The 57,671-nt window shown below is 39.8% G+C and carries 51 protein-coding genes and 2 tRNA genes (2 of these 53 cut by a window edge); 12 read left to right on the top strand and 41 right to left on the bottom strand.

What is annotated here, in order from left to right; translation table 11 throughout:
- The 10 genes from rsmA to WAA20_RS00395 form a co-directional block, all read right to left on the bottom strand.
- On the bottom strand, nucleotides 1-873 hold the 5' portion of the coding sequence (rsmA, locus tag WAA20_RS00440) for a 16S rRNA (adenine(1518)-N(6)/adenine(1519)-N(6))-dimethyltransferase RsmA (protein WP_073388250.1). The gene continues 3 nt to the left of window position 1, outside the view; only the first 873 of its 876 coding nucleotides appear in the window; it begins with the start codon at nucleotides 871-873; the stop codon falls past the left edge of the window.
- A gap of 66 nt (nucleotides 874-939) precedes the next feature.
- A complete protein-coding gene (locus WAA20_RS00435) occupies nucleotides 940-1,707 on the bottom strand; it encodes a TatD family hydrolase (RefSeq protein ID WP_073388252.1) in 768 nt (255 codons plus the stop codon).
- Nucleotides 1,708-1,907: 200 nt separating this feature from the next.
- Nucleotides 1,908-1,980 (bottom strand) — tRNA-Lys (locus WAA20_RS00430).
- Between the two features lie 238 nt (nucleotides 1,981-2,218).
- A complete protein-coding gene (locus WAA20_RS00425; protein ID WP_073388254.1) occupies nucleotides 2,219-3,529 on the bottom strand; it encodes a GGDEF domain-containing protein in 1,311 nt (436 codons plus the stop codon).
- A 95-nt stretch (nucleotides 3,530-3,624) separates the two neighbouring features.
- Entirely contained in the window at nucleotides 3,625-4,071 is a 447-nt protein-coding gene (sufU, locus tag WAA20_RS00420; RefSeq protein WP_073388256.1) for a Fe-S cluster assembly sulfur transfer protein SufU, read from the bottom strand.
- A complete protein-coding gene (locus WAA20_RS00415; RefSeq protein WP_073388258.1) occupies nucleotides 4,061-5,278 on the bottom strand; it encodes a cysteine desulfurase in 1,218 nt (405 codons plus the stop codon). Before WAA20_RS00415 ends, sufU begins: the two co-directional genes overlap by 11 nt.
- 90 nt (nucleotides 5,279-5,368) lie before the next feature.
- Entirely contained in the window at nucleotides 5,369-6,529 is a 1,161-nt protein-coding gene (locus WAA20_RS00410; RefSeq protein WP_073388261.1) for a SufD family Fe-S cluster assembly protein, read from the bottom strand.
- A gap of 141 nt (nucleotides 6,530-6,670) precedes the next feature.
- Nucleotides 6,671-8,086, bottom strand: a complete 1,416-nt coding sequence (gene sufB, locus WAA20_RS00405) for a Fe-S cluster assembly protein SufB (protein WP_073388263.1) — start codon at nucleotides 8,084-8,086, stop codon at nucleotides 6,671-6,673.
- 51 nt (nucleotides 8,087-8,137) lie between these two features.
- Entirely contained in the window at nucleotides 8,138-8,887 is a 750-nt protein-coding gene (gene sufC, locus WAA20_RS00400) for a Fe-S cluster assembly ATPase SufC (protein ID WP_073388265.1), read from the bottom strand.
- A gap of 307 nt (nucleotides 8,888-9,194) precedes the next feature.
- Complete coding sequence (locus tag WAA20_RS00395) at nucleotides 9,195-10,691, bottom strand: hypothetical protein (protein ID WP_073388267.1); 1,497 nt, start codon at nucleotides 10,689-10,691, stop codon at nucleotides 9,195-9,197.
- Nucleotides 10,692-11,248: 557 nt separating this feature from the next.
- On the opposite strand from WAA20_RS00395, the gene WAA20_RS00390 reads away from it, so the two are divergent.
- Nucleotides 11,249-11,319: transfer RNA gene (locus WAA20_RS00390), tRNA-Gly, on the top strand.
- Between the two features lie 120 nt (nucleotides 11,320-11,439).
- On the opposite strand, the gene WAA20_RS00385 is transcribed toward WAA20_RS00390, so the two are convergent.
- The 5 genes from WAA20_RS00385 to WAA20_RS00365 form a co-directional block, all read right to left on the bottom strand.
- Nucleotides 11,440-12,186 (bottom strand): ABC transporter ATP-binding protein, encoded by a 747-nt coding sequence (locus WAA20_RS00385; RefSeq protein WP_073388270.1) that lies wholly within the window; start codon nucleotides 12,184-12,186, stop codon nucleotides 11,440-11,442.
- 26 nt (nucleotides 12,187-12,212) lie between these two features.
- Nucleotides 12,213-12,986 (bottom strand): cobalt ECF transporter T component CbiQ, encoded by a 774-nt coding sequence (cbiQ, locus tag WAA20_RS00380; RefSeq protein ID WP_073388272.1) that lies wholly within the window; start codon nucleotides 12,984-12,986, stop codon nucleotides 12,213-12,215.
- A 102-nt stretch (nucleotides 12,987-13,088) separates the two neighbouring features.
- The gene (locus WAA20_RS00375) at nucleotides 13,089-14,096 is read right to left on the bottom strand and encodes an energy-coupling factor ABC transporter permease (RefSeq protein ID WP_073388274.1); all 1,008 of its coding nucleotides are present in this window, start codon (nucleotides 14,094-14,096) and stop codon (nucleotides 13,089-13,091) included.
- Between the two features lie 148 nt (nucleotides 14,097-14,244).
- The gene (locus tag WAA20_RS00370; RefSeq protein ID WP_073388276.1) at nucleotides 14,245-14,700 is read right to left on the bottom strand and encodes a Fur family transcriptional regulator; all 456 of its coding nucleotides are present in this window, start codon (nucleotides 14,698-14,700) and stop codon (nucleotides 14,245-14,247) included.
- Nucleotides 14,701-14,754: 54 nt separating this feature from the next.
- Nucleotides 14,755-15,633, bottom strand: coding sequence for a putative manganese transporter (locus WAA20_RS00365; protein ID WP_073388278.1), 879 nt, complete (start codon nucleotides 15,631-15,633; stop codon nucleotides 14,755-14,757).
- A gap of 300 nt (nucleotides 15,634-15,933) precedes the next feature.
- Here WAA20_RS00365 and WAA20_RS00360 point away from each other — a divergent pair, with 300 nt between their 5' ends.
- Nucleotides 15,934-16,392, top strand: coding sequence for a PH domain-containing protein (locus tag WAA20_RS00360; RefSeq protein ID WP_073388280.1), 459 nt, complete (start codon nucleotides 15,934-15,936; stop codon nucleotides 16,390-16,392).
- Nucleotides 16,393-16,461: 69 nt separating this feature from the next.
- Here the strand turns inward: WAA20_RS00360 and WAA20_RS00355 are convergent, their stop codons facing one another.
- From WAA20_RS00355 to WAA20_RS00345, 3 genes are all read right to left on the bottom strand, one after another.
- Nucleotides 16,462-17,826 carry a HAMP domain-containing sensor histidine kinase gene (locus tag WAA20_RS00355; RefSeq protein WP_073388282.1) on the bottom strand — a complete coding sequence of 455 codons (1,365 nt, stop codon included), beginning with the start codon at nucleotides 17,824-17,826 and terminating at the stop codon, nucleotides 16,462-16,464.
- A 3-nt stretch (nucleotides 17,827-17,829) separates the two neighbouring features.
- Nucleotides 17,830-18,510 carry a response regulator transcription factor gene (locus WAA20_RS00350; protein ID WP_073388285.1) on the bottom strand — a complete coding sequence of 227 codons (681 nt, stop codon included), beginning with the start codon at nucleotides 18,508-18,510 and terminating at the stop codon, nucleotides 17,830-17,832.
- 199 nt (nucleotides 18,511-18,709) lie between these two features.
- Nucleotides 18,710-19,960, bottom strand: coding sequence for an RNA-guided endonuclease TnpB family protein (locus tag WAA20_RS00345; protein ID WP_073388287.1), 1,251 nt, complete (start codon nucleotides 19,958-19,960; stop codon nucleotides 18,710-18,712).
- Nucleotides 19,961-20,373: 413 nt separating this feature from the next.
- Between WAA20_RS00345 and WAA20_RS00340 the strand changes: the two genes are divergently transcribed.
- Nucleotides 20,374-21,627 (top strand): serine hydrolase, encoded by a 1,254-nt coding sequence (locus tag WAA20_RS00340; RefSeq protein WP_073388289.1) that lies wholly within the window; start codon nucleotides 20,374-20,376, stop codon nucleotides 21,625-21,627.
- Between the two features lie 223 nt (nucleotides 21,628-21,850).
- On the opposite strand, the gene WAA20_RS00335 is transcribed toward WAA20_RS00340, so the two are convergent.
- Entirely contained in the window at nucleotides 21,851-22,609 is a 759-nt protein-coding gene (locus WAA20_RS00335; protein ID WP_073388291.1) for an RluA family pseudouridine synthase, read from the bottom strand.
- 138 nt (nucleotides 22,610-22,747) lie between these two features.
- Between WAA20_RS00335 and fliB the strand changes: the two genes are divergently transcribed.
- Nucleotides 22,748-23,920, top strand: a complete 1,173-nt coding sequence (gene fliB, locus WAA20_RS00330; protein ID WP_073388293.1) for a flagellin lysine-N-methylase — start codon at nucleotides 22,748-22,750, stop codon at nucleotides 23,918-23,920.
- A gap of 310 nt (nucleotides 23,921-24,230) precedes the next feature.
- Here fliB and WAA20_RS00325 read toward each other — a convergent pair whose 3' ends face one another.
- Together WAA20_RS00325 and WAA20_RS00320 are read right to left on the bottom strand one after the other, a co-directional pair.
- Entirely contained in the window at nucleotides 24,231-24,932 is a 702-nt protein-coding gene (locus WAA20_RS00325) for a 5'-methylthioadenosine/adenosylhomocysteine nucleosidase (RefSeq protein WP_073388294.1), read from the bottom strand.
- A gap of 144 nt (nucleotides 24,933-25,076) precedes the next feature.
- Nucleotides 25,077-25,556, bottom strand: a complete 480-nt coding sequence (locus tag WAA20_RS00320) for an S-ribosylhomocysteine lyase (protein ID WP_073388296.1) — start codon at nucleotides 25,554-25,556, stop codon at nucleotides 25,077-25,079.
- Between the two features lie 311 nt (nucleotides 25,557-25,867).
- Here WAA20_RS00320 and WAA20_RS00315 point away from each other — a divergent pair, with 311 nt between their 5' ends.
- From WAA20_RS00315 to WAA20_RS00290, 6 genes are all read left to right on the top strand, one after another.
- A complete protein-coding gene (locus WAA20_RS00315; RefSeq protein WP_073388298.1) occupies nucleotides 25,868-28,273 on the top strand; it encodes a TaqI-like C-terminal specificity domain-containing protein in 2,406 nt (801 codons plus the stop codon).
- 294 nt (nucleotides 28,274-28,567) lie between these two features.
- The gene (locus WAA20_RS00310; RefSeq protein ID WP_073388300.1) at nucleotides 28,568-29,614 is read left to right on the top strand and encodes a type II CAAX endopeptidase family protein; all 1,047 of its coding nucleotides are present in this window, start codon (nucleotides 28,568-28,570) and stop codon (nucleotides 29,612-29,614) included.
- A gap of 93 nt (nucleotides 29,615-29,707) precedes the next feature.
- On the top strand, nucleotides 29,708-31,909 hold the full coding sequence (locus WAA20_RS00305) for a DEAD/DEAH box helicase (protein WP_081373859.1): 2,202 nt from the start codon (nucleotides 29,708-29,710) through the stop codon (nucleotides 31,907-31,909).
- 192 nt (nucleotides 31,910-32,101) lie between these two features.
- Nucleotides 32,102-32,596 carry a hypothetical protein gene (locus tag WAA20_RS00300; protein WP_081373860.1) on the top strand — a complete coding sequence of 165 codons (495 nt, stop codon included), beginning with the start codon at nucleotides 32,102-32,104 and terminating at the stop codon, nucleotides 32,594-32,596.
- A 674-nt stretch (nucleotides 32,597-33,270) separates the two neighbouring features.
- Nucleotides 33,271-34,764: a HAMP domain-containing sensor histidine kinase gene (locus WAA20_RS00295; protein WP_073388303.1), complete on the top strand. Its 1,494-nt coding sequence runs from the start codon at nucleotides 33,271-33,273 to the stop codon at nucleotides 34,762-34,764.
- Nucleotides 34,736-35,425, top strand: coding sequence for a response regulator transcription factor (locus WAA20_RS00290; protein ID WP_073388305.1), 690 nt, complete (start codon nucleotides 34,736-34,738; stop codon nucleotides 35,423-35,425). Before WAA20_RS00295 ends, WAA20_RS00290 begins: the two co-directional genes overlap by 29 nt.
- A 146-nt stretch (nucleotides 35,426-35,571) precedes the next feature.
- Here the strand turns inward: WAA20_RS00290 and WAA20_RS00285 are convergent, their stop codons facing one another.
- From WAA20_RS00285 to WAA20_RS00275, 3 genes are all read right to left on the bottom strand, one after another.
- On the bottom strand, nucleotides 35,572-36,642 hold the full coding sequence (locus WAA20_RS00285) for an undecaprenyldiphospho-muramoylpentapeptide beta-N-acetylglucosaminyltransferase (protein WP_073388307.1): 1,071 nt from the start codon (nucleotides 36,640-36,642) through the stop codon (nucleotides 35,572-35,574).
- Nucleotides 36,643-36,664: 22 nt separating this feature from the next.
- On the bottom strand, nucleotides 36,665-36,913 hold the full coding sequence (locus WAA20_RS00280; protein WP_073388309.1) for a TIGR03905 family TSCPD domain-containing protein: 249 nt from the start codon (nucleotides 36,911-36,913) through the stop codon (nucleotides 36,665-36,667).
- Nucleotides 36,914-37,115: 202 nt separating this feature from the next.
- A complete protein-coding gene (locus WAA20_RS00275; RefSeq protein ID WP_073388310.1) occupies nucleotides 37,116-37,808 on the bottom strand; it encodes a hypothetical protein in 693 nt (230 codons plus the stop codon).
- Nucleotides 37,809-38,086: 278 nt separating this feature from the next.
- Here WAA20_RS00275 and fba point away from each other — a divergent pair, with 278 nt between their 5' ends.
- Nucleotides 38,087-38,956, top strand: a complete 870-nt coding sequence (fba, locus tag WAA20_RS00270) for a class II fructose-1,6-bisphosphate aldolase (RefSeq protein WP_073388312.1) — start codon at nucleotides 38,087-38,089, stop codon at nucleotides 38,954-38,956.
- A 138-nt stretch (nucleotides 38,957-39,094) separates the two neighbouring features.
- Here the strand turns inward: fba and WAA20_RS00265 are convergent, their stop codons facing one another.
- From WAA20_RS00265 to WAA20_RS00205, 13 genes are all read right to left on the bottom strand, one after another.
- Nucleotides 39,095-42,364 carry a glycoside hydrolase family 2 TIM barrel-domain containing protein gene (locus WAA20_RS00265; protein ID WP_073388314.1) on the bottom strand — a complete coding sequence of 1,090 codons (3,270 nt, stop codon included), beginning with the start codon at nucleotides 42,362-42,364 and terminating at the stop codon, nucleotides 39,095-39,097.
- A gap of 27 nt (nucleotides 42,365-42,391) precedes the next feature.
- Entirely contained in the window at nucleotides 42,392-43,324 is a 933-nt protein-coding gene (locus WAA20_RS00260; protein ID WP_073388316.1) for an alpha/beta hydrolase, read from the bottom strand.
- 54 nt (nucleotides 43,325-43,378) lie between these two features.
- Nucleotides 43,379-44,203, bottom strand: a complete 825-nt coding sequence (locus WAA20_RS00255; protein ID WP_073388318.1) for a PP2C family serine/threonine-protein phosphatase — start codon at nucleotides 44,201-44,203, stop codon at nucleotides 43,379-43,381.
- Nucleotides 44,204-44,236: 33 nt separating this feature from the next.
- The gene (locus WAA20_RS00250; RefSeq protein WP_073388319.1) at nucleotides 44,237-44,764 is read right to left on the bottom strand and encodes a hypothetical protein; all 528 of its coding nucleotides are present in this window, start codon (nucleotides 44,762-44,764) and stop codon (nucleotides 44,237-44,239) included.
- Nucleotides 44,761-46,458, bottom strand: a complete 1,698-nt coding sequence (locus WAA20_RS00245; RefSeq protein ID WP_073388320.1) for a serine/threonine-protein kinase — start codon at nucleotides 46,456-46,458, stop codon at nucleotides 44,761-44,763. Before WAA20_RS00245 ends, WAA20_RS00250 begins: the two co-directional genes overlap by 4 nt.
- 546 nt (nucleotides 46,459-47,004) lie before the next feature.
- Complete coding sequence (locus WAA20_RS00240) at nucleotides 47,005-48,588, bottom strand: hypothetical protein (protein ID WP_073388321.1); 1,584 nt, start codon at nucleotides 48,586-48,588, stop codon at nucleotides 47,005-47,007.
- A gap of 28 nt (nucleotides 48,589-48,616) precedes the next feature.
- Nucleotides 48,617-49,021 (bottom strand): hypothetical protein, encoded by a 405-nt coding sequence (locus WAA20_RS00235; RefSeq protein ID WP_073388322.1) that lies wholly within the window; start codon nucleotides 49,019-49,021, stop codon nucleotides 48,617-48,619.
- 25 nt (nucleotides 49,022-49,046) lie between these two features.
- A complete protein-coding gene (locus WAA20_RS00230) occupies nucleotides 49,047-49,451 on the bottom strand; it encodes a hypothetical protein (RefSeq protein ID WP_073388323.1) in 405 nt (134 codons plus the stop codon).
- Nucleotides 49,452-49,493: 42 nt separating this feature from the next.
- The gene (locus WAA20_RS00225) at nucleotides 49,494-50,300 is read right to left on the bottom strand and encodes a hypothetical protein (RefSeq protein ID WP_073388324.1); all 807 of its coding nucleotides are present in this window, start codon (nucleotides 50,298-50,300) and stop codon (nucleotides 49,494-49,496) included.
- A gap of 24 nt (nucleotides 50,301-50,324) precedes the next feature.
- Nucleotides 50,325-51,470 (bottom strand): DUF3048 domain-containing protein, encoded by a 1,146-nt coding sequence (locus WAA20_RS00220; RefSeq protein WP_073388325.1) that lies wholly within the window; start codon nucleotides 51,468-51,470, stop codon nucleotides 50,325-50,327.
- Between the two features lie 22 nt (nucleotides 51,471-51,492).
- Nucleotides 51,493-51,897 (bottom strand): hypothetical protein, encoded by a 405-nt coding sequence (locus tag WAA20_RS00215; protein WP_073388326.1) that lies wholly within the window; start codon nucleotides 51,895-51,897, stop codon nucleotides 51,493-51,495.
- A gap of 64 nt (nucleotides 51,898-51,961) precedes the next feature.
- The gene (locus WAA20_RS00210; protein ID WP_073388328.1) at nucleotides 51,962-52,369 is read right to left on the bottom strand and encodes a hypothetical protein; all 408 of its coding nucleotides are present in this window, start codon (nucleotides 52,367-52,369) and stop codon (nucleotides 51,962-51,964) included.
- Between the two features lie 55 nt (nucleotides 52,370-52,424).
- A complete protein-coding gene (locus WAA20_RS00205; protein WP_073388329.1) occupies nucleotides 52,425-53,567 on the bottom strand; it encodes a hypothetical protein in 1,143 nt (380 codons plus the stop codon).
- Nucleotides 53,568-54,128: 561 nt separating this feature from the next.
- Here WAA20_RS00205 and WAA20_RS00200 point away from each other — a divergent pair.
- Nucleotides 54,129-55,418, top strand: coding sequence for an AAA family ATPase (locus WAA20_RS00200; RefSeq protein WP_073388331.1), 1,290 nt, complete (start codon nucleotides 54,129-54,131; stop codon nucleotides 55,416-55,418).
- A 44-nt stretch (nucleotides 55,419-55,462) separates the two neighbouring features.
- Here WAA20_RS00200 and WAA20_RS00195 read toward each other — a convergent pair whose 3' ends face one another.
- The 4 genes from WAA20_RS00195 to WAA20_RS00180 all read right to left on the bottom strand — a co-directional run.
- On the bottom strand, nucleotides 55,463-56,002 hold the full coding sequence (locus tag WAA20_RS00195; RefSeq protein ID WP_073388333.1) for a hypothetical protein: 540 nt from the start codon (nucleotides 56,000-56,002) through the stop codon (nucleotides 55,463-55,465).
- A 29-nt stretch (nucleotides 56,003-56,031) separates the two neighbouring features.
- Nucleotides 56,032-56,352 (bottom strand): hypothetical protein, encoded by a 321-nt coding sequence (locus WAA20_RS00190; RefSeq protein ID WP_073388334.1) that lies wholly within the window; start codon nucleotides 56,350-56,352, stop codon nucleotides 56,032-56,034.
- A gap of 104 nt (nucleotides 56,353-56,456) precedes the next feature.
- Nucleotides 56,457-57,179, bottom strand: a complete 723-nt coding sequence (locus WAA20_RS00185) for a hypothetical protein (RefSeq protein ID WP_073388336.1) — start codon at nucleotides 57,177-57,179, stop codon at nucleotides 56,457-56,459.
- Nucleotides 57,179-57,671 carry the end of a hypothetical protein gene (locus WAA20_RS00180; RefSeq protein WP_073388337.1) on the bottom strand. The gene runs 2,039 nt beyond the window's last position, so only the last 493 of its 2,532 coding nucleotides appear in the window; the start codon falls outside the window, past its right edge; its stop codon occupies nucleotides 57,179-57,181. Before WAA20_RS00180 ends, WAA20_RS00185 begins: the two co-directional genes overlap by 1 nt.

The raw sequence follows: 57,671 nt of genomic DNA, 5'->3' as shown, positions 1-57,671 counted from the left end.
ATCTTTTCTGGTAAATCCATAGAGAATATCAGACAGCTGAGCGAATTCCTTAAGAGAGAGCTTCTCTCCTCTTTCGGTTCTTGTACGTCCTATCTTCTCCAGAGCATCGCCTGCCATATCTTTGGATATACCAAGCTCTTTATTATTAGAAAGGCCGTTAACAAGAGTTTTGCGGCGCTGGGAAAAAGCTGCCTTAACCACCTGGAAGAAGAACTTCTCGTCTTCTACGACTACAGGCATCTGCTCATAGCGTGTCATCTTGATAACAGCTGAGTCAACACCGGGCTGAGGAATGAAGGATGATGGCGGAACCACGCATACAACTTCAGGATCAGCATAGTACTGAACAGCTATAGATAAAGCTCCGTACTCTTTTGAGCCTTCTTTTTCCTGCATTCTGTCAGCAACTTCCTTCTGAACCATTACTGTTATTGACTCTACAGGGCTTCCCTCTTCAAGAAGCTTCATGATAATGGGAGTTGTAATGTAGTAAGGAAGGTTAGCTACAACTTTAAAAGGCTTCCCGTTATTTTTTTCCTCAGAAAGGGATTTAATATCAACTTCGAGGATGTCGGCATTAAGAACCTGAGCATTGTCATACTCTGAAAGTGTATCCTCAAGGACTGGAAGGAGCTTGTCGTCGATCTCAACGGCTATTACCTGACCGGCAGCCTCTGCCAGATACTGGGTAAGGGTTCCTATTCCGGGGCCGATCTCAAGTACTGTATCGTCCTTGGTGATACCTGCTGATGATACGATATCTTCAAGCACTCCATCATCGATAAGAAAGTTCTGTCCAAACTTCTTCTGGGCATTGAGGTGATATTTATTTATTACTTCTTTGGTCCTTGCCGGATTTCCAAGATATGCCATTGATATCCTCATCTTTCCGCATTGCCTTAGCTTTTATGAGCAAAAGACGCTGCATTTGGCTAAACTTTATATTCTATAAAACTTCTTAGCATTGTCCATCGTTACATCCATCACTTCCTGCTCTGTAACGCCTTTTATCCTTGCTATCTCCTTCACTACGTACGGAAGGTATAAAGAAGAATTACGCTTGCCTCTGAAGGGCTCCGGGGCCATGTAGGGGCAGTCTGTCTCTAAAAGGATCCTGTCCAGCGGAATCTTCTCAACGGTTTCTTTAAGCTTCCTGCCGTTTTTAAAAGTAACAACTCCGCCAACTCCTATATAAAATCCAAGCTTTACATACTCAAGCGCCTGTTCAGGGCTGTAGGAATAGCAGTGAATATCAGCGACAATACCTTTTGCTGCCGCTTCCTTCATTATCTCCATTGTATCTGCTGCCGCGTCTCTTGAATGAACGACTACTGGGAGGTCTTCTTCTGCCGCAAGCTGGAGCTGCCTTTTGAACCACATGATCTGAGTGTCCCTGTCCGGATTCTCAGGGTAATAATAATCAAGGCCTATCTCGCCTATGGCAACAGCCTTAGGATCACGAGACTGATCTCTTAACCACTCAAGTTTTTCATCATCAAGTTCATTAACATTTTCAGGATGAACGCCTACTGCCGCATATATAAAGTCATATTTATGTGCAAGTTCAAGTGATGACCTAACAGATTCAAGGTCAGCTGCATTATTAACAACTGCCCCTATCCCATTACCTGTCATGCTCTCTATAAGGCTATATCTGTCATCATCAAACTGATGATCATCATAATGTGCATGTGTATCAAATATCAAAGTTGCTTCCTCTTAACTAATAAGATCCGGGCACGTCAGATAGATCAAAAACCATATAAGATCCAGGACATGTCCTGACGTCATTCTATCATATATAGAAAATCGAAAAAACTCTAAGTCTTATGGGTAAAGCAAAATAATTTCGACCATACGAAAAAAGTACCGCCCCACGAGATATACTCATGAAACAGTACTCGGCGTGCGCTGCCAGGGTCTCGAACCCTGGACAACCTGATTAAGAGTCAGGTGCTCTACCAACTGAGCTAGCAGCGCATTTGCTTTATTTTGTTTGCCGCAGTTCCTTGCGACAAAAGATACTTTACTACAACTACATAACCTTTGCAAGTGTTTTTTTAAAAAAAATTTCAAAATGTGAAAACTGACTCAAAACTAAAGAGTTTACCCTCTTAAATTGTGCATCACGACCAAAGAAATCCGTAAAAAAGCTCCCCGAATCCAATTTCGGGAAGCTTTAAGCCTCGTTTATATTCGCATCATTTATTATTTTAATCTATTCTCTTACTCTTACGCAGTTACGTCCGTCCGACTTGGCCTGATATAAAGCCTTATCCATTCGCTCGAAGGCGCTTGTAATGCCATCCTGAGGATATAGAGAGGTTATTCCGATGCTGGCAGTAATACAACCGACATCTTCAAACTGCTGGGTACTTATTATAGTAAGAAGCTTAGTGGAAAGGTTCTGAGCTTCACTAACGCTATAGCCCTGACATACAGCAACGAACTCCTCGCCGCCCCATCGTCCCAGTTTACAATCAAGATCTGCCAGGTAGTCTTTTACTATCTGACTGAAGCACTTAAGGGTCTTATCGCCAACAGAGTGGCCATAATTGTCATTTACCTCTTTGAAGTAATCTATATCAAGAATGATTATAGAAGCTTCATCGCCATTCTTCCTGACTTTCTCAATGGCATTTGTGATCTCTGTTTCAATGCGGCCATGATTATAAACACCTGTAAGGGTATCTATAGATGCCTTTTCCTCAACCTCTTTGAGCAATGAGTACATGCTCTCCATAGATTCATTGATATCCTGAACCATAAATACAAAGCGGAAATCATCCTCATTGTAAGTCTCAGAGCGGCTGAAGATAAGCTTAACCCAGATAAACTTACCTTCAAGGTTCTGCATCTTAACATCAAAAGAAGATGAGTGTCCAGGTGCAAAATGTGTTTTCAGGTACTCAGGGTCTGTTCTCCTAAGGAATTTATCCTTGTCAGCAGGCCAGATCATGTTAACGATCATCATTCTCCAATCCGTATAAAGGATGTGAGAATGCATGTTTTCATCTGAAACCTCTGTTACACTCAGGCTGCTGGTAGTATTTTTTATTAGATCGATATACATGGAAAAAAGATATGTATTCTGAATAGTATGAACTTTGGTAGATGCCATCATATCGCTGGCGGAATCTTCATAATCAAGTTCATTTAGAACAAAGATATATATAGATGAATCCTTGATAGGATATATATTCATCTGAATGATATGCTGTCTGCCAAGATATGAAACCTTACAACGCCTTGTATACTTGTCGTTGTAAGTTCCATAAGAAGACAAAAAGACCTTATAAGAGTCAACAACGTTTTCACCGCTGTCTTTCATGTGGAAAAACAGCTTCTCCAAAAGGTCATCATACTCACCTTCCGGCTGAAAACACTCATCCATGAAACCACGGCTTATTACTCTTCTGTATCTGTTAGTATTTGAATTAATAACAAAGACCTGATCTACAAGGTCAGATAAAAGACTAGTAATAGACTCCGGTGTATAATCCTCGATAATGTTCAAATCCTTTTTCATATACCTCCCAAGGGAACTGATCCCATCCTCCCAAGAAATCGAACAAGGAAAAACAATTGAAAATGACATTACATTAGAATAGTTATAAAAAAGATTTAATTCTCACTCTTCTCAGGGTGCTCTAAGATCTCCTGCATGGTCTTCCATCCAAGAACAGCACATTTAACACGTGCCGGCATGTGAGATACATCCTGAAGGGCTGCAGCCTCGTCAAGCTCCTCTATCTCTTTTTCATCAGTAACATCACCACGGATCATTCCCATGAAGGTGGAGGCAAGCTTAAGTGCCTCTTCCTTGTTCCTGCCAATGATCTGGTCTGCCATCATATCTACAGATGCCTGTGAAATAGCGCATCCTGAGCCATCAAACATAGCATCTTCAATGATGCCTTCATCATTTATCCTAAGCTGAAGAGTGATATCATCTCCACATGAAGGATTAACTCCGCGAAGCTTTAAAGAAGGATTCTCCATCACTCCTCTATGCTCCGGATTTAAATTGTGCTCGTTAACGATCTCGCGATAAAGCTGCTTAATCTCCATAACCCATAACCTTTCTAACGCCTTTTAATGCTTCTAAAAATCTCTTTACCTCTTCCTCTGTGTTGTAGAAATAGAGGCTTGCTCTTGCCGTTGAGCCAACTCCAAGGTACTGCATAAGCGGCTGTGCACAGTGGTGGCCTGCTCTTACGCACACACGGTCTTCGTTAAGTACAGAAGATATATCGTGAGGGTGCACACCATCTATTGTGAATGTCACTATTCCGCAGTGCTTATTAGGGTCTTTAGAACCATATACTTTAATATACGACAATTCGCTCATTCCGTCCATAAGAAGACGTGTGAGTTGTCTTTCTTTTTCTTCAATATAGTCAAATCCGACTTTTTCAATGTAATTTATAGCAGCTTCAAGTCCTACTGCATCTGCAGCATTAACTGTACCTGCCTCAAACTTGTGAGGAAGCTCTGCCCATGTAGCTGAGTCTCTTGTAACATACTCGATCATCTCTCCGCCTGTAAGGAAAGGATCCATGGCTTCAAGAAGGTCTTCTCTTCCATATAAAACGCCGATTCCCATAGGAGCCATAAGCTTGTGACCAGAAAAGGCAAGGAAATCTACTGAAAGGTCCTGAACATCAACCTTCATATGAGGAACTGACTGAGCTCCGTCAGCGATGACAATAGCGCCCTTAGCGTGAGCATACTTGGCGATCTCTTTGACAGGGTTAGTAACACCAAGAACATTAGAAACATGGCCGATAGAAACAATCTTAGCCTTGTCTGTGATCTTAGACTCATATTCCTCTTTAGTAATAACGCCTTCTTCATCAGGCTCAAGCCATATAAGCTTAGCGCCTTTTTGTCTGCACACCATCTGCCAGGGGAGGATATTGGAATGGTGCTCCATTACAGAGATAACGATCTCATCGCCCTCATTTATATTCTTAAGACCATAGCTGTAGGCAAGAAGGTTCATGGATTCAGTTGTATTACGGGTAAATACGATCTCGCTGCTCTTTTTAGCACCTATAAACCTTGCAACTGTCTGCCTTGCATGTTCATAGCGGTCTGTAGCATCAACGCTCCAGTCATAGAGTCCGCGAAGAGGGTTGGCATTTGATCTTTGATAGAAATCTGCCACCTCATCTATTACCACCTGCGGCCTTTGTGCTGTTGCCGCATTATCAAAATATATGTAATCATTCCCCTGAAAAATAGGGAAATCCTTTCTGAAATCTTCTGCCTTCATACTGCCTCCAACCTGAATTTATTTATAACATTGCCCACCACCATAAGGTAGTGGGCTATAAGCCTGGTACTATATTTATTAGACGTTTCTTTAAAGAATCTGATCAAGGAATTCTGAAACCTTTCCCTTAAGATCTTCATCCGGGATCATACGTGCTACATAATCAAGTCTTGCACGGACCATGATCTTCTTGGCTGTTTCCTTATCAATTCCTCTTGCTTCCATGTAGAAAAGCATATCATCTGAAAGCTGGCCAATCGTTGCGCCATGTCTTCCATCGACATTCTCCTCTTTACAAAGAATAAGAGGTATTGATCTGTTGATAACTTCAGGAGAAAGAAGAAGTGTATCCTCCTGCTCATCACCAACGCTTCCTACAGAGTTCTCACGGAAATCAAGAGAGCCTCTCCAGTTCTTTGATGCCTTGTCATCAAGTACTCCTCTGAAGGTTGCCATGGAGTTGGTCTTCTTGCCGCGCTGCTCTGCAACATAGTTAAAGTCATAGAACTGCTCGCCTGTTCCAAGGAAGCCTGTGCTGTTCAAAGACTCTGATTCATTACCAAGAAGGCTTACATAGGCGCCAACATAAGCTTTAGATGCGCCCATCTCCATCTCGACAAGATCAAACTTGCCACCATCCATTACTACTCCGCCAAGGTCATCAAAATGTCTGACCTTCTGGCCCAGCATCTGAACTTTGACAAGGTGAAGGGTAGAGCCCTTACCTATATAAAACTTAGTGCTTACTGCTTCAATTCCATCAGAATCTGCGTCAGAATCATAATCCATTATAACTGTAAGCTCTGAATTATCAGGAACTACTATAACCTGACGGCTTATTGTACTCTCTTTACCAGAAAGGTGGTCGTGGAGCATTACAGGCTCTGATACTGCAGTACCCTCTTTTGCCTTAATGACTGTTGCCTTAACACCGGCGCTTTCTAAAAGGGCATCAACTCCTGATCCCATACCTGTTCTTACAATCTGTCCGGCATGACCAGCTGATGTATCACCATTTGGTCCTACAAGACCAGCGTCTGCTTTTAAATTTGCTTCATGAGAAGGTGCAAAGACGCTCTCTGCCTGCGCTGCTTCAACATCTTCTAAAAGACTTACTCCTTCAGGGACCTTGACTGCTTCTAAAGAAAATGAGGAAAAAGAGATATCTTTTTCACTGACATCTTCACCATTTAACTGAAGCCACCTGTAAGTCCTTGCAGGAAGCTCATTAACTCTCATATCTATATTCATATAACCTCTCATGTCGCGAGTGAAACGAGTGACTAATGGTTGGAAGTGATGGAGCTCGCGACATCACTTCCCAGAGTTTGAAAATGTAATTTTCAAACTCATAACCTCACGTCTGTCTTTTGCAATACTGGTTTATCACCATTACATATTGCCTGACATTTCAAGCTTGATCAGATTGTTCATCTCTACTGCATATTCAAGAGGAAGCTCCTTGGATACCGGATCTGCAAAGCCTGATACTATCATGGCTCTTGCATCCTCTTCCTTGATACCGCGGCTCATGAGATAGAATACAGCATCATCACTGATACGTCCGATCTTAGCTTCGTGTCCAACGTCTGCATCGTTAGTACGGATATCCATTCCCGGGATTGTATCTGATCTTGACTTGGAATCAAGCATCAGTGAATCACAGGAGATAACTGCCTTAGAGTGCTTAGCTCCTGAGTTGATGGTTACTGAACTTCTGTATGTTCCGATACCACCATCTTTACTTATAGACTTAGTACTGATAACGGATGATGTGTATTTACCGTTATGAACAACCTTGGCACCTGTATCCAGATTCTGACCCTTACCTGCAAAAGTGATACCTGTGTATTCCATCTTGGAATGGTCACCCTGAAGGATAGTCATAGGATAAAGGTATGATGTATGTGATCCGAATGAACCTGAAACCCATTCCATTACGCCGCCTTCTTCAACAAGGGCACGCTTGGTGTTGAGGTTGTACATGTTCTTGGACCAGTTCTCAATTGTAGAATAACGAAGTCTCGCATTCTTACCAACAAAAAGCTCAACGCATCCAGCATGAAGATTGGCAACGTTATATTTAGGAGCAGAGCATCCTTCTATGAAATGAAGATCTGCGCCTTCATCTACGATGATAAGTGTATGCTCAAACTGTCCTGCACCAGCCGCATTAAGACGGAAGTAAGACTGAAGCGGAATTTCTACTTTAACTCCCTTTGGTACATATACAAATGATCCACCTGACCATACTGCGCCGTGAAGAGCTGCATACTTGTGATCAGTCGGAGGTACGAGCTTCATAAAGTGTTCACGTACCATATCTGCATACTCGCCGTGAAGAGCACTCTCAAAGTCTGTATAGATTACGCCTTGAGCTGCAACTTCATCTTTAACATTGTGGTATACAAGCTCTGAATCGTACTGAGCTCCTACACCTGCAAGAGATTCTCTCTCTGCCTGAGGAATACCAAGCTTTTCAAATGTGTTCTTGATATCTTCCGGAACATCATTCCAGTCGCCCTGCATTCCTGTTTTTGATCTTACATATGAAGAAATAAGGTCCATATCAAGATCATCTGTTTCAGGACCCCAGTTTGGCATCTCCATATTGTTATATATATCAAGACATTTTAATCGGAACTCTCTCATCCACTCGGGATCATTCTTTTCCTTAGAAACCTTCTCAACGATCTCTTTAGTGAATCCGGCTTCTTCTCGATAAAAGTCTTTATCTGTTTCTACATCTTTAAAGTCGTACATTGACTGATTGATATCAGCAACTGACTTTTTAATATCATCGAACATATCAGTCCTCATTCTACGAGCAAATATTTGCCCGTTTACTTCGCAGTGTTATCAGTCCTTAAGAAAACGCTCAAATCCGTTGGCATTGATCTCTTCAACAAGTGATCCGTCTCCGGATGCAACAAGCTCACCCTTTACAAGAACATGTGTATGATCAACATGAAGTGATTCAAGGATCTTGGTTGAGTGAGTGATGATGATAAGTGCACCATTCTCCCTCTTCTGATATTCTTCAATACCCTTGGAAACTGTACGAACTGCATCTACGTCAAGTCCTGAGTCAGTCTCATCAAGGATCGCAAGACGGGGGCTGAGCATAAGAAGCTGAAGGATCTCTGCCTTCTTTTTCTCACCACCGGAAAAACCTACGTTAAGGTCACGATCTGCATATGAAGGATCCATATTAAGGAGCTCCATAGTAGACTCAAGAAGCTTCTTGTAAGCAAGGAGCTTAATGGGCTTTCCAGTCTGAGAGTGGATGGCATTTCTTATAAAAGCTGAAAGTGAGATTCCGGGAACCTCTAAAGGATTCTGGAATGACATGAACATTCCGGCAGCTGCTCTCTTATCTGTAGAAAGATTAGTAATATCCTGTCCGTCAAAAAAGATCTTGCCTTCATTAACTACATAATTAGGGTTACCCATAAGAGTATTACCAAGTGTAGATTTACCGGCACCATTAGGTCCCATGAGTACATGAGTCTCCCCCGGATTAACCTTTAAATTAAGTTTATGCAGGATCTGCATCTCATCAACTGAGACTGAAAGATCACTAACCTGCAAAAGATTCTGTTCAGACATTGTTTCACGTCCTTTCTATATATAACAAAAATATTTACAATATTTCCTTTATGTGTTTTCCTAGGTACTTACTAGGAATTAACTATAACACTACCAGAATAAGCTGGCAATACACAGAAAACCATTTTATAAAATTTTCACCAAAAAAGCAACCTGATAGCATGCTGTAAAGAGCCTGATATAAGCTGTTTTCATGTTGCCACTTACGTTATATCGATTATTTTTATCAATTTTCAGATAATAAAAAGCTGCCATACTGATCAGTATGACAGCTTTTAAAACGCAAAGCCATGAGAATATCTGTATATTACAGGACAATACCAAGGACTTTACTCTTTAGAAGGATAGACGCAAGTCCATTTTTATATGTCTTAAAAAGTTCCAGAACTTCTTCATCTGAATATAAAGTCATATCTTTTTGAAGTTCTTCTGACACTTTCGGTATCTGCGCTGTGCAGGATGCTTTACTTTCTATGTGAAGGGCTATGTTTCCGATATTTTCTCCCCCATAAAATTCCATTATCGTTTCATCTGCATCCCCATCGTCTGACTTTCTTGTGGTTATCTCAATATCAGAACTGTGGTCCTTGCCGCCGGCAGTAACAGTTGTTTTACCATAGGATAATCCAAGAGATGATATGTTATTGATTTCTTCTGCATCCGGCATGGCCATGAAACTTATAAATGAATCATCCAGGGATACTGATGTGTAGGATCCCCCTGCAAGGCTTTTTTCACAGGTGAGTTCTATCTTTATTTTCTCTACATAAAAAGAGAGGTTAAGATATCTTCCTGTTCCGGTCTCATCACTACTTACAGTCCAGTTAAAATCTCTTCCTGCAAGCTTATCTGCAATGTCCTTAGCGTTATCTCTAAGTGCGCCGTCCTCATTTATAAGAAGCTTTTCAAGCTTTCCAATGCGGTAATTAAAAAGCGATGCTTCTCCAAGCATGTTATGAACATAGATTCTGGCGCTTTCATGACTATCCATATAATCTGCCAGACTATTAAGCATATTCTGAAAATCTTTGGAGCCCGGAGTACAGATGTATGTAGTGCCTGTGATATCTTCATCAAAATGGCTGAGGCATACAGAGTTATCATTTATAACCTGAATGTTATCCTGAGTTACTGCTGTCAAAATAACTTCAAGTATCTCGGCAAGTTCAGAAGAAGATGGATCAGCGCTTTGCTGTGCGGTATCAGTATTATCGTTGTCAGCATCAGTATTATCGCTGTCAGTATCATTACCATCTGCTTCACTATCTGGAGTTTTACTTCCGCCTTCGCCTATTCCGGTAACAGAGCCAATTCCGTATAGAAACTGATCTTTACTAAGAGTATAAAAATTCTGATCGATCTCAGGGCAATAGATCGTTGCCTTATCCCCCACGATGCTTGCATTCATACTGATGGTCTCGTTGCCATTCTCAGTCAGACACATCTGTGTGACCATCTCATCATTTTCTTTATTGTAATGTAATTTAAGATCAATACTTGTATCCTCAAGAACAGTCTGAACATTATCATTATCAGACTCAGCCCAGATACAAACATCCGTATCAGTATTCGGGATTTCTTTTCCTGTGAAAAGAGCATCAAGAATTTTTTGGCCCTGATCATCTGCGATCGTTTCTACCGTTTGCGGCAACAGATCCTGATTGACCGAAAGGAATTCATCCCTGCTTTCAACCCGCACTGTGTTATTCTTTTTACTATTGACCGAGTATGTGACTACTGCGGCGCAAATAAGACAAGTGCAGGAAACTCCCACTGTAAACATTTGAACAAATTTAGAATTCATAAACTTTTCCTCTTTCATAGACAGTATCCTGCGTCATTGCATTATTAAATGGAGCTTTGCAATAACGCTGATACCAAGACCCTATCGCCTTAAAATCCCCATTTTATAAGGCGCGGTGTAGACAGGTCTTTACTTTACCCCCAACAAACATATTATTTTCAGGATCAGCCAGACCATTACAGATAAATTATTGTGCTCTTCAAAAGCACAAATTTATTATATAACACTAAAAATCGTTTTGTTCATTTTCCGACGAAACGTCATTCTCGCCGGTGTGAATCGGCGTATACTTTTAAACTATATTTCGTAGTTCCTTTACAACTCAGTACAGACAATGATTATCAGCATTTATTTTTGATCCGGTTCCTGTTTTTGAAAAAGCATCAAAACGAATATAAGTTTGCATAATAACTATATTGAGAATATTTTTAGCCATCAATCTTAACGGTATTATGATAAGATTTTTAAAAAGAGTTTCCATATGAATAAATCGCTAATTAATTCATCTTTTCGCCTTGACAAGAAAACCTTACTTTACTAAAATAATCATTGTGTTCGCAGGTGTAGTTCATTGGTAGAACACCAGCCTTCCAAGCTGGATAGGTGGGTTCGATTCCCATCACCTGCTTATAGAAAAAGTCCTCAAGTTTAACTTGAGGACTTTTTTATTTGTACAGACAAGACCTCAGGCCCAAAGGCCTGATCTTGTCTGCCGACTCATTTTAAGTATTCTATTTTCAAACTAATGTCACTGTCTTGATAGACTAAGAGGAAGCTCTAATGAATGAGTAGTTAAGAGTTCTTTGTCTTTTAATATTACATCTGTTGCTCCGTCTGCGATGATCCTTCCATCATCTAAAAGAACCGTTCTTTCGCAGGTATCCATTACGAAATCAAGGTCATGGGAAGTGATGATCTTCAGGGCTTTGACCTTATTAAGTATATCAATAAGATTTCTTCTGTTTCTTGGGTCAAGGGCTATTGAAGGTTCGTCCATGATTATAATATCAGGCTTCATTGCAAGGATAGTTGCTATGGATGCAAGCTTTTTTTCACCACCGGACATTTTGTAGGTAGATTTCTTACGAAGATGTTCAATGTGAAGGAAAGAGAGGGCATCGTCAACTCTTTGCTGAACTTCGTCCTCGGAAAGGCCGTAATTTCTGGGGCCGAATGCGATATCATCTTCTACTGTTGATAAGAAAAGCTGGCTGTCAGAATCCTGAAACACGTAGCCTACATGTTCCCTGATGTGGTTAAGGTTTTTAGGTGTAACCTCGTGACCTGCCACGACAAGGCTTCCGCTATAGTTTGTATAAAGGCCCACTAAAAGCTTCATAAGAGTTGACTTACCAATGCCGTTAGCGCCTATTATGCCGATGCTTTCGCCATCCGTCGCATGAAGATTTATATCCTGCAAAACGGGCTCATCCTTTTCGTAAGAAAAAGAGAGATTTTCTATTTTTAATATTTCGCCATGTATTCCTGTTTTCATATTAACCTCATGTCACGAGTAAATTTTCAAAAAATAATTCGTAACTTTATAACTACTAAAATACACGCCCAAACAACCGGATAGATAATATCCGCAGGCTTTAACTTTCTTTTCTTAAATGCAAATTCACCGTTAAAGCCGCGAAGAAGCATGCTCTCATAAACCATCTCTGCCCTGTCCATGCTTCGAAGAAGCCACTGACCGACCAGTGCTCCCCAGGCATTGTAGTGGATGCCCTTCTGAGACGGAGCCCGCAGGCTATAAGCTGTTGTTATCCTCTGAGCTTCAAGTGCCATTACGTCAAAATATCTGTAGATAAGCATGATCACTATCACTATGATCTTTGGAACCTTAATGACCCTAAGGGCATAACAGATATCATCTATAGAAGTCGTGGCGATCAGTACATAGGCTGAAAGAACAGAATACATACCCTTTATGAAAAGAGTGATCATGGATAAAACTCCGCCTGATACTCCGATATTTCCAATATATAATACGATATCTTTGTCAAAAAAAGGATTGAATATACCAATAAATACTACAAGAGGGATTATAAGTCTCATCCTGTAAAGGCCGTCTTTAAGCGACAGTTCACCTATAAGGAATGCAAAAACAAGATAGACTGACATAAGAATAAGTGACACTATATCATACTTATCAATTGATGCCACAAGAAAAATATATAACACGCTAATAAGCAGCTTCCCCACAGGATGAAGGTCATTCATCCAATGAGAACGCTGCTGCAAGTCTTGAAGTCTGTTAAGTTCTCTTATGTTTTTTTCAATAGAACTCATATTAAAGCTTTGTACTTATATTTAAAATTTAACCCCATATTAAATCTTTGTACTGAATTTATAATTTAGAAACAGCTTTGTACTGAAATCTATAAATCAAACTCATGCAGTCTGATTAGACGCATTCTTTTTTCTGAAAAATCTGAAAGCGTAGCAAGCACCAACTGTTATAAGTACTACTACAAGTGCACCTACGATACCGGAGAAGCTTGTTCCAAGTGCTGATTCGCTGCCCTTGAAAGCGTAGTCAGGAAGAAGTGATGTAGCTTCCTGAATTCCTGCTGCTGTATCATAAGCTCCGCCTGCTGCCTCGAGCTCAGCTGTACCTGCAACTTTCTCCATAGACCACTCAAGACCATCTGGGAAAGCTGATGCAAAGAGTGATACAATACCACCGCAGATAGCTGCTGCTACTGCAAGAACTGCAATTGTAGGCTTAAAGCCAAGCTTGCCTTCGTTTGCTTTTTCGCCAACGCCCCATAAGAGCTCAGGTCTTGCTTCATTTACAAATACTAAAACAGCTGCTGTAATAAGACCTTCTACAAATCCGATCGCAAGATGGATAGGCTGCATTGTTGCTACAAATACTGAGAATGGAAGCTCAGTAATACCTGAAATAAGGGTCTCTATTGAAACAGAGAAAGCGCCAAGCTGAAGTGTCAAAACGCAGCCAAGTATGGAAGCTGCTATTATCTTTCCACGAGTTGCACCTTTTTTCATAATAGGACGCCAGATAAGAAGAGCTCCTACAAAGCATCCGTAAAAGGCCATATTCCATACGTTACATCCAAGTGCCATAAGTCCGCCATCTGCAAACAGTAAACATTGGACTAGCAGCACTCCTATCATTGTAAGAAATCCTGCATAAGGTCCAAGCATTGCGGAAAGCATCATTCCTCCGCAAAGATGTCCTGATGAACCTGTTCCGGGAATTGTAAAGTTGAGCATCTGTGTTGCGAATACGAATGCTCCCATTACGCCCATTACAGGGATCTTCTTAGGATCGTTTTCTTCTCTGACTTTTTTTACAGAAAGACCAGCTGTTGCTGTTGATAATACATACATAGTTCCGGCTACTGCAGGAACTACAAGCGCATCTGCCATATGCATAGTGTTTTACCCCACCTTATTTTAAATTAGACAATAAAATACACAAGTCAAAATAACTTGTGTATCTTAAAAATGTCACGATTAGTATATATGTAGCAAAAGATCGCGCACAAGCCCCCCAGGGGGTGATAGCGTGTATTAAATAAGATTATTTTTGGTTACACTTCGGGCAGTAGCCGTAGATCTCAAGCTGGTGGCCGGTTATCTGAAATTCATCCATATTGGCAGGGAGCATGTTTTTAAGATCTCCCAAAAAGCATGTCCTTAAAGGGAATCTTTCCTTACATTTAAGGCAAATAGCATAATGCCTGTGCTGGGCAAGGCGAAGCTCGTACATGGCGTTTTCGCTTGTAACTGCTGTTGATTTGGTCAGAATCCCTGCGTTTTCAAAGGTCTGAAGGCATCTGTATACTGTAGAAAAGGCATACCTTGGGCTTCCGTCTTCATTTTTGAGTTCCTCAAAGATCTCTGTTGCAGTTAAGGGTTTTATTGCATCTGCAAGGATATGATATATTTCAAGTCTTTGCTTGGTCTTTTTGATTCCTTCAGGCCAGTTGCGCTCCATCTGACGCTCAACGGTCTCAGGGTGGATTTTACATGACATATTTTTTCTCCATTAGGAAAAAAGATTAACGGCTTATCTAAACAATAGTTGTTGTCATCTAACGATCAGGTCGATCAGTATTCCAAAGAAAACTCCGGTGCCATAAAGGATTGCTGTGATGTGGATATTTCTCTTGATCTCAGGATTAACTCTGAAAAGAACAAGAAGTCCAATTCCAGCACCAACAAGAAGTCCTGACATCATGGTTCCCATGGATATCATACCGCCAAGGTAAAGCTCAGTAATGATTATAGAAGCAGCGCAGTTAGGGATAAGGCCTATAACTCCTGCCACAAGGTGTCCGGCAAGGGAGTTAGCTGTTATTACTGATTTGATCGTATCTTCGCCTATAAGTTCAACTGCAAAATTAAGTATAAAAGTAAGGATAAGGATGTATATGAAGATATGAAGGGTATGAATAAAGGCAGATCTTATAACACTACCCTCTTCCTCTTCTTCGCAGTGGCAGTGCTCGCGCTCGCACATCTCTTCTATTCTGAAGTCTTCTCTTCCAAGATGACGAAGCTTTCTTGTCTTATTGGCAGCAAAGTCTACGATGAAACCGGCTATGATACCAACAAGAGCCTTAAGTCCAAGTATTGGCAGGATCTTGGATACAGGCAATCTGTTTGAGATCATTAAAGGAAGCATCTCATCTGATGTAGACAGGTATATTGCGATAAGAGTTCCTACTGTGATGACGCGGCCTGCGTACAGGTTAGACGCAGCCGCAGAAAATCCGCACTGGGGCACTACTCCAAGAAGTGATCCCCACAAAGGTCCGGATTTACCAGCCTTTCTTACGATATCACCAGCCTTATCCATGGTATGCTTTTCCAAAAGTTCCATTAAAAGGTATGTTATAAAAAGAAATGGAAGGATCTTAACTCCATCTATTACTGTATCAAGGATTACATCTAATAATAATTCCATCTTAACCTCTTGTCGCAAGTGTTAGGACTTAATCTATGATCAGGTCCCAACCTCACATTTTCTTCAAAAAAGATTTTACAAAATATAGTTTTAGCATTGAGAATATATCACACTTTTATTCTAAATGCAAATGATTTGCATTTAGTCTTCAAAATTTCATTTATCACGGCAAAAAATGTCATCCATCCAACAAAAACTGCGTTTTATCTATTTTTTATTGAAAACATTCCAATTCAAAGTACAATGTTAATGTTTGAAAAAAACACTAAAAAATAATAAATAAAAAGGTAGGGTAAAAAAATGAATCTTAAGATCACAGAAGAAGGCAAAATGAATGCAATCAGAGCTGCCGTTCGTCCGGGCGAAAACGTAAGAGCAGCTGCATATGGACAGCTCATAACTGTTAAAGCAGCTTTACTGTATTACATGTTTGGCGCTTTAGGTGCTTTACTTGCAGGTGCAAAGACAAGAAATGGTTTTACTATTCTTACAGACAATACTGTCAAAATTGTTTGTATGAATGCTTTTGACATGACCAAGGTTGACGACGTATTCGAGATTCCTTTTAACGAATTTAAAAAGGTTAAATACAAAAAGCCAAAATTCGGTTCTCATATTATCACATTCAAGGTTAACAAGACCACATATAAACTTACTTTGTTTAAAAATGCCGGTAAGCACATCCAGAATCAGAAAGAAAATGTTGAAGTATTCTCTCAGTTCTTTGACAACTTAAAAAATATGCAGAAAGCTTCATAAGCTTAAAAGGGGTCTTACCCGGATGACCGATCAGATCATTCCAGGTAAGGCCCCTTTCTTATACTTTATCTATGCTTTTCCTTTCGGAAGCTTTACTACAAATCTTATTACGTGATCACCATCTCTCAAGGCTTCTATATTACCACCATGTGAGATAGCTATCGCTCTTGCAACCGACAGACCTATGCCGTATCCACCGCTCTTTCTGCTTCTCGAAGTATCTGCTCTGTAGAACCTGTCAAAAAGCTTGTCGAGATTCCCTTCGGGGATATTATCACAGGTATTTCTGACCTCAAATTCCACGTGCTTTCCCTGATGCATGCTGATATTAACTTCACCATTTTCGGATGAGTATTTCATAGCATTATCTATAAGAAGCGAAGCCAGCTGAGTAATTGAATTCCTGTCGCCTTTAATGTGAACACCTTTTTCTATATCAACTGTATATTTTTTATTTGAAGCATCTGCAACAGCACTAAAACTATTTGAAGCTTCCGCCAGAATACTGCTAAGATCAATATCTGAAAAAACAGTCTTAACGCTCTCTTCTTCCATACGGGTCAAAGTGAGCATGTTCTTAACAAGCTCTGCCATGCGGTTGACCTGGTTCTTGATACTCTTTGTCCACTCGCTCTTACCATTATCAAGCTCTATAACATCGATATTGGCTGAAATAACAGCCAGTGGCGTCTTAAGTTCATGCCCTGCATCAGTAATGAACTGTTTTTGTTTCTCAAGCGATTCAACTACAGGAGATACTGCATGTCCAGACATGGTCCACACAAGGATGAACATGGCAAGCAGGCATACAAGCATTAACATAAACGTATTTCGAAGAAGCCTGACTGCATTATAAAGATCCGAGCTACAGTCCTTGAAAAGTATCATGGTGTCACCATTTTCAGACTGCGTGACATAATATCTATAAGAAGACTTATAGCCTTTAGTACCGGAATCTTCATAGATGCTCTGCGCCATCTCGCCAGCAGTATCTTCTGATATCAGAGCTATGTGGCTGGTATCAATCTGGGTAATCTCACCTGTTGTATCAAACCTGACCCAGAAATATCTTGTGGAAAAAGGGGCTTCTATACTTTTTGTATAATAGTAAATATCCCGCTTTAATTCTTCATCTTTTGGTGCAGGCGGGAGTGCAGAACCGCTGTCATTGTCTGGTGCTGCAACATCTTCTGAATTCTCCAAGTCGTCTTGCTTCTTGTCAGGAGAACCCGAATCATTTTTGCCCTGATCAAACGCAGGATTCATATCAGGAAAGTTACCGTCATTATCCGCAAGGATAGTCAGAAGCTCATCAGCGCTTTTTGTAACCTCTACAAAATTCGATATATTAATAACGCCAATAAGTACCACAAGAATAACAAGCAGTGCGCTCATTGCAGTTATAACGAACTTTCTACGAAGCTTACTAACCATAAGTTATGCATCCTTCTTTTCGTGAATCGAATATCCAACTCCTCTGGCTGCCTTAATCTCAGCTGTTGATTCAAGCGCTGAAAGTTTCTTGCGAAGATTGGATATATAAACCCATACAACGTTAACGTCCGCTTCGCCGTCTGCCCAGATCCTGTCCATAAAGTTATCTACAGATATAACTCTTCCTGGAGTTGTCATAAGCATCTCCATCATCTGAAACTCTCTGCCTGCAAGGCGGATAGCATCATGTCCTTCTGTGGAAAGCTCATATGTGTTGCGGTCAAGAACAAGATTGCCGCAGGATAGGGATGTATGGCTAAAGTCGGCTTTGCGCCTTGTCATTGCACGAATTCTTGCAAGAAGCTCCCCCATATCAAAGGGTTTAGTCAGGTAATCATCAGCTCCAAGGTCAAGACCTTTAATCTTATCATCTGTTTCGCTCTTAGCCGTAAGGAATAAAACAGGAGTCGTGATCCCGGCTTCCCTAAGCTTTTTAAGAACCTCTGTTCCTTCCAGTTTGGGCATCATGATATCTAAAATTATCCCATCATATTCACCTGAAAGACCGTATTCAAGCGCGTCTTCGCCATCATACACAGCATCAACCGTGTAGCTTGAGTGTCGCAATATAGCTACCAGCGCATTAGAAAGCTCTTCTTCATCTTCTGCAAGTAACAGACGCATAAAAATCTCCCTTCAAATCTATGTCCAAACAAGTAGGACATACTAAATCACATACTAATGATATAGGTGTCAAACTAATTGTATATCAGTGAACTACCACTCACCTAAAGGTAGGTGGCTTCTAAAGACAAAAGACTGGAAACCGTCTCTTTCTTGTTGTCTTATTTAAGAAGTTTGATATTTAAGTTTCCACCTGAAATCAGGCAATCCTTATTCTTACGGGCGTGTCCACTTCGCCCCTACCGTATAGGATACTAAGATCCACAACGCTACTTTTACGCATGATATTCAATGCGCCGTTAACATCAGCATTGATTTTTTTACCACCTGCAGTTTTGTAAAGACCACGATGTATTCGGTCTCCGCTAAACTGATACTCCTTTGGATTATCAGCATTGTAGACAGGTATATCATCCTTATCCCAAAATGAGGATTTTGATGTATAGGACTCTTCCTGCTTTACAAATACAATACCATTAAGTTCACAGAGATATTCGAGCTTGTCACGAAGCAGGCCATATGGGATATTAACAAAGTTCTGGTTATTCTGCCTGCCTATACGACTGCTGCGCTGAAACGTTTCGTTATAACCAGCAATAAGCGTACCTATATCGTTAGTGATGCAGTAATCTATTATCTTGCGGGCAGCCTTGTTCATATAGTCATTGACCTTATTGTTTCGGTCACGAGTTATAGCTTTCTGCCTGTTAGTAGTCTTTTTACCAAAGCGCTGCTTATCCTTAATAGACTGCAAACGAGCATTTTCTTTGTTAAACCACTGATTGATAGATTTAAGCCTTTTGCCATCAATGATGAATGATCTGCCGGTGCTTGATACTGCTGTTACGAGACTATTGATTCCCAAGTCCAAAGCAAGTGCATTGTTAGTATTAAGATTTCTCTGAACATATTCAGCTTCATAGATGTACTGAATTTCAAAGAACCTTGCATTAGCTTTAGGGATAATACGTATCTCTTTAACTTTTTTATCAAGAAGTACGGGAGGTATTGTTATTTCAACAGACTTATGTGTTTTCTTAAAGCTGTTAGAAAATGGAAGTATCAATTTATTTCCATTAAGCCGTACAAAGCCTATTACAAGTGTAGTATATCCATCTTTTGAAAGATAATGCGGGAGCTTACAGTCCTTAAAAGCATATTTTCCCTGCTTGGCAAGTTTCAGCAGACCAAAAAATGACTTAAATGAGCCATCAACTTCTTTAAGGATCTGTTGTGCCATGTTGGAATTTAACGCTTTATAGTTAGGGCTGTTCTTTAAAAGAGCATAGTTCTTCTCATATTTAAGGAATTCGCCCTCAGTAAAGTAATACTGACGCACATTATAGATTGCTTCATTAGTAAGATTCTTTGCTGTATGGCATAGTTCTTTTATGGTGCGGTAATCTTCCTTAGACAGATGCTTGACCTGTTGTTTAACAGTAAGATACATACAGTTTTGCTCCTTTCGTAGACTTGGAAATAAGATTTCCTGTATGCGTATTATATCATAATTTTTACTAAAACATAATGTTTTTAGTAAAAATTATGATATCTCAGCCATTCATCCCACGTTCAAATGACCATGGGATGAATGACTGAGATATTATAAAAACATAGCAACAACTCACCTATCATGCCGCAAAATGCTGTGCTATTATGTAAGTGTTGTGCGTAGAACAGCCACTTAACTTACATTTTTGACACCTTATGACGGTCGGATTGTTCCGTTTCTACGAAACTTCCACAATCCTCAAACAGTCACAAATCCGCACTACATGCTACTTTGCTCATGTTTGTCGGGTCATATTATAAATCGGCTAACTAAATCTAACCTTAATACCAGGAAAGGCTACAGGTCATCACATGAATAACACACGTCAGATTCAGGCAATTGATAACGTAATAAATAAAGAAATATCGCTTAATCACATATCAGGCGCAAATATTATGATATCCAAAGGCGGACAAATCCTTTTCCAGGGAAGCTACGGCCTTGCTGATATTGAAAATAATATTCCCATGAAAGAAGATACCATCTTCCGCATGTTCTCAATGTCCAAGATGATAACTTCAGTATGCGCCATGATCCTTATGGAACGCGGCAGGATAGACCTCTTTGATCCTGTCAGCAAGTACCTTCCGGGCTTTAAGAACCAGAAAGTATGGACTAGAAAAGGACAGGAAGTTGAAGATGTCCACAGAGAGATGATCTTAAAAGACCTCCTCAATATGACAAGTGGTCTTACATATCCTGAAGAAAACAACTATCCTACATCCTGCTCCACTGCTCTTTTTAATGAAATGGACAGTGAACATTCCAAGGGAAAACGCATTGGAACTGTGGAATTTGCAAACAGGATCGGAGAACTTCCTCTTGAGTTTCAGCCAGGAAAGCGCTGGAGATACGGAACCAGTGCTGACGTAATGGGAGCTGTTGTAGAAGTTGCATCAGGTAAGCGCTTTGGCCAGTTCATAGAAGATGAGATAACAAGACCTCTTCACATGCATGACACAGGATTTTATGTTCCTGAGGAAAAGATAGGCCGACTTGCCCAGAAATACAGATTCTTTGCTGATGGAGAGCTTGCTCAGCCAACTTCCGTTATAGATTCTGTCAGCGGTAAAGTTAAGATCAAAGATGTAACAGGAAAACTTGTCATTGAAAAGGGCCCGCACCTTGCAATGGAAGATACTATAACTAAAGCTCCAGCCTTCGAATCAGGTGGCGCAGGAATAGTATCTACAATTGGCGACTTCAGAAACTTCGGTCAGATGCTACTAAATGGCGGAACCGCATCAGATGGAACAAGGATTCTGGGAAAAGAGACTGTTCGCTTCATGAGAACCAACCAGCTTACACCTGAGCAGATAAAGACTACTGAATGGGACAGCCTTCAGGGATACGGCTACGGCAACTTTAACCGCGTGCTCCTTGATCCTGCTGCCTACCAGACCAATGCTCCGGTTGGAGAATTTGGATGGGACGGATGGCTCGGAACATATATGACACTGGATCCATCCAACGACTTTATGTTCCAGTATTTTATTCAGCTTGCAGATGCAGGATCAATGGGACCCACAAGGCTTTTGAGGCAGATTGCGTATGGGATGATCTAAGCGGTGCCCGGTAGATGCCCCTGATATAATCCTCGAGCTACCTTGCCACTCGTCGTAGGGACTGTGGCAGTTCGCGCATTAATTGAAGAAGGCGGTAAGGGGCTTTACGATTGGAATATACGATGCCCCTGAACACTCTTCGTACGGATTACGCTCGAGGATTATATCAGGGGCATCTACCGAATCTACGTTATCGTATTCATAATATCAAAGCTTATTTAGCTTATTCTTTAAAGCCATTAAACATTGGTTCTGAAGGATCTATTTTAAAAGTAAGCGCTTTGCCTGTAACAGGGTGTTTGAAGGTTAGTTTATAACTGCACAGAGCTATTGCTTTATCTGAAAGCATTTCTTTGTCTGAAATCTCTTTAGCGCCGTATCTTGTGTCGCCTACTATAGGGCATCTGAGGTAGGACATGGTTGCTCTTATCTGGTGGAAGCGGCCGGTTATGAGGTGGACTTCGATAAGAGAAGTGTCATTTTTGGAGCTAATTAGTTTATATTCGAGCTTAGAAACTTTTTTGTCTTCAGGATTACCTAATGTCTTAAGATCATCTGTGTTAATTCCTGTTACTATCTGTGCATTACCATCTGTCTTTTTTATGATCTCATCTTCTATATAGATATTTCCATCTTCAGATATCTTCTTGCTGATATGATCCTTGGTTTCATCGGGAGTGCCTTGAACCAGGGCGTAATAATATTTTTCTATCTTATTATCTGTGACCTGCTTTGAAAGATTTGCGGCAGATTCTTTATCTTTGGCCATGACAAGGATGCCTTCAACGGGTTGGTCCAGTCTGTGAATGAGGCCTACATAGGGCTCGCCTGTTAGTCTTACTTTATTCTTTCTTGCCTGCCTGACAAGGTGAGTCTTTACAAGAGAGACCATGTCTTTACTGCGAAGGTCCGCTGACTGCGTCGCGATTCCTGCGGGCTTATGGCACACTATAATATTGTCATCTTCATATATTATTTCCATACAAAAAACATCTCCTTTAATCCATACGTTAATTATAACCCATCCAAATGCTATAATGGATGTATGACTGTTTGTCACTTAATTACTTCTCTATCTCATTAAAAGTCAAAAGTTTCTATACGTGTGGGGGCCTACATTGTGAAAGTCTTAAAGAACGAGCTTTTCGATGAATTCAAATGCCTCGCGGGGGAGTGTCCTGAGACCTGCTGCTATGGCTGGCGCATAATAGTTGATGATGAAACTAAAGAACGGATTATGGAAAAAGATGGTATCTGGGGGAAGTGTCTCAGGTTATGTCTTTCAGGTCCTGACAAGAATTTCTTCAACTATGACAGCGGCAGTTGTCTGTTTCATGGGATAAGTGGTCTTTGCAATATCCAGAAAAAACTTGGAACCGAATATATGCCGGAAATCTGCCGTAAGTATCCTCGTGAAGTCAGGGACTATGGCTCTTTTGCTACCAAAAATCTCGATCTGTCATGTATATGTGTAAGTAAGATGCTGCTTGAGAGGGATGAGCGACCTGCGCTTATAGAATGCGATGAAGAAAGCGGACGAGATCGGCATGGTAGCAATGATGACCCGCAGTTTGAAGAGATCGTTCTTGATTCGCAAAAAGAACTTATTAAGATCTTACAGGTTAAGCCGCAGCTACTCTTTGATCCTGTGACTATGGACAGGATACTGCACGGACTCTTGGCATACTGCCAGTTTGCTCAGGAGACAGTTCTTGAGCACAAAGATATGAAGCTTACCAAAGACGATGGAAGGCCTTCATATTTCTATGAACTTTGCAAGAGTGATGACATGCCTGATGCAGGAAGGTCTTATTTCCCACTTCCTATCATGGCTCTTAACAGGCTCATCAACACACAGTTCGACCTTCAGGATTCAAGGCCTTTTTCCATGATCAACAGAACTATCGAATGGTATCATCATAAGTTTGATCTAAAGACAGAGATTGAAGGTCAGAAGGTCTGGACCAGGATGGTTACAGATTTTATCAGGGAAGATCCTTCGCGAATGGAAGCCTTACTTCGGTATCTCCAGTATGATATTCAGCAGTGCTATAGCGAGATATACGAAAACTATAGTTTTGTTCATTTTGCTGTAGCTGCTATCATGCATGTAAATATGTTCCTGTTCCTGATGGTCAACTATAACCGGAGAAAAAAATTAACGCCCCTTGCCATGGCAAAGCTTCTGTCCGCTTACGAACGCGCAGCCTGCCACAACCTAGGGTTATCTAAGGACATGTATGCTATAGTATGTGACTATCTTCCAGTACAAACGCTTGAATTTAGTACATAAAATAATCAACCTGAATTCGCACATAAAAAATAGCCTCCTGCCTGGAAGGTTCCCGCGGATGGTAATTGATAAATGATTTTTTTGTCTTTGAAAATTATATTAAATTCAAGAGCTTGATAGATGGAATAATATATTTTGTTTGGGATCCACCTGTCTGAGCGAAGCGAGTTTGGATCCCGAAATATATTATTCCAGATATCATGCCTTGAATTATATATAATTTTCATGACAAGAAAAGCATTTATCAATTACCATCCTCGGGAATCTTCCGGGCAGGAGGCTATTTTTTATGTGCGAATTCTATTATCTATTAGTCCAGATGCTCCATCATGTACTCTACAAGCTTAGCGCAGTCTTTTGCTGCTTTTGCCTCGAATACAGGATATTCAACCTCTGCAGATCCATCAGCCTTATCAGAGATAGCTCTGATGATAACGAATGGAATGTTGTTAAGGTATGAAGCCTGCGCTATTGCAGCGCCTTCCATCTCTGTGCAGAGTGCTCCAAACTGCTCAAGGGGCTTTTTGGATACGTCGCCGCCGATGAACTGATCTCCGCTTATAACTCTTCCTTCGAAGATTCCAAGTTCAGGATCTGCTGCCTGAATTGCCTCTTTAGCCTTATTTCTAAGCCACTCGTCAGCAACAAATTCAAGTCTTCCCATCTGAGGAACTTCGCCTTTTTTATAACCAAAGATCGTAGCATCTACGTCGTGGTAACAAGCGTCTGTAGAAAGAACTATATCTCCGATATTGATCTTGGCATCCATAGATCCCGCAACACCTGTATTGATGATGTGTGTTACATGGAACTCATCTGCAAGGATCTGAACGCAGATACCTGCGTTAACTTTGGCAATACCGCTCTTAACTACAACTACATTTGTAGATCCGATCTTACCTTCGAAAAAGTCCATGGACGCACGGCTAAGAGTTCTTTCAATAGTCATGTCTTTTTTCAAAGTTGCAACTTCAACGTCCATAGCTCCAATGATACCGATTTTGTAAGCCATTTATATCCTCCTGCTCTTCTTAATTTTCAATAGTCCGGATAATATATTTGTTCGCCCATTGATAAGCTTTATAATTATCTGGATTAGCTGGACAAATTGAAAGGTAGCCCAAGATCATATATTTAATCTATGGGCTACTTATCTTTACTCCGGATATACGAGTCTGTCTTCCTTGATATTATAAAGCGCATTGTCAAGGTATCTCTTTGCAAGGAAGTTAGCCATTGGAAGGTTCTGATCAAGGTAGTTACCGCAGTCTTTTGCAGCAGCTCCAGGAATCTCGCCATCGTAATCTTTAATGAACTCGAACATTCTTGTTACAAGAGGAGCGATCTCTTTGCTTGTAAGGTCGCCTGCAACAAGGAGGTAAAAACCTGTTCTGCATCCCATAGGTCCAAAGTAGATGATTCTATCCTTGTACTCAGGGTCGTTTCTTAAAAATGTTGCGCCAAGGTGCTCAATTGTGTGCATCTCTGCTGTATTCATAACAGGCTCTCTGTTAGGCGCTGTCATTCTAAGATCGAATGTTGTAATTGTCTCTGCTCCAACCTTATCCTGTCTTGAAACGTATACACCAGGCATAAGATCCAAATGGTTAACTGTAAAACTTGCTATTTTTTCCATTTCTTTTCTCCACTTTCTTTATTTTTTGTATTTTTAATCCTTAAACCAATTCATCTCACTATTAGGTTACAGTGTAGCAGATTTCCTAAATATTTTGAAGTGATAATTGAGTTGACATGCCATAAGGATTCAAGCTAACATTATTTCTAGGTAGGAGTGGCGCCGTAGGGCGCAGCGCAGCGGAAAGGCGGGCAAAACTTTTTCGTGGATAGGCGCATGGAAGAGACAGCGCAGTGGCTTTTTTGATGGCAAAAAAGCACCCGCGATCTGTCTCTTTCACATTAATAGATAAAACAAGGGGTTCTCTATATATGACATTAAAAGAGCTGTGTAAAGCGCTTTCAATTTCAGAAGCAACAGGAAAAAACTGGCTTAGACTAGGCAAGATATCTCCAGATACCATGCACAATAGCAAAGCCTCTTTTTCTAAAAAATACGTTGATTCTCTGATCGATGATATTGCTTCAGGCAAGATTCAGGCACTAAACAGCCGCCGAAACAAGAAATATGTATCCGGTTCTTTTTTCTATAACTCCTATGTTCCCAAGGATTCAGACTGCCTTCCGAAGGTCAGGGCGATTTCAGAATATTTAGAAGAAAACAAAGTGTCACTTTCCAAAGAGGAAGTTTGCTATTTGCTGGCTTATTATGCCGGGCAGCTTTTCGAAAGTAATGGCAATCATTCCGGAATATGTAATCTTTTTGATGATAGTCCAGATGATTTTGGTAAAAATAATCTCTTTGAAAATAGTTCAGATGATTTTGGTATAGATAATCTCTTTGAAAATAGTTCAGATGATTTTGGTATAAATAATCTCTTTGAAAATAGTTCAGATGATTCTCGTGATAATAACTACTTTAATAATGACACCTGTAAAACAGGTATAGTTACACTAATCAGAGACCTTTCAAATTCGCATCTTGAAAGCAAGCTGCAAGCCTCTTTTAAAAAAGGGATAGAACCAACTTCATCATCTTTTAAATCCAGTATTTTAAAGATGAAAAACTGCCACCCGGAGCTCTTTGCCCATACATTTATATACGAGCCGGGAACGGATACTCTCGGCCTTATCTATATGTCATTAAGAGATCTTGGAAGCAGGAAGAATGCAGGCTCATATTATACGCCTACAGAGATAGTGAGAAAATCTATCGATAACCTTGATATTGATAAGGCTCCTGTAAAAAAGAGCAGTCGCATAAATGTCCTTGACCCTTGCTGCGGAAGCGGTAACTTCCTTATTCAAATGCCAGACACTTTGCAGGCCTCCAATATATATGGCTGCGATATAGATCCAATCTGCGTCTGCATAACAAGGATCAATCTTGCGCTTAAGTACGGAGCTTCCAGTATTCCTTTCATCAGAAAGAACATAAGATGCGCCAACTTCCTAAAGACAGAGCTCACCGACATTTTTGACGATCCATCTTTTTCCCCTTCCTATATAATAGGTAATCCTCCATGGGGATATGACTTTTCTGACGAGGAAAAAGAACTGTTTAGAAATGAATACACTACTGCAAAAGGAAGATCTGTAGAATCCTATGACCTGTTTACTGAAAAAGGTATCAGCTGCCTTGATAACGGCGGACACCTTTCCTTTGTATTGCCCGAAGCTGCTCTATCAGTAAGCATCCATAAGCCGCTTAGAAAGATAATCATCTCTTCCTGCAACATAACGTATCTTGCTTATCTTGGTAATGTATTCCACAAAGTTGCCTGTCCATCTGTTATCCTGCAACTGACCAAAACGGGTCAAAAGCTTGATACGCGCAATATGGTAGTTGAAAACCTGATAACACCTTCCAGGCCAAGCAACTCTACAATAAATACGAACAGGAAAGTTTCAGCAGAAAAGCTCAGTTTTTACACAAGCGATGAAGAATATTCTATCCTTGAGACTATGTCTTCTTTAAAAGAAAGCGTCACCTTGAAGGGTAATGCTATGTTTGCCCTTGGAATAGTTACCGGTAATAACGATAAGTATATTATTGATAAATCAGAGCTCAAAAACGAACATTCTTCCATTGGTGAACAAGACATTAATAAGTACATAGAAAATAAATCATTAAATAACAGATTATATAGTAGTCAAAATCATAAAGAATCTTCATATAACAGATCGCATGATATTCAAGATAATAGTTTGGTGCAAAGCAACTATGAAATAGTCTTAAAAGGAAGCGACATATCAAAGTACCACATATCAAAACCAGACAGATTTATAGACTTTAAGCCAGAATCATTCCAACAGGTGGCAAAAACCGAAATCTACAGAGCAAAAGAAAAACTCTTTTACCGCTTCATCAATAACGAACTGACATTCGCATATGATAATGAAGGATTAGTCTCCCTTAACAGCTGCAATATCCTAATCCCTCAGATCCCTGGGCTTGATATTAAATATGTAATGGCGATTCTTAACTCATCACCTGCTCAGTTCTACTTCAGAAAGAGCTTCAACTCAGTTAAGGTCTTAAGGTCCCACCTTGAACAGATTCCGATTCCTATTGTTTCGGAAGAAGCACAGAAAGAAATTGTCGGTATGGTAGATACACTCATAAGTAGCGCCCTATCACTATCGGAAACCAATCCTGAGATTTCAAGCTCTGATATCATGTTTCTACCTATATATAGAAAACTGGATCTGAAGATTGCCTCAGCTTACGGCTTAACAGATTCGCAGTACAAACTCATTCATGATAAAATGTTATAGATTTCTGTTTTTAAATCAACACTTATACTTCCCGGTTGCGAAGGGGAGGATGGTAGGTGATGCCGGAAGATTCCACTGAAATAATCCTCGAGCGTTATCCGTACGAGGAGTGTCCAGGGGCATCGTATGCTCCTTCGTAAAAAAACTTACCGCCTTCATCCACTGAAGCGCGAACTGCCACAGCCCCTACGACGAGTGGCAAGGTAGCTCGAGGATTATTTCAGCGGAATCTTCCGGCATCACCTACCATCCTCCCCACCCCACCGGAAAATCATAAACTTACACGAGGTATTTATGGATAATTTTACTCAAGAAAATATTACTCAAGAAACTGTTATTATTCCTGACGAGGTCAAAGTAAAAGAAGGACGATATAATTACACCATTGTAGCTTTAGGCATGTTTGTTTTTGGTATAGTCTCTATCTTTTTCCAATACGTTCTTTCCTATATCTTACGCGCAGTAGCAGTCTCACATCCACAGATAAGATACGCAACATGGCTCGATTATATCTTCGTCCTGATTCCCATGTATGTGTTCGCTTTCCCCATCTGCTCACTTGTTTTCAAGGTTGCACCAAAAGCTCCTGAGAGAAGTGAGAAGATTAAAAAGTCTACCCTTATAGCTTATTTTGTAATGATGATTCCTTTGACGCTTTTACTGAACCTTTTCAGTATAAAGCTTGCAGATGTTCTGTCTGACGGTACTGCAACCAATCCGATCAACGAGATGATCACAGAGGTTAACTTCTGGCAGGTTGCTACAGTCGTTATTCTGGCACCTATTGTCGAAGAGCTCATATTCAGAAAGTTCCTTATCGACAGAACAAGACAGTTTGGCGAAAAGCTTGCTATATTCTTCTCAGCCTTCTGCTTTGGACTCTTCCACATGAATATCTTTCAGATGCTTTATGCCTTTGCGATGGGTCTTTTGCTTGCTTATATCTACACACGTTCAGGCCGCATCAAGTATACTATTTGCATACATATGTTCTTTAACTTCTGCGGTTCTGTAGTTCCGCTTACAGTTTTAAAACTTGTTCCTGACGTAGCTCTTGAAGCACTTGGAACAAGCGAATACGTTAATGTAGTTGCTAATCTTACTCCAAGCCAGACTCTGGGGCTTATGATATACCTTTTATATATTCTCCTTGAGGTGGGTCTTTTCATTGCAGGAATAATAATCCTGATCGTTTTTCTTGTTAAGAAAAAGTTCTACACACAGCCTGCTACTATGGAGCTTCCTAAGAACAAAAGATTTTCAACAGCCTTTTTAACTATTGGCTTTCTATTCTTCCTTGCATATTGTCTTTACGGTACAATAGTTAATTTTATAGCATAAAAGGCACACATCACTGGTCAGTTTATTTTCATAAGAATCTACCATCTGCCTAACATGCATTTTTCTGTTCAATAAATTGAGGTTTAGTGTTATATGAAACATATCCGCAACAGTTCAGATAAATCAGCTCTTGATAAACTATTGGTAGAGGCGTCCGAACAAAAGGATGCTTCTACTACAAATGCAAATCATTCTAAAAAAAGACGCCACAAGAAAAAGAAAAAAACAGGAACTCCTGAACAGATCCAGGAAAAAGAGCGTTTCGGCAAAGCCGTATCCTATATAGAAAGAATGGATCCTTCTGATGTGATCATGAAGGATGAAGAGCTGTTAGAAGCTCTTACTCTTGAGCTCGAGACCTATTTCAAAACTCAGAAAGTTACTTATTTCAAGTCAGAAGCACCTGTTAACAGCGATAACTATTCTGTATTCCTTGACCAGCTTGAAAAAAAGAGCATGAGCATCCTTTTAAACAGACATCTTAGAAATGCTCTCTACAACAAAATGGAAGATAAGATAATCGAGTCCTCCGAAGCTGTCAAAGCCTACATTGATTCATGTACAACGCCCAAGCAGACCCTTAGGATCAGAAAACTCATCAAGGCGCGTGTCTATAACCGTGTAATGGACCCCTGTTATAACCTCATCAGTTCCCCTTATAGCGTTAAAGATATAAGGAACTTTTTGTGGTACAATCCGCGCTACCATGATTTTGAAGAAGCAAAACGCGAAGAAGAATCTGCCGCAGAGCTTCTTACTGCAAATATATTAAAAGAAATACCCGACTACTATCCTGACCTTTATCCTGCTGCAAGAAGGATGAAAAGACACTTCATTCTCCATATAGGTCCCACAAACTCAGGTAAGACCTACGATTCCATTCAGGCTCTTGAAAGAGCTGCTGTTGGAATATACCTTGGTCCTCTTCGCCTTCTTGCTCACGAAGTATACGAAAAACTCACAGCAGACGGCGTTCCCTGCCGTATGAAAACAGGTGAAGAAGACATAGCTCCTGAAGTTCGTGATCACCAGGCATCTACAATCGAGATGCTGGACAGCGTCAAACACTACAACGTAGCTGTTATCGACGAGATTCAGATGATAGCTGACCGCCAGCGAGGACGTATGTGGACAGCTGCTATTCTTGGCGTATGCGCAGATGAAGTCCACCTTTGCGGCGCGCCTGAAGGTAAGGATATTGCCATTAAGCTTATCGAAGACTGCGGTGATACCTATGAAGTTATAACCCACGAAAGGGCTACAGAACTTGTTGTGGAAAAAGAGCATTTCTCTTTCCCTGACGATGTTCAGAGTAAGGATGCACTAATTGTTTTTTCCAAAAGAAATGTACTTGCATGTGCTGCTGAACTTCAGGGTATTGGCATATCCTGCAGTATCATCTACGGCGCTCTTCCATATGATGTGCGCAAAGAAGAAGTGCGCAAATTTACTGATGGCGAAACAAGCGTAGTTGTTGCAACGGACGCTATCGGAATGGGTATGAACCTTCCTATAAGAAGAGTTGTATTCCTTGAATCTGAGAAGTTCGACGGCATGACAAAGCGTCCTCTTCGCACAGAAGAGATCCTTCAGATAGGGGGACGAGCAGGAAGGCGCGGACTCTATGATATAGGATATGTTAACGCAGAGTTCCGTAAGAATCTTATAAGGAATGCCTTTAAGAGCGCACCGGATCCTATTGAAAAGGTGGCTCTTCCATTCCCGGAATCGCTCCTTGGACTTGATGGAAGCCTTTCAGATATTTTCACAAGGTGGGGTGCGATCCAGCAAAGTAATGATGCTTTTAATCAGACTGACCTGTCTGTTGAGATCAAGCTCTGCCGCTTCCTTGAGCAAAAGACGGATGACAAGGAGCTTATCTACAAGTTCATAACCATGCCTTTTGACGAGGATAACATTACTCTTTTCAGTATCTGGGAAGAGATGGCAGACTGCGAGATCGAGCATGAGATATTCGATTACAGGAGATTTATTCCTGAAATCTCTATGACTTCATATAGCGCTGAAGATCTGTCATTCCTCGAAGAAAATTATCAGGTGTGCGACCTTCTGTGCTACTATCTTAACCGCTTTGGACTTCCTGAAGAATATGAAGAAGTCAGCGAAGCAAGGTCCGAAATCGCAGTTAAGATAATGGAAGTATTGTCAAAGCAGGAACTTATTAAGAGAAAATGCAGAAGCTGCGGCAAACAGATCAAGTGGAACTCACCTTATAACATATGTTCTGAATGCTATGAAAAGCACATGAGAACTCCATTTTATGGTGGGTGGTGAAGCATCATTCTTTGCACAACCTTGGAATTAAAACTAATTTATTGATAATCTTACAATGAGGCTTTATCAATAATAAAAAATATTTATAAATAGTTAAATATTATTACAAAACTATCGTTGTATAATTTATCGTTATCGTTTATGATGGTTTTACGCTTTTTATTTTTCTACATATCCACAGTTGAGGTTAATATGGGTGAAAATAGTATTAAAGCATTAATGGTCTACTATTCATTTGAGGGGAATGTTGAATTTATAGCAAGCAAGGTCAAAAGCTTTCTTGACCTTGATCTTGAGCGCCTTATTCCGGATGTGGAACCGCCAAGAAAGGGACTTGGTAAGTTCCTTGCAGGAGGTCATTCTGCGCTCTTTAATAAGCTTCCGAATCTTGCTGCTCTCAAGCACAATATCAGCGACTATGATCAGTTTATTATAGCTTCCCCTGTATGGGCAGGAACCTATACTCCTGCTATCGGGGCTTTTCTTCGTGACAACAAGATCCAGGGTAAGCGTATATATCTTATCGCATCTTCTGCAAGCGGCAACGCTGAAAAAATGCTGCTTAAGCTTGAAGATGCTCTAAAGGGAAACAACGTTGTTGATACTCTCTCTTTGCAAAATCCATTAAAAGATCCTGACAGTGCTTCTACGCTTATACAGAACTTCTGTCACAGGATCCTTAATTAAGATAATTTTTTTAGACATAGCGAACGGCATCGATGGGGTAACATCGATGCCGTTCTTCGTTAGGGGTTAAGTGATTGGTGTTGTAACCATGACCAAGCTATAGTCAAGTCCAATGATGTCGTAAGAAGACGAAAGTATGCGATGCATAAGAAGTCATGTCTTCTCCCAAGATGTCTCAACTTTGATGTCTTGTCACAGGTTACATAGGGATGATATATGGTAAAATTCGGATCGGGTAAAATCCGAATGTATACCCGATTTCTGTAACAAGTATACTAATAGTATACTATTACATTTTCTTTAAAGAAAGTACTTTTTTAAAATTTTTTAATTGAATTCATAAACTTTATTTTTAAAATACTTTCTGTGTCGCTAGGTATTTCCTACGAGAACTATATTACAACATATGAAATAGTTTGTCTAGTAAATATTTCAAAATTGTTACAATTAATTTTTGATTTTTCCTGAAACCGCATAAATACGGGATTTCTTTTATTACAAAAAATTATAAATTTACATTTATTGTGGAAACCAGACGCTTTTTATTGGTTTTCAAATGTAATATTTTCATTTTATAAGTATTTTATTTTCATTTCACGGATTGTTCAGACCTATTAATTACCACATTTTTTCGAAAATGTTATACTAATATTATATGAAAGGATGGCTTTAGTATGCGTCTTAAAACAAAGCTTACAATAACTGCAATTACAATGGTTCTTATGCCGCTTCTTCTTATCACCATAGCTTTTCTTGTAATTGGCGGAATAATGAACGAGGGTAGTACCAGGAATCTGATCGCAGATAATACCAGATATATGAAGATAGCTGATAATATCTTTGAACAGCTAAGTACTGATACTACCCAGGATCCGGATATTCTTACTGACCAGGAATATCTTGATAAGATCAATGAACAACTCTCTAATGAAAACGGATATGTGGTCGTAAGACAGGGTAGTGATACTATTACTTATAATGGATCTATTAATGATAATAATAGCCTAACCTTAATTTTACCTGAATATGGTAGTAGTCATGATCAATTTAATGGATATTTATATAATGATGAAAAAAAGCTGATCCGCCAGTATGACTTCACTTTATCAGATGGAACGACAGGTTCATTGTTCCTTATCTTTACTGCCCAGACTCTTATAGCACCTGCATTTTTCAGCTATATGTTTTTTGCCATGTGCTTTATACTCCTTCTGACATCAATTATACTTACTGCATGGACCAGAAGCGGTATCTTTAAGCCGGTGGGTGAGCTCAACGTAGCTATGCAGAAGATCAAGGATGGGAACTTCGATTACAGACTCAATGATAATGCCGAAAAGGGCGAGATCGGTGAGATGTACCGTAACTACGAGGACATGAGACTTCGTCTTAAGGAATCCGCTCAGGAGAAGCTCGAACATGAACAGCAAAATAAAGAACTTATCCGTAACATCTCCCACGACCTGAAGACCCCTATCACTACTATAAGAGGTTATGCAGAAGGTCTGATGGAAGGCGTTGCCACAACTCCTGAGAAGCAGCAAAAATACCTCAAGACTATTTACAACAAGGCCATTGATATGAATAATCTTATCAATGAGCTAACCTTATATTCATCAATTGATAACAACCGAATTCCTTATAATTTCAGGAAGCTAAACGTTGGCGATTATTTTGGAGACTGCGTTGAAGAAGTCGGAATGGACATGGAAGGGCGCGGCATAAAGCTTAACTATTCTAATCTGACAGCACCTGATACAATAGTAATAGCAGATCCCGAACAGCTAAAACGTGTTATTAATAATATAGTTTCTAACTCGGTTAAATACATGGACAGAACTGACGGCAAGAGTCAGATAGATATAAGGATCCTTGACGAAGTAGATTCCATCAGGGTTGAGATTGAAGATAACGGACGCGGAATCGCGCCAAAGGATCTGGGAAGTATATTCGAACGTTTCTACAGAACCGATTCATCCCGCAATTCCAAGCACCAGGGAAGCGGTATCGGTCTTTCTATAGTAAAAAAGATAATAGAGGATCATGGCGGTTACATCTGGGCGACCAGCCATGAAGGCGAAGGTACGACAATGCATTTCGTACTGCGTAAGTACACAGAACCAGTAACAGGAGGAACATATGAGCAAAATACTGATAGTGGAAGATGAAGAAGCGATCGCTGATCTTGAAAAAGACTATTTAGAGCTTTCAGACTTTGAAGTTGAAATTGCAACAAGAGGAGATGTAGGTCTTCAGAAGGCACTTTCCGAGGATTATGATCTTGTGATACTCGATCTCATGCTTCCGGGCATGGACGGCTTTGAAGTATGCAAACACATCCGTGAAAAGAAGGACATGCCTATCCTTATGGTTTCCGCCAAGAAGGATGACATCGATAAGATAAGAGGTCTTGGTCTTGGCGCTGATGACTACATTACAAAGCCATTCTCTCCGTCTGAGCTTGTAGCGCGCGTTAAGGCTCACCTTTCAAGATATGACCGTCTTGTTGGATCAGGTACTGCCAAAAATGATGTCATTGAGATAAGAGGACTTAAGATCGACAAGACTGCCAGAAGAGTTTATATCGACGGTGAGGAAAAGAGCTTTACAACTAAGGAATTTGATCTTCTCACATTCCTCGCAGAGAATCCTAACCACGTATATACAAAAGAAGAGCTCTTCAGAAGAATCTGGAATATGGATTCAGTTGGAGATATCGCAACTGTAACTGTTCATATTAAGAAGATTCGTGAGAAAGTTGAGCTTGATACATCCAATCCTCAGTATATCGAAACAATCTGGGGCGTAGGATACAGATTCAAAGCATGATATGGACGATCATTTGATTGTGAAGAGTCTGGATGTTTTTATGATTCAGATATCCATAAAAGTTAATTGATTTCTACAATAATAAAGGGCTGATGCACTAATTATGATCTACGATCTCTTATTAGTGTATCAGCCCTTTGGCTGTTTTATTTACTTACTGCCTCTTCTATTAGAGACATGATACTCTGGATCGCATTCCTCTGTCCTGAGCCGGTCATCTTGGCCATATACTTATCTCTTTCTTCATAGATCTCGTGAATCTTTTCAACAAGTATATCTTCATCAAGATCTTCGCTAAGGATAACTTCTGAAAAGCCCTGCTGTTCAAAGGACTTTGCATTCAGTTCCTGATCTCCTCTTGAGTTCTTACTTGAAAGCGGGATGAGGAGGTTTGGTTTATGAAGGGCTAAGAGTTCACATATAGAGTTCGCACCTGCTCTTGATACCACTACGTCTGCAAGTGCAAAGAGGTCTTTAAGCTCAGCCTTAACATATTCAAACTGCTTGTAGCCGGGAACGTCGAGACGCATGTTGTCCATTTTTTCCTTGCCACAGATATGTACCACGTTGAAATACGGAAGGATCTTGGGAAGGGCTTCACGTACAACTTCGTTGACAGAAGCAGCGCCAAGGCTTCCTCCGATTACCATAAGAACCGGCTTATCATCTGTAAAACCGCAAAGCTCTTTTCCTGCCATGGCTTTACCTGTCATAAGCTCATCTCTTATAGGAGTTCCTGTAAGGACTGCCTTATCCTTCGGAAGGTAGTTCATGGTCTCCGGGAAGTTACAGCATATTTTCCTTGCAGAGTGTACGCAAAGCTTGTTGGCAAGGCCCGGGGTAAGGTCGGATTCATGAAGGATGCATGGGATCTTAAGTTTCGCTGCAGCATTAACTACAGGGACACTTACAAAACCTCCCTTGGAAAAAAGAACGTCGGGTCTTTCTGCCTTAAGAATCTTCCTTGCCTCAGCAAATCCTTTGATAACTCTGAACGGATCTGAGAAATTTTTGGCATCGAAATATCTGCGGAACTTGCCGGTAGATACTCCATAATACTTAATGCCGTAGTCAGCAATGAGCTTTTTCTCAATGCCATCATACGATCCTATGTAGATAACCTCATATCCCTTTTCCTTAAGATATGGTAAAAGAGCTATATTGGGCGTTACATGTCCTGCTGTTCCGCCACCTGTGAGTACTATTTTCTTAGCCAAAATACAACACCTCTGATTGTTATTATGCGTTAATTGCTGCTTTGAGAGCCTGTGCAAGCTGGTCAGGGCATGAAGTTGGTTTGAAGCCGCATCTGATTCCTTCAAGTCTTGCGATCGCATCGCTTGCTTTCATTCCCTCAACAAGCTTTGAGATACCCTGAAGATTGCCATTGCATCCGCCTGTGAATGAAACGGACTTTATGATGTCTCCATCAAGATCGAGATTTATCTGTGTTGAGCATGTGCCTTTAGTCTTATAAACTGTTTCCATAATCTGATTCTCCCTAAAACGAATCTGCAGACCGCCAAATCTGCAAATTTATGTATTATTGAATGTTTTTGCAATTTTTAATTGTAGCACATTAGTCTGCAATATGCGACCATGTTATATGGCAAAACCCCGCCGCATAAGCGACGGGGTTTTTGGATGATATATGGGATATATTACTTGAATCAAGGATTCAAGAAGGATATCAGCCTGCTACTACGAATACGAAGTATACGTTACCAGCAGCATCTTTTGCGAAGTGGCATCCGATAGCTCTGATTGAATTTGTACCGAATACATCTGCTGATGTGCTGTAAGCAGCCTGCATAACGATTGGTGCAAGCTCCTCATATGAATATCCTGTTACAACTGAAGCAGGAAGTCTGTTGCACCAGTAACCACCTACTGTATAGTTAAGACCATACTGAGCGAAAAGGTTGCTCATAGCGTTTGTAAGAGAATCGATGTTTCCACCAGCCATGTATGTGTTCATGATGTTTGTTGCGATAGAATCAAGGTTCTTGTCATGTGTTACAGCGCCAAGGCCCTGAGCAGCACGAAGTGTTGAAAGCTGGCCTGCTGCGAAATCATGATATGTTGTTGTAGCTGCAGGTGTAGTAGTTGTTGTAGTTGTCTTAACTGATGTTACTGCCTCACCAGCTGCTGCGTTAGCTGAAGGCTTACGACCTTCCTTCTGACCATATGTAAGGTAGTGGTTAAGAAGTAACTGAGCATCGTTACCGAATGCTGCTGCTACATCAGGATATGTCTGAGCATAGTATACTGGATCGAATTCTGCTGCGAATGAAGTAAGTGTTGTTACTGATCCAGCTCCTGCTACGATCATTACTGCTGCGCTGATTGCTGTTACTGCTTTGATAAGTTTTTTCTTTAACATTGTTTTCTCCTCCTAACGTTTTTAGCTAAAGAATTATTGTTTTGGTCAAACTCTTTTGACCGATTTATTGTTTTTTGGTAATCCCCAAGAACAACATAATCATTATATATATATTCGCAATCTTGACAAGTTATTTTTTGACGAAATGACATTTTTAACGGATGAATAACATATTGTTTCCATTTATATGAGGGTATGCTATAATTTCACTGTGATATTATTTTCACAAACAAAATTTTTAGGAAACAGTTTTTTCATTTAGAAGGAGGATTTCAATTATGTTAGTAAATGCAGCTGACATGCTTAAAAAAGCTAAAGCCGGACATTACGCAGTAGGCCACTTCAACATCAACAACCTTGAGTGGACTAAGGCTATTCTGCTTACAGCAAAAGAGCTCAGAAGCCCTGTTATTCTTGGTGTATCAGAAGGCGCCGGTAAATACATGGGTGGTTATCATGTTGTAGTAAACATGGTTAACGGACTTTTAAAGGATCTCGACATCGACGTTCCTGTAGCACTTCACCTTGACCACGGTTCATACGAAGGATGCTACAAGTGCATCGAGGCTGGTTTCTCATCAATCATGTTCGACGGATCACACTATCCGATCGCTGAGAACATCGAGAAGACTAAGGAACTGGTTAAGGCAGCTCACGACAGAGGCCTTTCAATCGAGGCTGAAGTTGGTGCTATCGGTGGAGAAGAAGATGGCGTAATCGGTAAGGGTGAGTGCGCTGATCCTAAGGAATGCAAGCAGATCGCTGATCTTGGCGTTGACTTCCTTGCAGCTGGTATCGGTAACATCCACGGCAAATATCCTGAAAACTGGGAAGGTCTTTCATTCGAGACTCTTGATTCTATCCAGCAGCTTACAGGCGAGCTTCCACTCGTTCTTCACGGCGGTACAGGTATCCCTGCAGAGATGGTTAAGAAGGCTATCACTCTTGGCGTTTCAAAGGTTAACGTTAACACAGAGTGCCAGCTTGCTTTCGCTGAAGCTACAAGAAAGTATGTAGAGGCTGGTAAGGACCTTGAAGGTAAGGGATTCGATCCTAGAAAACTTCTTGCTCCTGGCTTCGAAGCTATCAAGGCTACAGTTAAAGAGAAGATGGAAATGTTCGGTTCTGTTGGTAAGGCTGACGAATAATCCTTCTATACTGAATTTTAAGACCGGTCGCTATTATGCGGCCGGTTTTTTATTGTAGTTCTTATCAAACCAATTCTCTTTCATAAAACAAAAGACCTGAAGAATAGAAAAACTACTCTCCAGATCTTTTGAATCTTTTTATATACCTCTCATCATTACTGAGAATTCAACTTTTTTATCTACAGGAAGTTTGAACTCAGGGTGTGTAAGTGATCCCCATGTATTATCTCCTGCTATTCCAAGCTGTCCAAGGGACGCTCTTACAACTGTATAGTGGATAGGCGGAAGCTCATAGTGGTGAGCTGCATTCTCTATCTCGTGCGGTGTCCAAGGAAGCGCTGAGAAGCTCATTCCATCCGGAATCTCAGTAGCGATGAGAAGTCCTCTTCCTCTTTCGTCTGTTACAGAAGCAAATCTTACGCCTGCATGATTGCCTGATTCCTGAGGAAGTAGGTATGGTGCAAGCTGCGTTTCAGCTTTTCCTTCAAACATGGAAAGCTTTGCTCCCTGCATCTTGTCGGAATAAGTTTCTTCTGGTCCGTATCCGTACCACTTAAGGTTATGATAATCCGCATTCATCTTGAAGATGATACCAAACTCAGGCATGTCCTTAAGTCCCTCTACAGGATCATAAGAAAGTGTCATTCTGATACTTCCATCACCGTATACGTCATACACAAGGAAGCACTCACCCTCAGGGCTTGTCCAGAGCTTATAGTTGTACTTGATGCTTACATGATCATCGTGCTCTTTTACATCAAGCTCTGTTCCACCAAGGAAATGCTCATACTTGGTATAGATATCAACCTTTGGCATAAGGTACATGCTGGCGATCTTCCACTGGGCATAGCGGGCAGGTTCACCGTTACCATAGTCATTCTGAGTGGGTGCTCTCCAGAAGTTAGGCATAACCTTGGAATCCAGCATTTCTTTGCCCATATATTTATAGCTTGTAAGGCCTACTCCATCTGTAAAGAGAGCTTCGAAATGCTCTCCCTTAATGCCGATATTGCACATACCGTAAGTGATAGTGTATGGCTTATCCTTGGCAAAAGAGATATCGCTATCATTTCCAAATACCTTCTCCGGAATGATGATTCCGGATGTTTCGTCCTCTGTAGCATACTCAGGTCCGTTTTCAACGATAAATACATCTTCACCGAAAGCAACTTCGTGACCGGCCTCAGCGTATCTTGTGTCTTCCTTAAGGAGGAAAGATACGTTTATAACATATTCGCCTGTCTTGTTGCAGATCTCGCCATAGCCGATTTTCTCTTCAAGTGAAAGTCCGAACACTTCCTGCTCGCCCGGCTCAACTGATACGATGTAATCCTTCTGATACTCAGTCTTGCCATAGCTCTTAACGCAAACCCTCATCACATACTTATCTGTGTTTGTAAAAAGAGTTCTGTTTCTGACTGTAACAATGTCTTCATCCTCATCAACGATGACAGCAAATGGCTGGTAGTTATATTTTACGCTCTGCATCTTGGGTGAAGGCTTTCTCTCGTCGCCGCCAAATGCTATTCCGTTACCGCAAAAGTCACCGTCATTAGGTCTTTCACCAAAGTCTCCGCCGTAGCCCTGGAATTCATTGCCATAGCGGTCTTTTCTTATAATGGACTGATCTATATAATCCCAGATGAATCCGCCCTGATACAGAGGCTCTTCTTCTGTAAGGTCAGTATATTTGTACATTGCGCCGCAGGAATTACCCATAGCGTGAGTATATTCGCAGCAGATAAATGGCTTGTCACGGTGCTCCTTAAGGAAGTCTTTGATCTCTTCAACAGGAGGATACATGCGGGATTCCATATCTGATGTGTCATTGAATCTTCTGTCGTGGCAGATGCCTTCATAGTGGACAAGTCTTGTAGGATCTGTCTTTCTGAAGTAATTGGACAGCTCGAATATTACTCTGCCGCCGTATGCTTCGTTACCGCATGACCAGATGATAACGGACGGATGATTCTTGTCTCGCTCAAGCATAGATGTTCCGCGGTCAAGGAGCATGGAAAGCCAGTCAAGGTTATCATAAGGAACCATGTAGCTTTCAGGCTTTTTGCCACGTCCTGCTGCATCCCAGGTTCCGTGAGTTTCAAGATTGGTCTCGTCGATTACATAGATTCCGAATCTGTCACAGAGTTTGTACATGTAGCTGTTGTTAGGATAATGACTCATACGAAGAGCATTGATGTTGTTTCTCTTCATATTGATGATGTCAGTCTCCATGTCTTTTCTTGAAAGGGCACGACCTGTTCTTGCTGAGAATTCATGGCGATCTGTACCGTTGAATACGATACGTTTACCATTTAAATACATGATGTGATCATCACCCATGACGAATTCTCTGAAGCCGATTTCCTGAAGGATGGTTCCGCACTCTTCGCCGTTTTCATCATATAAGGTGATGATAAGGGCATAGAGATTAGGATCCTCTGCGCTCCAAAGATCAGGAGCATCCACGTTTAAAGATACTTCTGCTACATCTGTGCAGAGATTTCTCTTAGGATCTGTAAAGCCGACACCTTCAAATACCTTCTCATTTACTATCTTGCCTGTCCATGATACATTTTCAGAGCAAATCTCGTCGCCATCTGTTGTCTGTATGTTGAGGGCTTTGTCCCACTTTTCCTTAAAGAGCTGGAGAGTCATCTGGCCCTTGCCGCAGCCCTTAAGTGTAACTTTAAGTTCACCTTTCTGGTAATTATCTGAAAGGCTGGTAACTGCTTTAATATCGTAAACGTCTATTCCCTTTGTTCTTGTAAAAAGAGTTACATCCCTGAAGATTCCGGAAAATCTGAACATGTCCTGATCTTCCATCCAGCTTCCTGAGTTGTACTTAAATACCTGCACAGCAAGCTTGTTCTCGCCATCTTCCTTTGCATAAGGTGTAAGATCGAACTCCTTGGCATCAAAAGAAGAAGAGCTGTAGCCTACATACTCTCCGTTAAGCCAAAGGGCAAAAGCGCTCTCTACGCCGTCAAAACTGATATAAAGACCGTGCTCTGCAAATCCCTTAGGAAGTGTAAAGTACTTAACGTAGTTTCCAACAGGATGATCCTTAGTAGGGATCTTCGGAGGATCGATATCCTCGTGTCCATCCCATGGATATTGAACATTGACGTACTGAGGTACGCCGTATCCTTCGAGCTGCATATGTGCAGGCACACGAATATCTGCCCATGCGTGGCAGTCAACGTCTAAAGCTTCGAACCTCATTGGAAGCTCCAGAAGATTAGCTGAATATTTGAATTTCCAATTTCCGTTAAGAGATAATCTTAAAGAACTTTCCTCATCCCATGCTTCCTGAAGATTTCTGCATACGATGTGATCTGAGTGAGCCGGGAGACGGTTTTCTGCAAAATATCCCGGATCTTCTAGCTTTTCGTAACCAAAATTACCCATATTATACGTTTCCTTTACCCCTATCCTTTAGAAATTATTATGCTCTAAGAACTCATCAATCTTCTTCCAATACTTCTTGGAATCTACCCATACACCTTCGATATGCTTAGCTCCAAGTGTCATGCAGAACTCTTTCTTGCAGGCAGCTGCATCGAAAAGTTCGCGGCACATTGAAGGCTTAACAAACTTATCTGCATCTCCGTGAAGGAAGAGAGTCGGAGTCGTGGAGTTCTTAACTGCTTCTATAGGCTTAATCTTATAGAAGTCGTATCCGGCACGAATCTTAACTTCAAGACGAAGAAGAGGTAGTGCAAGCCATTTAGGTATGATCGCAACCTTGGGATCAAGAGTTTCATATACATCCAGGAACTCTTCCTTAACCGTTGTATATGAGCTGTCTGAAATAGCACACTTAACATTTTCCGGAAGAGATTCGCCTGTTACCATAAGGGTTGTAGCTGCTCCCATAGATGTTCCGTGAAGAAGGATCCTCGCCTGCGGGTCTCTTTTGATGATCCAGTATATCCATTCGATAATGTCATAGCGGTCATCGTTACCATAGCCGACATAGTCGCCTTCACTCTGGCCAAAACCTCGAAGATCTGGAAGGAGCATGTTCCAGCCTTTTTTCTCATATTCCTGAGCATAAATGCCCATTCCTTCTGAGCTATCCCAGATACCATGGATCAAAACCACGTAATGATGCTCATTCTCTTTGCCCGGAATGAAACTTGCGTGTAGTCTTAAAGAATCTATAGAATTGATATATATGTCTCTGCGCTCTGCATGATTTCTGACCCACTTACGGCCTCTTGTCACGAGCTCAGATGAATCAGGAGTTGAATCGGCACGCTGTCTTGGCTTTATAGCAAAATCGTAAAGTTTATTACCAGCAAATGCTCCCCCGAATAACACTCCCGAAAGTACACTTAGAAGTACAAATCCTGACTTTTTACTCATAAACGTCACCTTCCTGTCTACTAATCTATATTCATCAGTATATCTCATTTACTGTCAAATTGCATCCCGGGCCCTGACAAGAATAGCTGAAATATTGTCGTTTTCCCCGTCTTTTTTGAGCCATTCGATATGATCTTTTAAGGCTGCTTCTATTTGATCTTCAGTATCCTGCTCAGAGCGTGTCATGATCTTTTCAAAATCGCTCTGGGAAGTCTTTCGCCAGAAGCCGTCGCAGCACAGTACAAATGTCTCATCTGTGTCTATAGTTCCTCTGGTAAAAAAAGGATCGACCTTGCTTACAGCACCTACGCACTGAAGGAGTACGCTCTTCATGGGGCTGTTCAGGGCCTCTTTTTCCGAAATACGGCCTTCATCGAGCTGCTTCTGAACATATGAATGGTCATGTGTAATGCATGACACCTTGCTGTCTGAATATCTGTAGATCCTTGAATCTCCTATGTTCATGGCAAGATACTCATTGCCAAGAATGATCAGCATGCAGACTGTAGTACCGACATTCGTATGCTTCTGGATGCCGTAATCATGGAGTCTGTCATTCATCTCCGTAGATATGTATGTCCAGTTGCCTTTAATAAGCTCGATCGGATCATAGGTGTTATCGCACGTTGCATCGAGCTTTCTGGTGTCATCTTCGTTGGACAAAATGCCCGGAAGTTCATTATAAAACCAGTCTTCCATCCTCCTTACGTATGAAGCGCTGGCTATCTCTCCATAAGAAAGGCCGCCGCATCCATCGCACACAAGGCCAAAAGCAATACGGCCAAATTCCTTAGACATAGCCACCTTGAGCATCATGGCGTCCTGATTTATTTCTTTTACTGTCCCTTTGTCTGTTGCAAGTCCTGCTTGATAATACATATAGTCTTTGTGCTCTTTCCTTTGTTGCTGAATTTACTGTTTGTTGTTTGAAATATATACCTCATCCTTTTCAACTACGAATGATGAATTGCCTTGCGGCGCTTTAGGCGCGCATTCTTCAAGAAGAGCTGTTTCTTCTTCGCCCATAAATCCTATTGGAGTAGTTTCGTTTACTTCGTTATATGTTGCAGATACTCCGATGGGAACTGTGTGTCTTAACGGCACAGTCTGCCTGTCATTGAGGTTCTGCGTGATGTTGTTATCCATGATGTCAGCATTCTCTCCGTTCCTTATTGGAGCCATACTAACAGCATCTTCTGTTTCTCTTTTGGCTATCTTTTCTATTCTGGCAACTTCTTTTTTGACACCAAGTCCTGTAAGAACTATTATTTCGTGCCTTATGTTCATCTTGAACCAGATAAATATTGATATGACAAAAAACAGTGCCGCAATTGCCAAAAGGACGATCGCTGTCTTGTTGTAAATAAGCGATGTTTTATTGATCTTCGCTACATTTGAATTCGCAGATAATGCGAATATATAAATATTTCTAATACTCACTGTGCCTCCTTATAGGCTCCATCAACAGCCTTATAGGCAAGCTCAAGGTTCTGATACAGATTGTCCTTGAGCGGTTTGATCCTCTCTTCATCTTCGGGTGTCGTGATAATATCTGTATCAAGTCTTGTTTTGATATTATCAAGCTGGGCTACTATTTCTTCATAGGTGACCCCGGCCTTTTGGAACTCCTCGGAATGCTTGCTTATCTGGCTTACCATCTCTTTGTATACCATAAGGGCGGTTGTAGTATTATCTTCAAGCGATATGTCACCCTGGGTTATCTCTACAAGGTCGTTCCAGTACTGTGAATAGCTTATTACTTCATCCCCTGTCTTACTTGTTTTACCAAGTCTTGAATAGTAGGATGCTATCATGCCAAGCCTTTGAGCCCTTGTGACTTTGACTTCGTCAAGGGTCTTGGACTTTGCTGCTATATCAAGCCATTTGGTAGACATAGGCTTATTGCCTTCGACGTCATAGCAGTAGAAGTAAGCAAGACCAAGCCTGTATGCAAACTCATCATATGCCTTTTCGTCTGTTGCAAGCATCTGTTCATAAGTTCTTTTGTTATCATACTGAGTTATAAGGAGCTGCCTTAACTGCTCATCCTCTTCAGGCGTGAAATTATCATCAAGAAGATATACCTGATTGAGAAGCTCAAGATATGCAGTACCGTTCATGGGGGCAAGAGCTATCGCTTCCTCATAATTATCGATCTGGCCTGTAACATTTGGATGGCTTCTGGCTTCTTCTATATAGGATACATAACTGTCTTTTTGCAATTTATTGGATGATAGTAGCAAAAAAGCTGCTGCCCCTGCGCAGGAAAGTGTTATCGCAGTTGTTATGCCAAACATGGCAACTCGAAGTCCGGCTCTTTTCCTATAATCCTTATCAAGCTCGCTATAATGCTCAAGATCGTACATGACCTGAGCGCTTGACTGGTATCTGTCAGCAGGGTTTAGCTGAGTACATTTCAAAATGATCTGCTCAAGGCCGGCTGAAAGAGTCGGATTCCACTGTCTTATGGGGTACATCTCATAAGGAGGTTCGCCAGGATTATGGCCTGTCACCAGATGATAAAGAGTCGCTCCAAGATTGTAAATATCTGTCCTTTCATCTGTCTGGCCTCTTCCTCCAAACTGTTCGGGAGCGGCGTAGCCTCTTGTACCAAGACATGTGGTGTCTTCTATTCTGTCTTTTTTATATGTTCTGGCGGTTCCAAAATCGATAAGAGTGATGGTTCCGTCAGGTTTAAGCATTATATTTGCGGGTTTTAAGTCCCTGTATATGATTGGGGACTTTCTCGTATGAAGATACGAAAGAACGTCACACAGCTCCTTGGCCCATCCTATAACCTTGTCCTGTGGCTGAGCGCCGTATTCTTCTATGGCTCTTAAGAGAGTATTTCCTTCGATATAGTCCATTACGATAAGAAAACATTCATCTGTATCGATAACGTCTACAATACTGGGGAGATTAGGGTGAGAGAGCTGCTTGAGCATATCGGTTTCCATGACAAGGCTCTGCTTGACTACCTCGTAATTACTAACGCCGTTCTTCCTGACCTCTTTGATAGCCCAGGGTTTATTGGCTCTTTCATTAATCGCAAGATAGACAGTGCTCATTCCGCCCTGCCCGATAATACTCAGTATCTTATATTTGCCGTCAACTAAAGATCCGATCTGTAACATAAAAAATCCTTGCAATACATAAAAAACAATTTCCCAAAAATCAAACATTGGGTTATGTAATTATGTCATTCTTGAATAGAAATTTCAAGAACTGCCCTAATACAACAAAATCCCGGTCGTGGTGACCAGGATCCTGTTAAAATTTAGCTAAAAACATCTGACTCGAGCAATCTCCCCATGATTGCCCATCCCCTCTTTTTTCATACCTGAGAGTGCTTCTTGATGAAAGCTGCCGATATTATAATGTCATTACTAAAAGGTCAAAGCTCAACACCGACAGCTTCTTAAATATACATTTTTTTATTATTTTTCGTTACGATTTCCGACGAACGGTAAGATTTATACGACGAAATGCATTTTTGGATGACGAAATGCAAAAATCAGGGGGTAATGCCTCTGGCATCACCCCCCTCAAAAGGTACTATAAATCTTTAAACTCGTCCTGATGATCCAGGATATTAGTGCTAGCATCTATATACTCGTAAGCATCATCTCCAAATGCCTCTTGCTGATTAACTATATATTCTCCCTAGATACTTTTTCTTTTTACTCTTCTATAAGCTCATCTATATCTTCTTGTGAAGAAAAAGATATTCCCTGCTCTTCACAAGCTTTCATAAAATCAGTGTATTCGCCTTCATCTGTTACTTCTTCAAAATTATAGTAAGGAACATGGTATTCTTCACCGTCTATTGTATAGATGTAAATTGTTAAGAGTTCTTCTGGTTCGTCATTTACATTTGGAAAATAATCCTTTAGGGCTTCTCCACTTACCATTTCTAACTGATAGACATAGTGAAAGATAATATCCGAATCCAAAAATGCCTCGTCCCTGATCTCTATAAGATCACTTGCACTTCCGCCACCATAAATGTCCCCATTATCTCCAATGGAAACATATGACCTGGAGCTACTCTCAGTAACAAAGCGCAAATATAAGTGCCCCTCATAAAAGCTGATAACATATATAGATTCGATGGGCTCATAATTTAATTCTTCTGTAACGCTAATTACCAGCTCCTTGCTCCCATCATCTCCACAGTCTATATAGCGGGTTTCCAATGTATCAGAATCATCCGGATCATACCATCTGGATAACGAATACTTTTCTCCATAAATATATGAAAAATAAGTATCATATGCCTTTATTCCATATTCGCACCTTACCGTCGTTTCATTATTTATAAAAGCTTCATATGCTTCATCTGCATCTTCATATTCATTATCCGGTAAATCTGCGCTGCCAAGGTTGCTGAATATGCCGTTTCCATTCTGTTTAAAGAGCTTGAATTCTTCGATTGAATCATCAAAGCTTTTTTCACATTCTTCCAGATATGGAATCATATCTTCGGGCTTTTCTCCTTCAGATAAGGTGACCTGATCAGATGCCATCTCCATGATCTGATCGTAAACATCTTCAGAAGGGCCATCATACTCGCTACTGCCTGCATCCCTTTGCCATTCAAATAGTGAGTATCCCTTTATGGAAGAACCCGTTGATAATATTGCGCTTATCTTTTGTGTGTAAGACTCGTCATCTGTCTTGCCACTGTACCGGTTCCCGGATTCATCTTTATATGAATTTAGGAGCACAAAACCATTCTTTGAAATGTAATCGCAATCCGAATTAAAGCTACAAGCTATCGAATTGCTTATTACGCCCTTGTCACTATCATAAGTAAATACTATTAGCTTTTCTTCATCATCTTCTTGGGTCAGCAAAACAAGTTCAGCTATTCCGTCTCCGCTGAGATCACAGCAGGTGTATTTATAGTCTCCTGTTATGTAATCAGAAAAATAATAATCATCGGATTTTGTAGCTATTTCTCCATTTACAAAGCTTATATAATACGGATATGGCGACTCTGGTACATATTCAGCCATTGGAGAGTCCCACATGGTGTCTTCATTATCATTTTGATCACTGCTGCTAGATTCAGAATCGGCTTTGCTATTTTTTTCATCAGAACTATTTGATGAATTCGAATTATCATTCTCTTCCTGACTTACATTATCAGTATTATTCTCATCTGTATCGTCACTCAATTCAATAACCGAAGAAGTACACCCGGATATAACCATCGCAGTTGCCATAACTCCTGCTACAGATTTAATAATATTCTTTTTCACTTTTACTCTTCCTTTTCCTGTAAAATCACTAGAAATCTGCTCCCCAATGGCACTTTTCCGATGTTATTTTTCCATCAAGATAAAAATTTCTTGTTAGTCCTCCTTCTTCAGGATCACGTACGCTTACAGAAACATGATCTTCATTCCATTCGATAGCTACTCTATTATCCATATGCCTTTTTACAAGCTGGTCAGTCGACATTGCATCAAGATATTCTCTGGATATTTCGCCGTTTGGTCCATATAAAATGCATATGCAGTGATATTCATAATCTTTTAAATATCCTATCTGATAAAACGTTACGTAATAACCATCGTCTAATGGATTATATACAGTTTTCACTTCTCTTCTTCCTAATTTTAGGAAAAGAATTAATGCGATAGCCAAAACCATTCCAACAATAATGGCTATGTTTTTTAGCTTCTTTTTCATCTTGTTCCACCTCCAAATTAAGCGATTACCAGTCCACGTCCCATAGGCAAGGCGTCGAGGTGATTCGTCCATCCAAATAAAAATCTCTTATAGTTCCTTTGGTTGCATGATCTGCATATCTTACAGAAACATAATCATCATGCCATTCGATATATAAATTTTGGTCTTCTCTCATATATCTTGGCTTAAGACGATCTGTTGAAAATGCTTCAAAATACGCTCTTGATATTTCTCCATCGGGTCCATACAGAATACTTACACAATGATAATGTGTAGTATACATATACCCAATCTGATATACCTTGATATAGTAATTATTATCCGAAGGATTATGAACTGTTGCTATTTTCTTTCTTCCAAATAATAAAAAAGCACCACACAATATAATGAATATTATGAAAACACCTATTTTAATCCGTTTTTTATTCATTCTTCATCATCCTTATTGATACTATATAAATGCATTACCCCCTCAAATGTCTTCAAATTCTACCATCTCTGGATCGTTCAGCGCATCTTCTATAGGAATTGTAATTTCCTCAAACTCACCGCTATCTGTTGGATAAGAAATATTGATTTCTTTGTTTTCTGAATCATAGAATACGTTAACCTGGTTATAGTCCGCGTTAACTTTTGCAGATTGGATAGAATCATTATTTTTTCTGAATATAAAGACTCCTCCTCTTCCGCCTGCCATATATATCATGTTTACTATTAGTTCATCATGGCCGTCACTATCTATATCTTCTACGAAGTAATCAGTAATATAATCTTCTTCAATACATTCAACATCTTCATCTTTACAGCTATAAACTTCAAGAAGATAATAATCTCCACTCTGAATAGTTATTACAAAGCTGCTACTTCCCAGGAGGTTTTCATATTCTTCAACTTTACCTTCTTCGAAATTAACCGGATAGTCACAGTCTTCCTGTTTTATAGTGCATAATTCTTCTCCGGATTCACAGAGGTTAACTGAGCAGTACTCATTATCTCCATGTACTACATAAGCGTAGTTGTTAGTTTGGCTGATGATTGTTCCGTCTATAACAACTTCTTCTGTTGAATCATCTGTTTTAGCATCTTTATCATCTTTTGAAACTTCTTCTACAGAATCATCTGTTGCTGCATCATCCTTGTCTTCAGAAATCTCTTCTGCGGATTCTTCTATTGTTGCTTCATCTTCTGAATCAAGTTCAAGCTGGGCGCTATTGCAACCTGATAAGAATGTTGTTGCTACCATTGCTGTTACTATAAATTTACTAAAGTCCTTTTTCACTTTTTATTTTCCTTTCTTATCTCATTACTTAAGACTTACTTCATCCCAAGTATCATTTGGAACCAGTGCTATATATGTTTTTCCTGTATTGATCTGAATCTCTTGAGTATATGATTCATCTGAATAGTAATGGACTATATCTGTATCAAAATCTCTATCCCAGTAAATAGGAATGCACTGGCCTTTCGTAATATAGTAACCACAATTCTTTTCAGAACGCTGGAAATAATACCTAAGGTATCCATTATCATCCATTTTATAAATTTGAGTACTCTGAAGAATTACATTATCAAAAGCAAGTGGCGCACTATCTTCAGCTTCCTGATAAAGTTTTCCGTATTCATAATATTCGTACTTCTCAGTCTGTCCGTTATATCTTAATGTTGATTTGTTATGATAAAAAGGAAGAACCAATTCTACAACATCCGATACTTCTGCAGCCTGAGTCTTAAGATCTACTACTGTGCCATAATCCGTAAATTTGAATTTTTTGTCGTAATCAGAATAGGTCTCGCTATATGTTGGAGAAATAATAGAATTGGCGAATGCATTGTCCAAGTCCCCCTTCAAAATAAACTTGTCATAAAGATTATCTCTTATACTAAGGTCTCTGCTAAAAACTCCTGTAAAATGATCTGCATATATTTCCTGCTCGAAATATTCATCATTAAACCAGGGGCCACCATCATGACACAGAACAGCATTAAACTCGGCTGCAAGTACTATATTTGTAGGCTGAGCACTTCGGATATTTCCAATTTTCTGAATATCTCCCCAGTCTTTGTATATGCACATAAGACGTGTTAATCGATCTATCCTTGTAGTATTAATTAGTTCATATACGATATCTGCCTGAGTTGTTCCATAGTGAGGAAAAGATTCTTCCTCATTATCTATCATTACTGCAATAGGACGCTGATCTTTAATTTTTTCATCTATAGGCTCACCAGTGAGTTCACTGATGTACATTCCTTCAGGTATCTCGATTTTTGTATTATTACTGCTCTTATTTTCATTGTAAGAAGTTGATGTATCTGTAGCTGCTGTTTTCACATCTTCCACTTCTGACGAAGCTTCTGTCGATAGCTGTTTATTGGGATCATCCTTACCACATGCAACTATCATTGCCGTACAAAGGCCTATAATAATACCTTTTGAAATATTATTCATACCATTCCTCCAAATTGGATCATTACCAATCCACATCCCACATACAAGTCTCTAAGGAAATCCGTCCATCAATATAGAATTTTCTTGTTGTTCCATAGCATCCACGATCCGTTGAACTCACGGAAACACAATCATCATGCCATTCGATTTCTATACTTTGACCTTCTCTCATATATCTTGGCTCACCCTGATCAGTCGAAAACGCTTCAAAATACTCTCTTGATATTTCTCCATCGGGTCCATATAAAATGCTTACACAATGATAATGTGTAGTATACATATACCCTATCTGATATACCTTAATATAGTAATTATCATCTGAAGGATTATGAACTGTTGCTATTTCCCTTCTTCCAAATAATAAAAAAGCTCCACACAATATAATGAATATTATGAAAATCCCTATGCTAATCCGCCTTTTGCTCATCCTTAATCGTCCTTATAGAATATAATCCTTATCGCTTTTGATAATACTAATCCAGCTAATCAGATCAAAATCCAGCTCCCCAATGTCGATCTTCCAAAGTAATTCTTCCATCAATATAGAAATTTCTTGTTAGTCCTCCGCTCTCTGGATCTCTTACACTAACAGAAACATAATCGTCTTCCCATTCGATAATAACGCTATAATCCATGTGTCTTTTGGGAAGGCAATCCGTAGACATTGCATTAAAATATTCTCTTGATATTTCTCCGTTGGGGCCATACAAAATAGCTACGCATCGAAATTCATGGCCTTTGAAAAAACCATTTTGATATACTTTGACATAATAATCAGGATCTACTGGATAATATTCTTTCGCAACTTCTCTTCTTCCGTATTTGAGGAAAAAGAAAAGTACAATGCATAGTAATATTCCTGAAACTATAAATAGGATTTTTAATTCTTTCTTTTTCATCACACACCCCTCTAATTCAGTAACTATGCGCACATTAACTTAAAAGTTATACGGATTAGTCCTTATTGGCGTTATATAAAAGCTCTTCATCCTCAAATGAGTCTTCACTGAAATATACATTTATGCCAGTTTCAGTCTTTTCAAAAACATAGTACCAATAGTCTGCAGTTCCGTCTTCGCGGGCAGAATGAGCATATTCAACATATGCCATGTCACCTTCAACTTTGACGCATTCGCTTGTATTGAACATATAGCGATAGTTTGATGTATTACCGCCTAAATAATCTGCAATAACCAATCTATCATCTATATTCTTGATCTCAACGACGCCTTCTTTTCCGACCTGGCTTCCGTTGTCATAAGTGTAAGTTCCGATAAGATCTTCGAAAAACTCTTTTGCTACCGCCTCTGTCTGATCTGCTGATTCTACTTCGTCTTCAGAAGCGCTTTCAGTATCTGTATCTTTAAGGTCAAGTTCTATAGGATCGCCTTCTGCTCCATATCCTGATCTGTAATGAGTAAGTCCTTTGCCTTTAGTCCACTCAAATGATTCGTAAAATCCGCTTTCAGTCTGGCTATTGTACATAGAGCATGTGCATACATCTCCATCGTTTTCAATTGATACTACTTCGCCATTCTTGTCTATTTCAGAATCCAGCGCAGAACAGATTTCTATTCCTGAATCTTCGAATTCTTCCTTGGATGGTACTGATTCACTATCTTTGATCATGTAGATCCTATCAGCTGTAACATAAATTGTTCCGAGATAAAATCTGTCTGTGGTCTCATAATAATATCTTCCAGGACAGTCGTCGTAATCGATATTCAGAGAATATACATTACCACCATCATAGCTTTCCAAAAGTTCAACTTTTACAGAAACTTCTGTAATATCTTCATATAAGAACTCATCTACAGCATATACATATTCATCCTGTACATCCGCATAGAAATACTCATTTGAAGCTTCTGTTGATGAATCCTCTTTGGAATCATCATCGTCTGATTTTTCTTCTGATGATTCTTCACTCTCGTTTGCAGACTCCTCGTCGATCTCATTTTCAGAATCAGCAAAATCGGATTCTTCTACTGCAACTTCGTCTTTTGAATCAAGTTCAAGCTGCGCGCTATTACAGCCAGAAATAAGTGTTGTTGCTGCCATAGCTGCTGCTAATAATTTACAAAAATTCCTTTTCACTTTTCCTCTTCCTTTCAATAAAAAACTATTATTATCCTCTCTACTTAGCGGATAAACTCTGTGATAAATCCAAGGATGCGTAGTTGATTGCTTTAAGCATTTTGGATTTTACCTAAAAGCTTCATTATTGTACGTCTTTTATCAATTTAGGGGTTGTTTATCTGACCAAATGCATGATTTATGCGATGAAATGCATTTTTCGTATCCACTTTTCTTGACTGCTACAGAAACGCCGTAAACAAGCGCATTCTGGGGACGTGTCTACTTTTGAAAAAGAAAAGGCATGAAAAATTTTCTGTGTGCCTACTTTTGAAAAAGAAAACTGTTCAAAAATGTGGCGTATGTCCACTTTTAAAAAAGAAAACAATTAAAAAACATTTTTCGTGTCCACTTTTCTTGACTGCTACACATTATTGCACTTTGCCCTTAAAAAATGTATCATAATGATGTAATCAAGTCTTAAAAAATGTACACATAGTATACATTTAGACCTTAAAAAATGTATACAAGCTCCAAAATCAGGTCTTAAAAAATGTAATATTCACCTCGGAGGTCGCATAAATGCAACGTTTTGCAATGAAAAAACTAGAAGCATGGAAAAACGATGATAATCGTAAACCTTTAGTAATAATGGGAGCTCGTCAGGTAGGAAAAACCTGGCTCATGAAAGAATTCGGAAGATTATATTATAAAAAAGTTGCCTATATCTCTTTTTATAACAATGAGGCAATGAAGCATGTGTTTGAACAGGATTATGATATAAATCGAATCGTTTCAGCTATTACTATCGAAGTTGGCTTTACTATTTCATCAGAGGATACTCTAATTATATTTGATGAAATCCAAAATGCCCCTAAAGCATTTGAATCTCTCAAATACTTCTACGAGGATGCGCCTGAATACCACATTATGGTTGCCGGATCTTTATTAGGTGTAGCGCTACATGAAGGAATTTCATATCCTGTAGGCAAAGTAACGACTCTCAACCTATATCCTCTCAATTTCCGCGAATTCTTACATGCTGTAGGTGAAAAGGGATTGGCTGATGCGTTAGAGACAAAAGACTATGATTTAATAGATAGCTTTTCAGAAAAATACATCTATCATCTAAAAAATTATTTTTATGTAGGTGGAATGCCTGAAGTTGTTAGTAAATTCATAAATAATAATGATTATATAGCTGCTCGAGAACTACAAAAAGAAATTGTTCTTCAATATAAAGGAGATTTTGGCAAGCATATCTCTCCCAACGAACTTCCAAGAATAAATATGGTATGGGATTCTATCCCTATGCAGTTAGCAAAAGAAAATAAGAAATTCTTTTTTGGACAAATCAAAAAAGGCGCCCGTAGTGCAGAATTTGAAAAAGCAATCCAATGGTTAGTTGATAGCGGCTTAGTATATCGCGTTCATAAAGTAAACGAACCACACATCCCGCTCTCAGCCTATAAAGAATTATCTTTCTTCAAGCTATTCTTCGTTGACATAGGATTACTTGGTGCAATGAGCGAATTGGATTTACATTCTGTAATTGAAGGAAACAGGTTATTTGTGGAGTTTAAAGGTGCTCTTACAGAACAATATGTTCTCCAGCAGATTATGAGTGATACAACCTATACTCCATATTACTACGGAACAGCAGCTGCAACTTTTGAGCAGGATTTCCTCATTCAAAAAGGAATGGATGCCGTACCAATAGAAGTGAAAGCCGAAACCAACATTCATTCTAAGAGTCTGAAGGCTTTTTATGATAAGTTCCATCCGAGTATTTCCATCCGCTTATCTCTTCTAAACTACAAGGAACAAGATTGGCTGGTTAACATTCCTTTATACGCTGTTAGCAATATGTGACCAAAAATGTTTAAGGGGGTGATGCTTGGCACCACCCCTTATATTTATAAATCATTAAACTCATCCTTATGATCAAGAATATAACTTATAGCATTATCCGCTGTCATATCGCTGACATTTTCGCTTAGCCACTTGGTCACTTCCGCTTTAGGTTCAGTATAGCCCTCGCTCCATTGATTCACATAACCCTCACACAATACAGCAACAGAATCATCTCCATCTGACAAGATAACGATCATATCTGCAACTCCATCGTCATCCACATCCCAAAATTCAACCTCTACCACATCGCTGTACTGCTCTATGTTTATATCTTCAGAATCTCTAAATCGTGGATGAGCAACACAGGTAACAACATTATCCACAATGATCTCGATATCCGGTCCCTTGTCTGAATCGACAACCGCACAAGTGATCGTACCAGTATTCTGGTATATCGTACCATCTATTACCTTTACAGCATTCTCTTCCCACAATTCACGATTGGAAAAAAATCTGTATGGATTATCAGAATCTCCCGTTGCCTCTATTGTGAGACGCCTGTTATTGGTTTGGAATCCAACATGGAAAATGATCTGAAGCACATCTCCATTTCTTACACCCGCCTCACACCTTACATCGTTTCTGCTGAATCATAATCTAACAGCTCTTCTATAGACTTGGTTGAAGATGTCTTTTGGGAATCGTCTTCGGCGTTATCTTCGGAAGTGTCTTGTGTGGAAGCGTCTGTTTTATCAGATTCGTCGTCTTTTGATGAGTCTTCTGCAGAATCATCGGAAGATGCGTCTTCATTGTCTTCGGATATTTCTTCGGTAGATTCTTCTGTGGGTGTATCATCATCTGAGTTGAGATTTAATTGTGCGCTGTTGCAACCAGATAGAAATGTTGTTGCTACCATAGCTATAGCTACAAATTTACAAACGTTATTTTTCACGTTTTATTTTCCTTTCTATGAATATAGAATTTTTCATACATTTCTTTCTTCTAAAAAAACACAAAGTCGGAACAACGCAACTTTGTGCTTTTTTCATCATGATACTATTCAGAAGATATATACTTTACTTCTTTACCGGATATTGTATTACTATTATCAGTAGCCGTTCCAACAACAATAACATGATCTCCGTCTTTTAAATTTGAATCACCTTGGAAGTACATACGAATTCTTGTTTTGCCATCAACCAGATAGTAATATTGGTTACCATCTTGTGTTTTAGATAACTCGATATCCCCTTCCATTTCAAACAAAACCTGCTCATAGATCATTCGAGCTCTTTCTATAGATTCAGTTACTGATAAATAATCACTTTTATCTAGCTCTAAAGAAATATTAGTTCCCATCCAAGATCTTGATTTTGTATCAATAAGATAATGCGTTCCGTATTCTTCTGGAAGAATAATTCCAAATTCATCAGGTTGAATCATTCCGTACACATAAATAACACTTCCTATTTCAATATCCTTAGGGTAATCATGAGCACATATGGTCAATTCATCTTCACTTAAATCGTCAACTATCTTAATTTCTGTAAAAGTACTATATCCTTTATCTATTGATTCTACTTTTCCTTTTACATGAACCATAGCATAATCTAACAATACATTATAGTATTGTTCATAAGTGTCTAACTCCACCTCATATATTTCGTTTTTACCAATTTCGATTTTAATTGTTTCATCTTTCATACAAAAGAATCTGTATAAAAAAGCTGATGCAAGTAATACAATTACTATTCCCAATAGTATTATTTGCTTTTTCATCAACCTTCCTCCGTATTTACATTTTGATCACTACAAGCATTTTCTTGTTCATCCCAATAATCAAAAAAGCTTGTGCTACTTCCCTCTGGGTCTAGACTGTTACGATACTCCTCATTTGTCAATAAATCATTAATAAAAGTATCCTCATTAAAATCAACTTTATTATCAGGATACATGGAATTATATTCTTCTATCCTCTGTTTAACTTTTTCTACATCATAATTATAAGAGGTTATGTATGCATTTCCATCCTGATCTACAATCAACGATCCTGCACAATTAATTTTATTCAAATACTTAGATGCGTTATTATCATATTGAATAGTATCAACAACTCCATTTGTATGCTCAGCTTGAAGTTTCTCTTTTTGAATATCAGCATAAAGCGTAAGCAATGTAAATCCCGTGCTCAAAAACGGTATTCTACCAGCAGCATTAATAGCATCTACTCCTTCTTGAAAAATCTCTTTTGAGACAAAGTCGATCACTTTG

Source organism: Butyrivibrio fibrisolvens (assembly GCF_037113525.1).
GTDB classification, from domain to species: domain Bacteria; phylum Bacillota; class Clostridia; order Lachnospirales; family Lachnospiraceae; genus Butyrivibrio; species Butyrivibrio fibrisolvens.
This window is presented reverse-complemented; position numbering and strand designations above follow the sequence as displayed.

What these genes read in the sequence shown, in the direction of transcription:
- WAA20_RS00425 (WP_073388254.1), bottom strand. Translation starts at nt 3,529, where the DNA reads ATGAAAAAGGATTTGAACATTATCGAGGATTATACACCGGAGTCTATT.
- sufU (WP_073388256.1), bottom strand. Translation starts at nt 4,071, where the DNA reads ATGGAGATTAAGCAGCTTTATCGCGAGATCGTTAACGAGCACAATTTA.
- WAA20_RS00415 (WP_073388258.1), bottom strand. Translation starts at nt 5,278, where the DNA reads ATGAAGGCAGAAGATTTCAGAAAGGATTTCCCTATTTTTCAGGGGAAT.
- WAA20_RS00410 (WP_073388261.1), bottom strand. Translation starts at nt 6,529, where the DNA reads ATGAATATAGATATGAGAGTTAATGAGCTTCCTGCAAGGACTTACAGG.
- sufB (WP_073388263.1), bottom strand. Translation starts at nt 8,086, where the DNA reads ATGTTCGATGATATTAAAAAGTCAGTTGCTGATATCAATCAGTCAATG.
- sufC (WP_073388265.1), bottom strand. Translation starts at nt 8,887, where the DNA reads ATGTCTGAACAGAATCTTTTGCAGGTTAGTGATCTTTCAGTCTCAGTT.
- WAA20_RS00395 (WP_073388267.1), bottom strand. Translation starts at nt 10,691, where the DNA reads ATGAATTCTAAATTTGTTCAAATGTTTACAGTGGGAGTTTCCTGCACT.
- WAA20_RS00385 (WP_073388270.1), bottom strand. Translation starts at nt 12,186, where the DNA reads ATGAAAACAGGAATACATGGCGAAATATTAAAAATAGAAAATCTCTCT.
- cbiQ (WP_073388272.1), bottom strand. Translation starts at nt 12,986, where the DNA reads ATGAGTTCTATTGAAAAAAACATAAGAGAACTTAACAGACTTCAAGAC.
- WAA20_RS00375 (WP_073388274.1), bottom strand. Translation starts at nt 14,096, where the DNA reads ATGCATATGGCAGATGCGCTTGTAGTTCCTGCAGTAGCCGGAACTATG.
- WAA20_RS00370 (WP_073388276.1), bottom strand. Translation starts at nt 14,700, where the DNA reads ATGTCATGTAAAATCCACCCTGAGACCGTTGAGCGTCAGATGGAGCGC.
- WAA20_RS00365 (WP_073388278.1), bottom strand. Translation starts at nt 15,633, where the DNA reads ATGGAATTATTATTAGATGTAATCCTTGATACAGTAATAGATGGAGTT.
- WAA20_RS00360 (WP_073388280.1), top strand. Translation starts at nt 15,934, where the DNA reads ATGAATCTTAAGATCACAGAAGAAGGCAAAATGAATGCAATCAGAGCT.
- WAA20_RS00355 (WP_073388282.1), bottom strand. Translation starts at nt 17,826, where the DNA reads ATGGTTAGTAAGCTTCGTAGAAAGTTCGTTATAACTGCAATGAGCGCA.
- WAA20_RS00350 (WP_073388285.1), bottom strand. Translation starts at nt 18,510, where the DNA reads ATGCGTCTGTTACTTGCAGAAGATGAAGAAGAGCTTTCTAATGCGCTG.
- WAA20_RS00345 (WP_073388287.1), bottom strand. Translation starts at nt 19,960, where the DNA reads ATGTATCTTACTGTTAAACAACAGGTCAAGCATCTGTCTAAGGAAGAT.
- WAA20_RS00340 (WP_073388289.1), top strand. Translation starts at nt 20,374, where the DNA reads ATGAATAACACACGTCAGATTCAGGCAATTGATAACGTAATAAATAAA.
- WAA20_RS00335 (WP_073388291.1), bottom strand. Translation starts at nt 22,609, where the DNA reads ATGGAAATAATATATGAAGATGACAATATTATAGTGTGCCATAAGCCC.
- WAA20_RS00325 (WP_073388294.1), bottom strand. Translation starts at nt 24,932, where the DNA reads ATGGCTTACAAAATCGGTATCATTGGAGCTATGGACGTTGAAGTTGCA.
- WAA20_RS00320 (WP_073388296.1), bottom strand. Translation starts at nt 25,556, where the DNA reads ATGGAAAAAATAGCAAGTTTTACAGTTAACCATTTGGATCTTATGCCT.
- WAA20_RS00315 (WP_073388298.1), top strand. Translation starts at nt 25,868, where the DNA reads ATGACATTAAAAGAGCTGTGTAAAGCGCTTTCAATTTCAGAAGCAACA.
- WAA20_RS00310 (WP_073388300.1), top strand. Translation starts at nt 28,568, where the DNA reads ATGGATAATTTTACTCAAGAAAATATTACTCAAGAAACTGTTATTATT.
- WAA20_RS00305 (WP_081373859.1), top strand. Translation starts at nt 29,708, where the DNA reads ATGAAACATATCCGCAACAGTTCAGATAAATCAGCTCTTGATAAACTA.
- WAA20_RS00300 (WP_081373860.1), top strand. Translation starts at nt 32,102, where the DNA reads ATGGGTGAAAATAGTATTAAAGCATTAATGGTCTACTATTCATTTGAG.
- WAA20_RS00295 (WP_073388303.1), top strand. Translation starts at nt 33,271, where the DNA reads ATGCGTCTTAAAACAAAGCTTACAATAACTGCAATTACAATGGTTCTT.
- WAA20_RS00290 (WP_073388305.1), top strand. Translation starts at nt 34,736, where the DNA reads ATGAGCAAAATACTGATAGTGGAAGATGAAGAAGCGATCGCTGATCTT.
- WAA20_RS00280 (WP_073388309.1), bottom strand. Translation starts at nt 36,913, where the DNA reads ATGGAAACAGTTTATAAGACTAAAGGCACATGCTCAACACAGATAAAT.
- WAA20_RS00275 (WP_073388310.1), bottom strand. Translation starts at nt 37,808, where the DNA reads ATGTTAAAGAAAAAACTTATCAAAGCAGTAACAGCAATCAGCGCAGCA.
- fba (WP_073388312.1), top strand. Translation starts at nt 38,087, where the DNA reads ATGTTAGTAAATGCAGCTGACATGCTTAAAAAAGCTAAAGCCGGACAT.
- WAA20_RS00265 (WP_073388314.1), bottom strand. Translation starts at nt 42,364, where the DNA reads ATGGGTAATTTTGGTTACGAAAAGCTAGAAGATCCGGGATATTTTGCA.
- WAA20_RS00260 (WP_073388316.1), bottom strand. Translation starts at nt 43,324, where the DNA reads ATGAGTAAAAAGTCAGGATTTGTACTTCTAAGTGTACTTTCGGGAGTG.
- WAA20_RS00255 (WP_073388318.1), bottom strand. Translation starts at nt 44,203, where the DNA reads ATGTATTATCAAGCAGGACTTGCAACAGACAAAGGGACAGTAAAAGAA.
- WAA20_RS00245 (WP_073388320.1), bottom strand. Translation starts at nt 46,458, where the DNA reads ATGTTACAGATCGGATCTTTAGTTGACGGCAAATATAAGATACTGAGT.
- WAA20_RS00235 (WP_073388322.1), bottom strand. Translation starts at nt 49,021, where the DNA reads ATGAAAAAGAAGCTAAAAAACATAGCCATTATTGTTGGAATGGTTTTG.
- WAA20_RS00230 (WP_073388323.1), bottom strand. Translation starts at nt 49,451, where the DNA reads ATGAATAAAAAACGGATTAAAATAGGTGTTTTCATAATATTCATTATA.
- WAA20_RS00220 (WP_073388325.1), bottom strand. Translation starts at nt 51,470, where the DNA reads ATGAATAATATTTCAAAAGGTATTATTATAGGCCTTTGTACGGCAATG.
- WAA20_RS00215 (WP_073388326.1), bottom strand. Translation starts at nt 51,897, where the DNA reads ATGAGCAAAAGGCGGATTAGCATAGGGATTTTCATAATATTCATTATA.
- WAA20_RS00210 (WP_073388328.1), bottom strand. Translation starts at nt 52,369, where the DNA reads ATGAAAAAGAAAGAATTAAAAATCCTATTTATAGTTTCAGGAATATTA.
- WAA20_RS00200 (WP_073388331.1), top strand. Translation starts at nt 54,129, where the DNA reads ATGCAACGTTTTGCAATGAAAAAACTAGAAGCATGGAAAAACGATGAT.
- WAA20_RS00185 (WP_073388336.1), bottom strand. Translation starts at nt 57,179, where the DNA reads ATGAAAAAGCAAATAATACTATTGGGAATAGTAATTGTATTACTTGCA.